Raw genomic sequence first — 55264 nt, forward strand, 5'->3', positions numbered from 1 at the left:
TCACCACCTTCGCGCTGCCGACCGTGCTGGGCGAGATCCGCCGGCACTTCCGTGACACGACCTGGGCCGTCCATGTGCCGCGCCGGCTCCAGGAGTTGCGGATCGTGCTGGCCAGGGCCCAGGAGCGCCTCGCGCAGGAGCTGGACCGGGCCCCGACGGTGGCCGAGCTGGCCGGGCACCTGGAGATCTCCGAGGAGGAGGTGGTCGAGGGCCTGACCGCCGCCAACGGCCACACCGCCGGCTCGCTCGACCTCGGAGCCACGGAGGACGACGAGGGCCCGGGCGCCCTGGTGGCACGCCTCGGTGGGGAGGACCAGGGCCTGGCCCGGGTGGAGGACCTGGTCGCGCTCAAGCCGCTGGTCGGCGCGCTGCCGGAGCGCGAGCGGCTGATCCTGTCTATGCGTTTCTGCGAGGACCTCACCCAGTCGCAGATCGGCGCCCGCCTGGGGCTGTCCCAGATGCACGTCTCCCGCCTGCTCTCCCGCACCCTGCGGCGCCTGCGCGAGGGCCTGGAAGAGGACTGACCGGGCGTCCGTCCGGAGCGCTCCACCGCGGCACCCGCCGGGCCGGCCCGGTCGGTTTGGCCGACCGGGCCGACCTGCGTAGGGTCGGAACACATCCGACATCGAGGGGACGACGATGATGGCATCCGCCGACGACCCGGGAGACCTCGCCTTCGCGGTCTCCCCTCCGGGCGCGGACGCGGCGGTGGAGACCCGCACCACGGCGGACGGTTCGGTGGTGTGCGCCCTGACCGGCGACCTCGACATCGAGACCCTCGCCCCGGTCGCCGACGCGCTCACCGCGCTGGTCGCGCGACGCCCGCCGGTGATCGTGGTCGACCTGCGCCAGGTGGGGTTCTGCGACTCCTCCGGCCTGAACCTCCTCCTCCGGGTCCGCATGGAAGCGGGACGGGCGGGCCTGGAGCTGCGGCTCGCCGCGGTGGCCCCCACCGTCATGCGGGTCCTCGAACTGACCGGCGCGCGGACGGTATTCTCGCTCCACGAGTCGGTCGAGTCCGCCCTGGCGTGCTGAGCCGGAACGCCACGGCCCGTCCCCGGCAGCACAGGGGTCACGGACGGGGCCGGGAAACGGACATGATCCCGGACGCACGGGGAAGCCGAGCATCCGACACCGCCGTCGACCCGAAGGGGCGCCCTCACATGACGATGAGCCGGGGAACCCTGGACGGAGACCCGCAGTCGACCGGGCCCACCCTGCCCGCCGGGGGCCAGCGCCGACGGCTGTCGCTCGCCGGGATCCCGAAACCGGTCTCCCGGGCCCGGGCCTTCGCCGCCGGGGCGCTCGACGACTGGGGAACGAACCCACCGAGGCTCGCCGCGGACGTGGCGCTGGTGGTCGCGGAGCTCGTCGCCAACGCCATGCTGCACGGGGACGGCCCGCTGGAGCTGGTCATGGACCTCACCCCGGCCCGCCTCCGGGTCGAGGTCAGCGACCGCAGCCCGGTCCTGCCCGCCCCGCGCCGCCCGCACACGCCCGCCCTGCCCGGCGGCCACGGGCTGTTCGTCGTCGAGCGGATCGCCGACGGCTGGGGCGCCGCACCGCACGCCCTCGGCAAGTCGGTCTGGGCCGAGCTCGACCTCCGCCGCCTCGCGGCGTCCTGAGCCGCCGGGCGCGGGCCGCCGGGGCGGGCCGCGGGCCGTTCGTGGTCAGCCCCGCGGCGCGACCCGCAGCGCGAGCAGGGCGAGCAGGGCGATGTCGTGAGCCGGCCCAGCAGCGTCCCGGGAACCGGCACCTGCGGATCGCCGTGGACGACGCGGACCCGCTCCACCCGGCCGGGGGCGTCGTCCGGCTTCTGCTCGGAAACACCGGTACTAAAAGGCGGGGGCGGCGTCCCGCGCGGACGCCGCCCCGGGGTGTCGGGCCGTGGTCACCACCGGTACCAGCGGCCCCGCTCGCCGGCCCGGGTCGTTCCCCGTGCGAGGAAGCCGAGCAGCCAGACGGCGAGCACGGCGAGGGCCACCCACCAGAGCACCTTCAGGGCGAATCCGGCGCCGAACAGGAGCAGCGCGAGCAGCAGGACCAGCAGAATCGGGGCCATCGTTCGTACCTCCTCGGAACGGGGGTGTGTGACGGCCCTCCTGCCCCCGCGCGGCGGATGCATGCGCCGGGCGTCCGCGGTCAGAACGCGGAGCGCAGGGCCGGCAGCAGGGTCTCCTCCGCCCACCGCAGGAAGGCGGGCTGGGAGTCCCCGCCCACCTGGATGAGGGCGACCTCGTCGAATCCGGCGTCGACGAACGGGCGGACGGCCTCGACGAAGTCCTCGACCCGGTCGCCGCAGGGGATGGCCTCGGCGACGTCCTCGGGCCGGACGAACCGGCTCGCGGCGGCGAAGCCGGCCGTTCCCGGCAGCTCGGCGTTGACCTTCCAGCCGCCGCCGAACCAGCGGAACTGCTCGTGGGCCCGCCGGACGGCCTCGTCGCGGTCGCGGTCCCAGCACACCGGCAGCTGGCCCACCGCGGGCTTCCCGGCGCCGCCCCGCTCGGCGAAGGCGGAGACCAGCCCGGCGTCGGGTTCCACCGCGATCACCAGGTCGGCGAGCCGGCCCGCCAGGGCGCACGAGTCCGGGCCGGACACCGCCATGCCGATCGGCGGCGGCCGGTCCGGGAGGTCCCACAGCCGGGCGCCGACCACGTCGAAGTGCTTTCCGCGCCGGGTCACGTACCCGCCCCCGAACAGTGCCCGGATGATCTCCACGGCCTCCTCGAACATCTCCTGGCGCACCGGAGCGGCCGGCCAGCCCCGGCCCACCACGTGCTCGTTGAGGTTCTCCCCGCTGCCCAGGCCCAGCCGGAAGCGGCCGCCGGAGAGCAGTTGGAGCGTCGCGGCCTTCTGGGCCACCACCACGGGGTGGTAGCGGAAGGTCGGGCAGGTCACGTAGGTCATCAGGGGGATCCGCGAGGTGGCCTGCGCGGCCGCGCCCAGGACCGCCCAGGCGTACGGGGCGTGGCCCTGCTCGTCCAGCCAGGGGAAGTAGTGGTCCGACACCACCGAGAAGTCGAAGCCCGCGCGTTCGGCGAGCACCAGGTCGGAGACGAGGCCGCAGGGGCCCCGCTGCTCGGTCATCATCGTGTATCCGATCTGCACCATGGTCCCGCGCCTGCCCGGTGGGCCCCGGTCGTCACGCGCGGACGCGGGATTCGCCCGATCGCAGCAGTGATCGCAGCAGTGGAGGCCGTCCGGCGGGGCGAGGCATGAACGGGCGGTGCGGGGTTAGACGAGGGGGACCAACCGGACACCCGATCGGAAGGACCCGCCGCCGTGGCCGACCTCTCCCGCCTGCCCGATGCACCGGACCGCGACTGGAGGCGGGACCCCGACGGTGCCTGCCGCACCGCCGACAGCCGGGTGTTCGAGCGTTCCGTCGACGAACCGGCGGCCGCCGCCCGGGCCCGGGAGGAGGAGGCGAAGGCCGTCTGCGCGGGCTGTGACGTCCGGGTGGAGTGCCGCCGCCACGCCCTCGCCGCCCGCGAGCCGTACGGCGTGTGGGGCGGGCTGAGCGAGGACGAGCGCCGCGCCCTGTTCACGAGCGATCCGGTCCCGTCCGGCGTCTGACCGGCGAGGATCCGCCCGACCCGCGGGGCCCCGGCCGTCCGGCCGGGGCCCCGCGTCGCGGTGCTCAGGCCGCGGGAGCGGCGTCGATCAGCGGGCGGTGGCAGGCCACCGTCCGGCCGGGGGCCAGCTGCCGCGGGGCGGGTTCCTCGGTGGCGCAGCGGGAGTCGGCGAGGGGGCAGCGGGTGCGGAAGCGGCAGCCGCTGGGCGGGTCGAGCGGGGAGGGCGGGTCGGCGGGGAGGAGGCCGGTGTCGCGCAGCGGGCGGCCGGGTTCGGGGACGGCGGCGAGCAGCGCCGCGGTGTACGGGTGGGCGGGGGCGGCGAGGACGGCCTCGGTGGGGCCGCGCTCGCAGACGCGGCCGAGCTGGAGCACGGCCACCTCGTCGCTGACCGCCCGGACCACGCCGAGGTCGTGGGAGATGAAGAGGCCGGCGAGCCCGCGTTCCTCGGTGAGCCCGCGCAGCAGGTTGAGCACGGTGGCCTGGGCCGAGACGTCGAGGGCGGAGACCGCCTCGTCGGCGATCAGGACGCGCGGCCGGGCGGCCAGTGCCCGGGCGATGGCGACGCGTTGGGCCTGTCCGCCGGAGAGCTGGTGGGGCCGCCGGTCGCCGAACAGGGCGGGCGGCAGGCCGACGGCCTCCAGCTGCCGGGCGACGGCCTCCTCGCGGTCGCGGGTGTCTCCGTGGGCCGGGCCGGGGTGGGCGTCGAGGGGTTCGGCGACGAGGTCGCGGACCTTGCGGCGCGGGTTGAGGGAGGAGAGCGGGTCCTGGAAGACCATCTGGAGCCGGGGCCGGACGGCCCGCAGGGCGCGCGGGGAGAGCGTGGCGAGGTCGGTGCCGTCGAGGGTGACGGTGCCGGTGGTGGGCGGGGGCAGCCGCAGCAGGGCCTTGGCGATGCTGCTCTTGCCGGAGCCGGACTCGCCGACCAGGGCGAGGGTGCGGCGCGGGTACAGCGCGAGGTCGACGCCGCTGACGGCGTGCAGCGGGCCGGAGCGGGTGCGGTGGACGACGCTGAGGCCGGTGGCCTCCAGGACGGCCTTCGCGGGGGCCGCCGTCTCGGGGCCGGTGCGGTCGGGGGCGGTGGTCATGCCGCGGACTCCAGTTCCTCGGGAGCGGTGGTGTCGGCCTCGCCGAGCGGGAAGTGGCAGTCGGCGGTGTGGTCGTCGGCCGCGGCGTGCACCGGAGGCCGGGTCGTGGTGCACAGGTCCGTCGCCCGCTCGCAGCGCGGGGCGAAGGGGCAGCCGGGGACGGGCCGGGTGAGGTCGGGCGGCGAGCCGGGGATGGCGGGCAGGGTGCGGCGCAGCGGGCCGGTGACCCGGGGGACGGAGCGCAGCAGTGCCGCGGTGTAGGGGTGCCGGGGGTGCCGGGTGACGGCCTCGGTGGGGCCGGTCTCGACGATCCGGCCGCCGTACATGACGGCGATGCGGCGGGCCCGCCCGTACAGCAGGCCGATGTCGTGGGTGATCAGCAGGGTGGCGAGGCCGCGGCTGACCCGGTGGTGGTCGAGCAGGTCGAGGACGGTGCGCTGGACGGTGACGTCGAGGGCGGTGGTGGGTTCGTCGGCGAGCAGCAGGGCGGGTTCGCCGGCCAGGGCGGCGGCGATGCCGACGCGCTGGCGCAGGCCGCCGGAGAGCTCGTGGGGGTGGGCGCGGGCCCGCCGGGCGGGGTCGGGGACGTCGACGGCGGCGAGCAGCTCGGCGGCGGTGCGCAGCCGTTCGCGCCGGGAGAGGCGGCGCCGGTTGGTGATCGACTCGGTGACCTGCTCGGCGATCCGGACCACCGGGTTGAGCGAGGTCATCGGATCCTGGTGGACCATGGCGATGCCGGTGCCGAGGAGTGCGGCGCGGCGGGCGGGGGTGGCGGCGAGCAGGTCCTCGCCGTTCAGCCGGACCTCGCCGGTGGCGACGGCCCGGGTGGTGCGCGACTCGACGCCGAGGACGGTGCGGGCGAGCACGGACTTGCCGGAGCCGGACTCGCCGACCACGCCGAGGCACTCGCCGGCCGCGATGGTGAGGCCGACGCCGTGCAGGACGTGCAGGGAGCGGCCGTCGGGGGTGTGCAGGACGGTGTCCAGCGAGCGGACGTCGAGGACGGGGGCGGAGGTCATCCGCGCGCTCCCTTCGCAGCGGCGGGGCCACCCGAACGCAGGTGCTCCCCGAGGTAGTTGAGGGCGAGGACGGTCAGGCAGAGCACCGCCGCGGGCGCCAGCGAGATCCACGGCGCGCTGCCGAGGGTGGTGCGGCCCTCGGCGATGATGCCGCCCCAGGAGGGCTCCGGCGGGCGCAGCCCGAAGCCGAGGAAGCTGAGCGAGCCCTCGGCGACGATGGCGACGGTGGTGGCGGTGAAGGCGAAGGTGAGCGCGACCGGCACGACGTGCGGGACGATCTCGCGGCGCAGGACGCGCAGCGGGGCGGTGCCGATCATCCGGGCGGCCTGGACGAAGCCGCGTTCGGTGAGGGAGAGCACCACGGCCCGTACCACCCGGGTGAAGTGGGGGACGGTGAACAGCCCGATGAGCGTGCCGATCACGGTGAGGCTCGGGCCGCGCATCGAGACCACGATCATCACCAGGATCAGGCTGGGGACGGACATCAGTAGGTCGGTCGCGAAGCCGATCGCCTTGTCGACCGGGCCGCGGAACCAGCCGGCGGCGAGGCCGAGGGTGCCGCCGCCGAGCAGGCCTACCAGGATGGTCAGGGCGGCGACGGTGAAGGAGGCGCGGGCGCCGGCGACGGTGCGCTGCAGGATGTCCCGTCCGGAGCCGTCGGTGCCCAGCCAGTGGCCGGGGCCGGGGGCGGCGGCGGGGTGGGCGAAGTCGCCGTGCAGCGGGTCGAAGCCGGGCAGCAGCGGCAGCAGCAGGGCGGCGAGGGCGACGACGGCCAGCCAGGCCGCGGCGGCGAGCACCCCGGCGGGCGGCCGGCGCCGGGTGGCGACGGTCGCGGGCTCGGCGGGTGCGGCGGTCGTGGTCTCAGCGGTGCTCATGGGCGATCCTCGGGTCGATCGTGCGGTACAGCAGGTCGACCGCGAGGGTGGCCGCGACCACGCCGAGGGCGCTGACCACCACCACGGCCTGGACGACCGGGAAGTCCCGGCCGGCGATGGCCCCGGCGGCCAGGCTGCCGACGCCGGGGACGGCGAACAGCGACTCGACCAGCACCGAGCCGCCCAGTGAGGTCCCGATGCCGATCCCGACCAGCGTCACCAGCGGCAGGCTGGACGGCCGCAGGGCGCGGCGCAGCAGCAGCCGGGTGGTGCCCATGCCGCGGCTGCGGGCGGCGGCGATGTACGGCTGGTCGAGGGTGTCGATCAGCTGTCCGCGCAGGGTGCGGGTGAACACGGCGGCCTCGGTGAGGCCGAGGGTGAGGGCGGGCAGGACGAGGTGGCGCAGGTTCTCGGCCGGGTCCTCGGTGAACGGGGTCCAGCCGGTGGCGGGCAGCACGCGCAGCTGGACGGCGGCGATCCAGATGAGCAGCAGGCCGAGGGCGAAGCCGGGGACGGCGAGCCAGCCGAAGGTGCCGGCGGTGGCGATCCGGTCGAAGGTGCCGCCGGGCCGCCAGGCGGAGAGCAGGGCGACGGGCACGGCCAGGCAGAGCGCCACCAGCTGGGCGGCGAGGAAGAGTTCGAGGGTGACGGGGATGCGGTCGGCGAGTTCGGTGGTGACGGCCGCTCCGGTGGACAGCGAGTGGCCGAGGTCGCCGTGCAGGGCGTCGGCGATCCACTGCCAGGTGGCGGCGAGCACGTTGCGGTCCAGGCCGAGTCCGGCCTCGTAGACGGAGATCTGTTCGGGGGTGGCGGTGGGGCCGAGGGCGGCGACGGCGGGTGAGCCGGGCATCAGGTGGGGCAGGGCGAGCGCGGCGACGGTGACGAGCAGCAGCACGGCCGCGGCGCGGCCGAGCTGGCCGCCGTACCGCAGGGCGGTCCGGGTGCCGGGGGTCATCGCTTCACCCACAGGGTGGCGGGGGAGACGCCGAGGACGGTGCGCCTGGACAGGTCGGGCAGTCCGCCGACCCTGGCGGCGCCGAGGTAGCCGACGGTGTTCTCGGTGAGGAAGGCCATCGGGGCCTCGTCGACGACCCGCTGGGCGGCCTGGCGGTAGGCGGCGGTCCGCTTGCCGGGGTCGGTCGAGGCGCGGCCCGCGGCGATCGCCCGCGCGGTCTCGGGGTCGGACCAACCCATGAAGTTGTAGGGGGAGTCGGGCAGGTAGAGGCTGCCGAGCGCGGTGTCGGTGTCGCCGAACATGCTGGTGATGAAGTCCATCACCTGGAACTTGCGCTGGAGCATCGCGGTGCCCAGGGCGGCCTGGTCGAGCGGCTTGACGGTCATCCTGATCCCGGCTTCGCCGAGCATCTGCTGGAGCACGGTGGCGCGCTGCTGGGCCTCGGGGCGGCTGTCGACGAGGTACTCGAAGGCGAGGTCGGGGTGGCCGGCCTCGGCGAGCAGGGCGCGGGCCCGGGCCGGGTCGTGGGCCGGGTGGCCGGCGGTGCCGCGGTACGGGGAGCGGGATCCGATCGGGCCGTCGGAGACGCTGCCCTGGCCGAGGAAGACGACCTTCTCCAGGGCGTCGCGGTCGATCGCGTACTGGACCGCCCGGCGGACCCGGACGTCGTCGAAGGGCGCGGCCTTGGTGTTGAAGACGACGGTGCTGGTGGAGCCGGGCCCGGTGGCGGTGCGCAGCCCGTCGGCGGGGGCCTGCTTGAGCTGGCTGGGCGTCTCGGTCCAGATCAGGTCGGTGTCGCCGGAGCGCAGCGACTGGTAGCGGCTGTCGGCGTCGGGCAGCACCCGGTAGACGAGTTTGTCGGCGTGCCCCTTGGCGCCCCAGTACGCGGGGTTGCGGGTGAGGGTGACGGACACTCCGGGCTGGACGCTCTCGACGGTGTACGGGCCGGAGCCGACGGCGGGGGAGTCGCCGCTGGGCGCTTCGGAGACGTAGCCGAGGGCGCGGGTGAACAGGTTGGGGAAGGCGGCGTCGGGTGCCTTGAGGGTGAAGGCGACGCTGGTCGGGCCGTTGACGGTGGTGGCGGCGATGGCGGCCGCGTCGAGGGCGCAGGCGCACTTGCTCTCCGGCTTGGCGAGCCGGGTCACGTGGTCGGCGACGGCCTGGGCGTCCAGCGGCTTGCCGTCGCTGAACGTGACGCCCTCGCGCAGGTCGAGGGTCCAGACGGTGGCGTCGGCGTCGGGGGTGAAGGACTTGGCGAGGTAGGGCTCGACGGTGCCGTTGTCGCCGTTGACCATCAGCGGGTCGTAGAGGGCGTTGGCGAGGACCATCATCGGCATCTGGGTCAGGGTGCCGTCGGCGGGGTCGAGTTTGGCGAACGGCCGGTCCAGGCCGATCTTGAGCGTGCCGCCGTCCACGGCCGGCCCGTCGTTCGCCGGGCCGGCGGTCCCGGCGGCGGCGCCGGTTCCCGACAGGGCGTCGTCGGAGGCGGAGCAGGCGGTGAGCGCGAGTGCGGCCGCGCAGGCCGTCGCCGCCAGGAGGTGGGTGTGCCGCTTCATGGTTCCTCGGTTCGGGGGGTGCGGGGGCGGCCAGGGGGGAGTTCGGCCGCCGACGCGACACACCATTCCGGAAGTGGCAGTACTGCCAAAAGGCAGTTGTGCAAATTCCGGATGACGAAACCCCGAAGAGTCGGCGCCCGCCTTGAGCGGGCCCGGTCGGACGTGGTTCCGTACTCATGGCCGCCCCCTCGGCGGCCCCACCCACCCACAACACCCACACTCAACTCACCGAACGGGAGCGGAAGAACGATGCAGGGGACGGACACCGCGGCGGAGCAGGGCATGCGCGACCGCAAGAAGGCGCGCACCCGCGACAGCATCCGCAGCGCGGCACTCGACCTCTTCGAGGAGCAGGGCTACGAGCGCACCACCGTGGACCAGATCTGCCGCCGCGCCGACGTCGCCCACCGCACCTTCTTCCGCTACTACCCGGCCAAGGAGGCCCTGCTGTTCGGCTGGGACTTCGGCCAGGCCGTGCTCGACGCCTTCGCCGCCGCCCCCGCCGAACTCCCGCTCTGGGCCGCGCTCGACCAGGCGCTGACCGTCACCGGCGGACGGCTGGAGGAGCCCGTCGAGCACACCGACCGGCGCCGCCGGCTGCGCCGGGGCCTGCTCGACGTGCACTCCGTGCACAACTACGCCCTGGTCGTCCTCGACGCCTTCACCGAACGCACCGTCACCATCGCCGCCGAGCGGCTCGGTGTGGACCCGGCCACCGACCTGCGTCCGACCGCGCTCGGCGCGATGTTCGGCGGCATGGTGCGGCGCCACGTCCTGATCAGCTCGGAGAGCGGCACCCTGGCCGACTGGGTCAAGGCCTACCGGGACGTGCTCGCCACCGCGGGCTGACCGGCCGCTGACCCCACTGGCCCCCTGATCCCACCAGCCCCCTGACCACCTGAACCCCTGATCCCCCGGTACTCCCGGGCGCGCCGCCGGCCGCCCGGACGGCACCGCACGCCCTCCTCCGCCCCGTCAACCCCCGGCGCGGCTTCGCCGTGCCCTCCTCCGCCCCGTCAACCCCCGGCGCGGCTTCGCCGTGCCCTCTTCCGCCACCCCCCCGCACGCCTCTCGCACCACCCTTCGCACTTCCTGAAAGGCCCCCGCATGTCCCTGGTCAACTTCCGCGACCCCGCGGTGCTCACCGACCCCGCGAGCCGCTGGATCCGCCCCGGCGCCCTGTTCCGCTCCGCCCAGCCCTTCCCCGCCGCCGACGCGGACACCGTCGCCCAACTGCGCGAGCACGGCATCACCACCGTCGTCGACCTCCGCGGCGAGGCCGAGAGCGACCCCGGGGACTGGGCCGCCGCCGAGGCCGCCGGCATCGCCGTCGTCGCCGCCCGGATCAACCCGGGCAACGACGAGCTGGACCGGGCCATGCGCGCCATGACCACCGCCGAGGACCTCGGCGCCTTCTACCTGCTGATGGCCGAGTCCGCGCCGCGGGCCCTGGCCGCCGCCGTCGAGGCCACCGCCCACCCCGGCGGCGTGCTGGTCCACTGCGCCGCCGGCAAGGACCGCACCGGGCTGCTCACCGCGCTGCTGCTGGAACTGCTCGGGGTGCCCGCCGAGGAGATCGTCGCCGACTACGCCCGCACCAACGCGGCGCTCCAGCAGATCTGGGCCGGCCTCGCCGACCGCAACCGGGCGGCCCTGAACGAAGTCGAGGCCGGTCGGCTGACCGTCCCCGCGCCGCTGCTGGAGGCCCCGGCCGGGGCGATGGACACCTTCCTCGACCTGGTCCGCACCCGGCACGGCGGCGCCGCCGGCTTCCTGACGGCCTGCGGGGCCACCACCGGGACCCTGGACGCCTTCACCGCCAAGGCCGCCGCCCGTACCGAGACCGTCGAGGTGACGGCATGACGGCGACCCTGCTCCGGCACACCGACGGCACCCCGTTCCGCGACCTCAACCACAACGGCACCATGGAGCCCTACGAGGACCCGCGGCTGCCCGTCGAGGACCGGGTCGAGGACCTCCTCGCCCGGATGACCACGGCGGAGAAGGCCGCGCTGATGCTCCACGGCCGGATGTTCCCCGGCGAGAACCTGCCGTTCCCCTCCGGCGCCCACCTGATCCCCGAGCGCGGCCTCACCCACTTCGCCATGATGGCCGTCCCCGACCCGCGCGCCATGGCGGAGTGGAACAACCACGTCCAGGACCTCGCCGCGGCCGCCCGGCTGGGCATCCCCGTCACCCTCTCCTCCGACCCCCGGCACGGCTTCACCGCCAACCCGGCCACCGCCCACACCGGCGGCGGCTTCAGCACCGGGCCCGAGCCGATCGGCCTCGCCGCCACCGACGACCCCGAACTGGTGCGCCGCTACGCCGACCTGATCCGCCGGGAGCTGTGCGCCGTCGGCATCCGCGTCGCCATCCACCCGATGGCCGACCTGGCCACCGAGCCCCGCTGGGCCCGGATCAGCGGCACCTTCGGGGAGGACCCGGACCGCGCCTCGCGGATGATCACCGCGTACATCGAGGGCCTCCAGGGCGAGAGGATCGGCCCGGACAGCGTCGCCTGCATGACCAAGCACTTCCCCGGCGGCGGCCCGCAGGCCGGCGGCGAGGACTCGCACTTCGCGGCCGGGCGCCGACTGGTCTACCCCGGCGGCGGGTTGGAGACCCACCTGCGGCCCTTCGAGGCGGCCTTCGCCGCGGGCACCGCGCAGATCATGCCCGCCTACGCGATCCCCTCCGGCAGCGGCCTCGCCGAGGTCGGCGCCAACTTCAACCGGGACGTCATCACCGGTCTGCTGCGGGGGCGTTACGGCTTCGACGGCGTGGTCTGCACCGACTTCAACGCCATCACCGGCATGGACGTCCCCGGGGTGGTCAGCCTGCCCCCGCGGCACTGGGGGGTCGAGGAACTGTCCGTCGCCGAGCAGGTCGTGCTCACCCTGGACGCGGGCGCCGACCAGCTCGGCGGCGAGACGGACCCGGAGCTGATCCTGGCCGCCGTCCGCTCGGGCGCCGTCACCGAGGCCCGGCTGGACGAGTCGGCCCGCCGCATCCTGCGCGACAAGTTCCGCCTCGGCCTCTTCGACGACCCGTATGTGGACCCGGACGCGGCCGCCGGCCTGGTCGGCACCCCGGAGGGCCGGGCGCTCGGCCGCGAGGTCCAGCGCCGCTCCGTGGTCCACCTGGCGGGCGAGCCGCGCGGCGCGGGGCGGCTGTACGTCGAGGGCGTCGATCCGGAGGTCGCCGCCCGCTACGGCACCGTCGTCGAACGCCCGGAGGAGGCCGACCTGGCCGTGCTCCGCCTCGCCACCCCGTACGAGCGGCGCGAGGGCATGCTGGAACAGCACTTCCACAGCGGCTCGTTGGAGTTCGAGCCGGCCGAGGCCGAGCGGCTCGCCGCGCTGGCCGCCGCCGTTCCCACGGTCTTCGCCGCCCAGCTGGAACGGCCCGCGGTGCTCACCCCGCTCGCCCCGCACGCGGCTCTGCTGATCGGGGAGTTCGGCGCCGCGGACGAGGTCGTCCTGGACGCCGCGCTCGGCCGGGCCCCGATGACCGCGACCCTCCCGTTCGACCTGCCGGTCTCCGACGCCGCCGTCGCCGAGGCCCGCGAGGACGTCCCCTTCGACACCCGCGCCCCGCTCTTCCGCTGCGGCCACCGCGCGCTCTGAGCCGCCTCGGTACGGGGCCCGCCACCACCCGGTGGCGGGCCCCGTGCCGTCGGGGTCCGGTGTCGGGTGCCTGGCGCCGTCGAGGGGGGTGAGGCACCCGTGGCATGGCCGGTCGGGAACGGCCCCGCGCCCGGGGCGTGAACTCCCGACGATCGTGCTCGGAGAATCCCGAGAACCCGTCAACAAGGCGAGCGGTGAGTGTTATGTTACCCGGCGGTCGGGGCCGGATCCGCGGGCTTCGACCCACGCTCCCTCAGCGCAAGTCGGCACCGCTCCAGCACCGTTGACCCGAAGGGACCCTCCACGTGACCGTGCGCAAGCTGACGCTGTCAGCCGCCGCGACAACCACCGTGCTCCTGCTCTGCGGCACCGTCCTGAACGGAGCGGCGGCCTCGGCGGCCACCGCGACGACCACCCCGACCACCGTCACCGCCACCGCGGCCGCCTCGGCCGGCCCGACCGGCCCGACCGGCCCGACCGGCCCGTCCGCCGACCCCGGCACGCCGGCGACGCTGGCACCCCCGGCCTCCGGCACGCCCGCGGCCACCGTGGCGACCCCGGCGCAGGGCAGCGCGCCGGCCACCGCCACCACCGACCCCGGCCTCGCGCTCTCCTCCTACGACGCGAGCACCGGCACCGCCGTGCTCGCCCCGGCCGCCGCCGGCCCGCGGTCACCCTCCGCCCTGGCGGCCGCCGCCGACGCCGCGTCGGCCGTCCGGCCCGGGCAGCTGATCGACAGTCCGCCCACCCCGGCGGCCCCGCACGGCGCGCTGGTCGCCGTCACCGGCGCGCAGCCGGCCGCCGACGGGACGGTCGCCGTCACCACCCGCCCGGCCACCCTCCCCGAACTGCTCGGAGGCACCACCACCAACCTGCGCAGCGCCGTCAGCCCGAGCACCTTCCAGGTGCGGCCGCAGATCGGCGGCGTCCAGGTCACCACCGACCTCGGAGCCGCCTCCGGCCAGGGCACCGTGTCCGGCAGCCTGGGGCTGACCGCCGACGCCACCGTCCCGCTGCCCGACGGCGGTTCGGCGCGGCTCGCCGGCTCGGTCTCCCTCCACCCGGCCATCGACTTCTCCTACCAGGGCGGCCTCGGCGCGATCGACCCCCAGCAGGCCCGGGTCGGCTTCACCCTGGGCGCGCACGCGGACTGGCACGTCAGCGCGAACCTCACCGCGAACACCGGACCCGTCCGGATCCCCCTGGCCACCTACAGCGCCAGCCCCGTGGTCATGGTCGGTCCGCTGCCCGTCGTGATCAACCTGGCCTTCACCCTCTCCGCCGACGTCAGCGCCGACGGCACCGTCACCCTCGACGCCCAGCAGGCGTACGACGGCCAGTGGGGCGTCCACTCCGACTACGTCAAGGGCCCGGGCTGGACCACCACCACCGACCCGGGGAGCTCCACCGTCACCCCGCTGCGCCTGGACCTGAAGGGCTCCGCCTCCGCGAAGGCCGGCCTGCTCGCCGAGGGCTCGATCGCCCTGTACGACACGGTCGGCGTGAAGGCGTCCATCGAGCCGTACCTGCGGGCCGAGGTCAACGGCTCGATCGTCCTCGACGGCGCCGGTGCCACCCCGGCCGTCAACGGCACGGCGACCCTCTACGGCGGACTCGACATCAACGGGGCGCTGATGGCGAGGCTCGTCATCCTGGGCACGCCGGTCCTCTCGGCGGACCTGCCCTTCCTGGCCTTCCACCGCGAATGGCCGCTCGCCTCGGTGAGCGCCGGGCAGCCCCCGGTGCGCCTGGTGCGCTGGACGGCACTCAGCTCCGGGCTGTTCGACGACCCCCACTCCGACTACCTGAAGACCCGGCCGGACTGGGACCCGTACGCGCTCAAGGCCTCCTGCCCCGACGGCAGCCGGCTGATCGGGCTCAGCTACGGCGGCGACAACGGCCTGTGCACGGACGCCACCAGGCCGGACCTCTGGGACGCCGGCCGCTCGTACGTCGTCGACCACGGCGGCACCTACGTGACCGCCGACTGGGCGCCGGGCTACGCCAAGGCCCAGTGCCCGGCCGGATCGGTCATGACCGGGTACAGCCGCAACGGCCGGACGATGGGCGCGCTGTGCGCCCGGTCCGCCGCGCCGCTCGGGACCTCCACCCGCACGCTGTGGTTCGAGAAGGGCGACAACCGCCCCGCGGCGGCCCGGGGCGGCGACTTCTCGTACGGCTTCGCCAAGGGCCAGTGCGCGGACGACGAGGTCGTCGCGGGCATGGCCTACAGCCAGCCCTGGTGGCAGCTGTGGGCGGCACGGCCGTCCGCGCTGCTCTGCCAGAAGCTCGCCTGATCCGGACGGGCTGACCCGGACGGCCTGATCCGGACGGGCTGACCCGAACGGTCCGGCCCGCCGCCGTCAGAGCGGCGGGTTGGGCCGGGCCAGCCCGCGGTCGTAGGCGAAGATCACGGCCTGCACCCGGTCGCGGGCGCCGATCTTGGCCATCACCCGGCTGACGTGGGTCTTCACCGTCGACTCCGCGAGCACCAGGCGCCGGGCGATCTCGCCGTTGCTCCAGCCCCGGGCGACGGCCACCAGGATCTCCCGCTCGCGGTCGGTGAGGGCGTTCAGCCGGCTGTCCTCGACCGGCCCGGCCCCCGGCGGCCGGGTCGGCAGGTGGTGGGCGTACGCGTCGAGCAGGCGCCGGGTGACGGCCGGGGCGACGACGGCGTCCCCGCCCGCCACCGCGCGGATCCCGGACAGCAGCTCCTCCGGGCGGGCGTCCTTGAGGAGGAAGCCGCTGGCCCCGGCCCGCAGGGCGGAGTGGGCGTACTCGTCGAGGTCGAAGGTGGTCAGCACGAGGATGCGCGAGCGTCCGCCACTGGCGACGATCCGGCGGGTGGCCTCGATGCCGTCCATGCCGGGCATCCGGATGTCCATCAGCACGACGTCCGGCCGCAGGTCGGCGGTGAGCCGGACGGCCTCCGCGCCGTGCGCGGCCTCGCCGACCACCTCGGTGTCGGGCTGGCTCTCCAGCAGCATGCGGAAGCCGTACCGCTGCAACGGCTGGTCGTCCACGATGAGGAGGGTGGTCACGCGGGGCCGCCTGTCGGGTCGGGGGTGAGGTCCAGTACGGCCTCCACGGTCCATCCTGCCCCGGGCCCGGGGCCCGCGGTGACGGTGCCGCCGTACAGGGCCGCGCGCTCCCGGATGCCCGCGAGGCCGTGGCCCTCGCGCCGCGGCCGCCCGGGCGGGGGCGTCCCCTCGGGCGGGCCGCTGTCCCGCACCCGCACCCGCAGCCGGTCCTCCTCGGAGGTGAGGGTCACCTGGGCGCGGGTGGCGGGGCCGGCGTGCTTCAGGCTGTTGGTGAGCGACTCCTGGACGATGCGGTAGGCCATCAGCTGCACCCCGCGGTCCAGGCCGTCGAAGTCCCCGGCGGCCGTGTACACCACCTGGGGCCCGGCGGCGCGGATGCGCGCGCACAGCCCGTCGACGTCGGCGATGCCCGGCTGCGGGGTGAACTCGGCGGCCTCCTCGCCCTGGTCGCGCAGGACCCCGAGCATCCGCCGCAGCTCCCCGAGCGCCTGGCGGCTGGTGTCGCCGATCAGCAGCAGCGCCTCGCGCCCGCGTTCGGGGTTGGCCCCGGCCGCGTACGCGCCGCCGTCCGCGAGGGTGACGATCACGGACAGGTTGTGGCCGATGATGTCGTGCATCTCCCGGGCCACTCTGGTGCGCTCGGTGACGGCGGCCAGCCGGCTGCGCTGGTCCCGTTCGATCTCCAGCCGGGCCGCCCGCTCGCGCAGCCCGGCGAGCTGGGCCCGCCGGATCCGCACCGCGATGCCCAGGGCGACGGCCGCCGTCGTGGCGCTGAACAGGAAGAACAGCGCGTCGCCGACGGGCAGCCCCGAGGACACCTCCACGGCGACCAGGCCGGTCGCCGCGGCCATCGCCGCGCACGCCCACGCCAGGTGCCGCAGCCGGCCGTGCAGGGCCAGGCTGTAGAGGGCGACGAGCAGGGCGGCGTCGGCCCGCAGCGCCGCGCCCAGCGACCACTGGACGACGAAGACGGTCATGATCGCCGCGAACGCCGCCGTCGGGCGCCGCCGGCGCCACAGCAGGGGCAGCACCAGGCCCGCCTGCACGGCGAGCACCGCGGCCGGCGGCAGCCGGGTGAACCGGATCCGGTGCTCACGGGGGTGTTCGACCTCGGCGTGGAGGAGGTCCGGCAGGCAGAACAGCAGGACCACCCCGAGGACCACGGCGGCGTCCAGCACCCACGGGTGGGCGCGGTCGGCCTGCCGGATGCGCTGGCTCAGCCGGGCCAGCCGGGCGAAGGCCGGGTGCGCGGGGAGCGGGTCGGGTACCGGCGGCGACGGGGACGGCGACGGGACCGGATCCCGGGTGTCGAGGCGGCTCACGGTCGTCACCTGTCGTTCGGGGCTCGTGCGTCGTTCGAGGACGGGGGTGGGACGGGAACGGCGCGGCACCCGGAGGACCGGGCGCCGCACCGGAGTCTGTCAGACGTCGCTGCGCACCAGCCGCACCGCTGCGCCCGCCAGCGCGAGCACCGTCCACAGCAGGAAGACCAGCAGCCCGGCGGTCGGGGACAGGGTGGTGGTGTCGTGGTGCAGGGCGAACATCGCCTCGCCCGCGTGGCTGGGCAGGTAGGGGCTGATGTGGCTCTGCCAGGACGTGGGGAGCAGCGAGACCAGACCGGGGACCAGCATCAGGGAGGCCACCAGCACCGAGATGCCGCCGGCCACGGAGCGCAGCAGCGCGCCCAGGGCGACGCCGATCACGCCGACCAGGGCGAGGTAGAGGCCCGCGCCCAGCAGGCCGCGCACGGCACCGGCGCTGGAGAGGTCCATCGCCACCCGGGTGCCGGAGAGGATGCCGCTGTCGGCGAGGAAGGCGACGAACACGCCGACGGTGCCGAGCACCAGGGCGATCACGCCGTAGACGGCCGCCTTGGACCACAGGACCGGCAGCCGGCGGGGAACGGCGGCCAGGGTGGAGCGGATCATGCCGGTCGAGTACTCGCCCGCGGCGATCAGTACGCCGAGGACGCCGAGCGCCAGCTGGGCGAAGTTGGTGCCGAACAGGGAGAGGCTCAGGGCGGAGGCGTCGGCGAAGTCCCGGTCCATGTGCCGTCCGGAGTCGATCCTGGACTTGAACTGGACGGCGGCGATCAGACCGAAGGCGACCAGGAAGAGCAGGGCCAGGCCGAGGGTGATCCAGGTGGAGCGCAGGGACCACAGCTTCGCCCACTCCGAGCGCAGCACGCGGACGGCGGTCACCTTGTAGGCGGGGCGCGCCGGGCCGGGGCCGGCGGGCGCGGCGGTCTGGCTGGGTGCGAGGGTGCTCATGCCGCGCTCCTCGGGGTGTCGGTGGCAATGGCGGTGGCGGTGTCGGTGTCGGTGTCGGCGGTGGCGCGGCCGGCGGTGGCGCCGGCGGTGGTGCCGCCCTGGTACTCGACGGCGTCCCGGGTCAGGTCCATGAACGCCTCCTCCAGGGAGACGGTGCGGGTGGCGAGCTGGAACAGGGCGATGCCGTGCTCGGCGGCGGCCAGACCGATCTCGCGCGCGGTGCGGCCGGTGACGAGGAGCTCCTCGGAGCCGGAGCGCCCGGTGATCTCCACGCCGGGCCCGGCCAGCACGGTGCGCAGCGCGCCCGGGTCGGCGCAGGCCACCGTGACGGCGTCGCCGCCGGCCTGGCGGACCAGCTCCCGGACGGTGGTGTCGGCCAGCAGCCGGCCGCGTCCCACGATGATCAGGTGGTCCGCGACGAGGGCGACCTCGCTCATCAGGTGCGAGGAGACGAAGACGGTGCGGCCCTCGGCGGCGAGCGAGGTGAGGAGGTTGCGGATCCACAGGACGCCCTCGGGGTCGAGACCGTTGACCGGCTCGTCCAGCATCACCGTCGCCGGGTCGCCCAGCAGGGCGGCGGCGATCCCCAGCCGCTGGCCCATGCCGAGCGAGAACGCCCCGGCCCGCTTGCGCGCCACCGACCGCAGGCCGGTCAGCTCGATGACCTCCTCGACCCGGCGGCGCGGGATGCCGTGGGTGTGGGCCTGCGCCATCAGGTGGTTGAAGGCCGAGCGGCCCGGGTGGATTGACCTGGCCTCCAGCAGCGCGCCGACCTCCTGGAGCGGGGCGGCGTGCTCGGCGTAGCGGCGGCCGTTGACCCGCACCGAGCCGCCGGTCGGCGCGTCCAGTCCGACGATCATCCGCATGGTGGTGGACTTGCCCGCCCCGTTGGGCCCGAGGAAGCCGGTGACCGTACCCGGCCGGACCGTGAAGTCCAGCCGGTCGACGGCGGTCTTCTCCCCGTACCGCTTCGTCAGCTGGTGCGCCTCGATCATCGCTCGCCCTCCTGCTCGTGGGCCGGGCCCTCCCGGCCGCCGACACCTCCCACGCTAGGTTCGCGAGCGGGCCGATCCGCGGTACCCGGGGCCCGTCCTCGCCGGAGCCGTGGTACCCGGGTACCACGCCGTGGCCATCGCCCGCAGGGCGCGCCCGGGGCTCAGTCCAGGCCCCGGCCCCGGCGGAACCGCTCCGTGAGGGCCTCCGGGGCGACGAGCGGGGCCGGGTAGCCGGGGACGGGGCCGAGCAGCCACGGGCGGTGCGCGGCCGGCCCGGACAGGTGGGCGAGTTCGGGCACCCAGCGGCGCACGTACGCCCCGTCCGGGTCGTAGCGGTCGGCCTGGCGCAGCGGGTTGAGCACCCGGTTGGGTCGGGTGTCGGTGCCGGTGCCCGCGACCCACTGCCAGTTCAGCTGGTTGTTCGCCACGTCCCCGTCGACCAGCAGCGACAGGAAGTGGGCGGCGCCGATCCGCCAGTCCAGGTACAGGTTCTTGGCGAGGAAGCCGGCCGTCAGCAGGCGGGCCCGGTTGTGCATCCAGCCCTCCTCGGCGAGCTGGCGCATCCCGGCGTCGACGATCGGGTAGCCGGTGCGGCCCCGCCGCCAGGCCTCGGCCTCCCGCTCGTCCCGGTGCCAGCGGTCGTCCCGGGCCCGGTAGTCGCGGTGCGCGGCGTCCGGGCGGGCGGCGAGGACCTGGTGGTGGAAGTCCCGCCAGGCGAGCTGCCGGACGAAGGCCCGCGCCCCCTCGCCGTCGTGCCGCAGCGCGCGTTCGACGAGCTCGGTGGGGGACAGGCAGCCGAAGTGCAGGTACGGGGAGAGCCGGGAGGTGGCGTCCGCGGCGAGGTCGTCGTGCACCTCGGCGTACGCGTCGACGTCCCAGCGCCGCCACTGCCGGCGGGCGGCGGACTCGCCCCCGGGCGGCAGCGCGGGCGAGAGCGGCCCCGTGAGCAGGAGGTTCTCGCTGCCGATGCCGTCCGGGGTGTCGATCGCCCGCGGCGCGCCCAGCACGGTGCGGCGGGGGGCCTGCTGCCAGGCCCGGTGGTACGGGGTGAAGACCGCGTAGTGGTCCTTCCCGGCCGGGGTGATCCGGCCCGGCGGGACGACCGTCACCGAGGCGTCGTGGACGTGCAGGCGGTCGCCGAGGGCCGCGCGCAGCCGTTCCTCCCGGCGGTGGGCGAAGCCGCTGACGCCCGCCGCGACGTGCACCGCGGCGGACCCGGTCGCGGCCCCGGCGGCGGCCTCGGCCTCGGCGGCGACCCGGGCGGTCTGCTCGGCGGGCTCGCCGCGGCGCACGATCAGCCGCGAACCGGTCCGGCGCAGCGAGGCGTCCAGGTCGGTGAGGCAGTCGGCCAGGAAGGCCTGCCGGTTGGACGCGGCGAAGCCGGCGGCCTCGACGGCCGGGTCCAGGACGAACAGCGGGACGACCCGCTCGGCCGTGGACCGGGCGGCGTGCAGCACGGGGTTGTCGTTCAGCCGCAGGTCCTGGGTGAACAGGGCGATGGAGACGGTCACGGGCGGGGCCTCGCAGGTGGTGCGGTGGGGGGTCAGGAAAGTGGTACCCGGGTGTTCGGAGCCGATCGCGCCGCGGATTGGTCCGAACGGCCCCGTCCTCGCGGTCGGCGGCGCCGGTACGGGAGGGCGCCGCGGAGGCGTGGTGCGCGGTGGCCGGCGCGTGAGAGGCTCGGCCCATGGAACAGCGCGTACTCGGCCGCACCGGCCGCCCCGTCTCGATCGTCGGACTCGGTACCTGGCAGCTCGGCGCCGACTGGGGGGACGTCCGGGAGGAGGACGCCCTGGCCGTGCTGGAGGCCTCGGTGGAAGCCGGCGTCACCCTCTTCGACACCGCCGACGTCTACGGCGACGGCCGCAGCGAGCGGCTGATCGGCCGCTTCCTGAAGGACCGGCCGGACGCCGGGGTGTTCGTCGCCACCAAGTTCGGCCGCCGGGCCGAGCAGCGGCCCGAGCACTACAACCTCGCCAACTTCCGTTCCTGGGCCGACCGTTCACGGGACAACCTGGGCGTGGACCGGCTCGACCTGGTGCAGCTGCACTGCCCGCCGACGCCCGTCTACTCCTCGGACGAGGTCTTCGACGCCCTGGACACCCTGGTCGAGGAGGGTCGGATCGCCTCCTACGGGGTGAGCGTGGAGACCTGCGCCGAGGCCCTGACCGCGATCGCCCGCCCGAACGTCGCGAGCGTGCAGATCATCCTGAACGCGTTCCGGCTCAAGCCGCTGGAGCGGGTGCTGCCCGCCGCCGAGGCCGCCGGGGTGGGGATCCTCGCCCGCGTGCCGCTGGCCTCGGGCCTGCTGTCCGGCCGGTACGACGCGAACACCGTCTTCGGCGCGGACGACCACCGCACCTACAACCGCCACGGCGAGTCCTTCGACCAGGGGGAGACCTTCTCCGGCGTGGACTACGCGACGGGCGTCGAGGCGGCGGCGGAGTTCGCCGCGCTCGCACCCGAGGGCGCGAGCGCGGCGCAGACGGCGCTGCGGTGGGTCACCCGGCAGCCGGGCGTGACGACGGTGATCCCCGGCGCCCGCAACGTGGCGCAGGCCCGGGCCAACGCGGCCGCCGGCGAGCTGCCGCCGCTGCCGGAGGCCACCCTGGCCGCGGTCCGCGACCTGTACGACCGGCGGATCCGGGCCCAGGTGCACGCCCGCTGGTGACGGCGGGCCCCGGAGCCCGCGGCCCTCACGACGACCGTCGGGGCGGCCGCGCGTTCCGAGCCCGCCGGTCCGGGGACCGGCCCTCCTCGCGATCGGCGGGCTCCCGCTCCGAAGGGCGCGGACCGTTGCCGTCGGGCGTGCGCCAGGAGTCGGCGCGGGCCGCGGCCGCTCCTCTGCCCGGCCGCGGCCGTCGGCGGTTCAGGTGGTGGTTGCCCCAGGCGAGCGCGCCGATCAGCAGTACGGCGAGGGCCAGGGCGGGCACGGCGACCGCGATCAGGGACGGTCCGTCGGGCGTGGCCGTGGGCGGTGGGACGGGCATGGTCCGCTCCTCTCGTCGTGGTCCGGTCCTGGTGGTCCGGTCCTGGTGTTCGGGCCGCGGGCCCGGCCCCGGGGGGAGGACCGGGGCCGGGGCGCCGCGTGACGCCCGCCTACCCCGACCGCCCGGCGGCATGCCCCCGCTTCCGATCAGGGCAGCAGTCGGGCGAGAGCGGCGTCGATGTCCAGGTGTGCGGCCTCGGTGCCGGCCGGTACCAGGCGGAAGGAGTCCAGCAGGAACGCCGCCACGACCTCCGCGGGGACGCTGATCACGGCCCGTGCGGACGGGGACCGCAAGGTGATCAGCACCCGGCCCTCCGGCCCGGGGGAGACGGTCACGTCCCCGCAGCCGGTGGGGGCGTGCTGTCCCCGGTCCAGCAGCTCGCGCGCGAAGGTCCACCGGGCCAGGTCGTCCTCGCCGAGCGGGGGAAGGCCAGGCACACCGCGTACGGCGAGGCGGTGTCGAACCGCAGCTGCGCCTCCACGGCCACGTCGGGGTACGGGCCCTCGGGCAGGGTGACGGCGGTGGACCAGGAGGTGGCGACGGTCATGCGGTGAACTCCCGTTCTGGCGTTGGCACCGGTCGGCCCCCCCGGCCCGGACGGCCGGTGGCGGCAGCGCTCGATTACCCGCCCGCCCGGGGCGCATTCCTCGCCCGCCGGCGCGAGCGCCCGCCCGGCATGATCCGCCGATCGGGTGGTTTCCGGGGCGAGGGATCGGGCAGTCGCGGGACGATCCCGCCGCCTTGGCGGTCGTTCGTCCGCGCCCCGGCGCGGCCGGGCCCCGGAGACGCCGTGCCCGGCCGAGGCCGGGCCCCGTGCACCGGCCACCCGGACCGTACGCGCGCCGACGGCCGGGCGGAGGGCCTCCACCACCCGTGCGGAGCCGGCCGACGGCTCCCCCCCAACCGGAAGGATGTCAGCGATGGGCATCGTCATCAGCAGCCCGCTGCCGGAAGCCGAACGCACGACGGTCGGGAACGCCCTCCAGGGCACCCTGGTCGACCTGCTGGACCTCTCCCTGGTGGCCAAGCAGGCGCACTGGAACCTCTACGGGCCCCGGTTCCGATCCGTCCACCTCCAGCTCGACGAAGTGGTGGCCACCGCGAGGGACTTCGCGGACCAGGTCGCCGAACGCGCGGCGGCGATCGGGGTCAGCCCGGACGGGCGGGCCGCCACGGTGGCCGCCACCAGCGGCCTGCCCGGCTTCCCCGAGGGCTGGACGGCGGACAAGGCGGTCGTCGAGCACCTGGTGACGGCGTTCGCCGCGGTCATCGGGCGCCTGCGGGTGCACATCGAGGAGACCGGGCCGGCCGATCCGGTCAGCCAGGACCTGCTGATCGGCCTCACGGCGGAACTCGAGAAGCACAGCTGGATGTTCCAGGCCGAGAACCGGAGTTGAGAGCCCCGGTCGCTCCGGCCGGTCCGCCCCGGAAGACTCCCGAGCCCCGCCCCCGGCACAACGGTCGCCGGGGGCGGGGCTCGGGAGTCAGCGCGTACGGGTGACCGCGCGGAGCCTCACGGCGCCACGGTGTCCGCCGCGGGCGGCTCGGGCTCCTCGTCCTCGTCCGGCTGCCCCTTCCGCCGGACGTCGGCCGGGGTGGGCGCACTGATGGAGCGTTCCTCGGCGGAGCGCTCCCGGGCCCCGACCGGGCCCTCGGCCTTCGCCCGGACATCGCGCGGCGTCGGGGCCGTGATCGCACGCTCCTCGGCGGACCGTTCCCGCGTCGGCTCGTCCGGCTGCGCACCGTGGTCGTCGGATGTGGTCATGGGCTCGTTCCCCTTCCCGGGTTCTGGGCTTCGACGGATGGGATACCGGACGGCTGCCCCGGATGTGCGGTTTCGAACCGTTTCGAACCGTTTCGAACCGGGAGGGCGCTGCCGGACGGTCCCGGTCCCGCACGGCGCAGGTCGTTACGGCGGCGGCCGGCCCTCCGACCGTAACCCGGGTCCGGGAGCCGCGCCGCCGGACGTGACCGCGGCGCCACCGGCCCCCTCACGGGCCCCGTTCCCGGTGGCGGGCGGCGATCCGGGTGCCCACCAGGACGGCCGTCGTGAGCCGGACTGCGCTGAAGAACGCCAGGACACCGGTGCCGTGCACCCGTGGCGCGGCCAGGAGCAGCGACGTGGTCACGAGCAGGACGACGATGCCGAGCGGCACCCGGGCGAGCCGGCGGAAGGCCAGGGCGGCCCCCTGCCGGGGCCCGGGACGCACCGTGCTCAAGGCCGCCGGTCCCGCCCGTCCCCGGGTTCCCGCTCGCCCCGTTCCTCGGCGCGGGCGGCGGACCTGCGGTGGCGCAGGTACCAGACGGCCAGGGCGATGACCACACCCGCCGCGATCACCAGCGCGAGGACCCGTCCGACGGTGCTCTCGACCCGGGTGTAGGCCGCCCCGGCGAAGTACCCGAGGAGGGTGAACCCGACACCCCAGAGGAGGCCGCCGAGGGCGTTGAACAGCAGGAACCGGCGATAGGGCATGCGGGACATGCCGGCCAGTGTCGGCACCATGGCGCGGAAGAAGGCGACGAAGCGGCCGAAGAAGACGGCGGCCGGCCCGCGCCGGCGGATCAGCTCCTGGGCCCGGTCGACCCGGCCGGCGTGGCGCCGCATCGGGCGGGTGTCGAGGATCCTCGGGCCGATGTGGCGGCCGATCTCGTAGCCGGCGGTGTCACCGAGGACGGCCGCGCAGACGACGAACAGGATGATCCAGCCGAGGGAGATCCGGCCCTGCTGGGCGAGGAACCCGCCGAGCACGGCGGCGGTCTCACCGGGGACGACGAAGCTGAAGAACAGGGCGTCCTCGACGAACACGAGGCCCGCGACCACCAGGTACCCGACCGGGCCGGACAGACCGCTCAGCCACTCGGTGATCGAGTGCATCAGCCACCCCGTTCCGGACCGGCGCCCCTCTCCGCCTCAATGTAACGCCCCCCGCCCCCGGCGACCCGGTGGCCCCTCGCCCCCGCCGTCCTCGTTCCGCGTCGGTCGACGGATCGTGACCGGCTCCCCGCGGGTAATTCGGTTGACCGGGAGTGCCCGGTGCGGCTGCACTTCGGGGGGCGCCGCGCGATGCGGAGCCGGTGATCAGGGGAGGCAGCAGCACCACATGGAGATCCGTTCCACGACCGACAAGGACCTCGACGCTTTCGTCGGCACCTTCCACGCCGCGCTGGGGCGCTTCCCCGACGCCCCGAACGCGGACGGCGGCGGGGTCTGGTGGGCGGCGACCGAGATGGACCGCAACCTGCTCACCGTGACGGCGGACGGGCGCCCCGTCGGCACCGCCGGGGCGTACACCTTCGAGCTCACCCTGCCCGGCGGGGTCGTCGTCCCGACCTCCGGGGTGACGGCGGTCGGTGTCCTGCCCACCCACCGGCGTCAGGGCCTGCTCACCGCGATGATGCGGCGTCAGCTCGCCGACGTGCGGGAGCGGGGGGAGTTCCTCTCCGTGCTGCTGGCCTCCGAGGCCGGGATCTACGGCCGGTTCGGCTACGGTCAGGCGACGTACACCGGGCGGCTGACGGTCCAGCGCCACCGGGCCGCCTTCACCGCCCCTCGGGCGCGGCGGGCGGAGGGCGCCCCGGAGGCCGGTTCGGTGGAGCTGCTGCGGCGGGCCGAGTGCGGGGAGCTGGTGGAGCAGGTCTACGACCGCTACCGCCGGGCCCAGCCCGGCGCGCTGTCCCGGCCGCGCCGATGGTGGGAGCTGGGGGCGGGGCAGGTCCCGATCGCTCCGACGCCGCGCTACGTGGCCGTCCACCGGGATGCCGACGGCACTCCGGACGGGTACGCCGCCTACTGGGTGGACGGGGACACCCTGACGGTGGACGAGACCGTCGCCGTCGACGACGCCGCGTACGCGGCGCTGGCCCGGTTCGTGCTCGGCCACGACCTGGTCGCCACGGTCGTGTTCCGGCACTGCGCGCCGGACCACCCGCTGCGCTGGCAGCTCGCCGACTACAACGCAGCCGAGAGCACGAACACCGACTGGCTCTGGGTGCGGCTGCTGGACGTGCCGCGCGCGCTGGCCGCGCGGGCCTGGTTCACGGACGGCGAGCTCGTGCTGGACGTCGACGACCCGTTCCTCGGCGAGCACCACCGGTACCTGCTGACCGTCCGGGGCGGGAAGGCCGAGTGCGTCCCGACCGACCGGGAGCCCGATCTGTCCCTGGACATCCGCGACTTGGGGGCGGTCTACCTCGGCGGCACCGCCCCGAGCACGCTCGTGCGGGCCGGGCACATCCGGGCCCACCGCCCCGGCGCGGCCGTCCTCGCCGACGCGCTGTTCCGTGCCGAGCGCGCGCCGCACTGCCTGCACTGGTTCTGATCCAACGCGCTGAATCCCGGGGCCCCCGGTGGGCCGTAGCGCCGCCGTCGGACCGAAGCCGAACGCCGTCCCCGCCCGTACCAGGGCGGGGACGGCGTTCGGTTTTTCCGCGTTCGTCCCGACATGCCGTCAACAGCGAGCCCCGGGGCAGGGCCGACCGCCCGTGAGGGGAAGTCAGCTTGCCCGTGAGGGCAGGACGGTTGCCCTCGGCGGACAGACCCGGGGTGAGCTGCGGGTGAGTCGGCTTTGTTCGTTCGGGTGCACTCTGCAACAGTGTCCGTCGGGTGTTGACATGGTCACGGGATGTGAGAGGGGGCGCGGGGGCGGGAATGCGGGGGACGGGGTTTTCGGGGACGAACGGGGCACGGGCGCCCCACCGGTGTCAACGGGGCGATCGGCGCGCCCTTCCCGCCCGCGGCGCGCCCGGCGGCCGGGGGAGGGAAGGGCGTCCTGCGGGCGCCGGTTCAGTTGCCCTGTCGGATGTCGCTCAGCGTCCCGCTGACGTTGAGGAGTTCGTGGCAGCCGGGCGCCTGCTTGCCCGAGGCCGGGGTGCCCGGCACCTCGCAGGTCACGTTCGCCGTCACGGCCTGGTCCTCGGGGACCTGGATGGGGGTCACCCAGTGGTAGTCCTGGTTGCGGAAGGTCTCCAAGGCGATGGTGGTGATGGTCTTGTTGCCGGCCGTGATGGTCACCAGCCCCTGGTCGCCCTGGAAGTTGGCGACCACCAGGTCCGTGATGTCGAAGACCTTGCCGTGTGGCACCAGGTAACTGCCCGTCGCGGCAGCGCCGTTCGCCGTCTGCACGTCGATCGTGGCGGAGCTCTGCTGGCCGGTGCCCGGCACCGCCAGGCCGCCCGGTCCGGGGCCGCCCTGACTGCCCGGTCCGGTGGCCGGCTTCCCGGCGCCCGGCTTGGTCTGGCCGCCGGGGGTGTTCCCGGCGCCCGGCGCCGAGGGGTTGTCGCCGGCCGGTGCGCCCGCGGGCGGGGTCGGGGTGGCGATCTGCTGGGCGACGGCCTTCTCGGCGGCCTGCTTGGCGGACGTGCGCACCGCCGGGCGGACCAGGGCGAACCAGGCCAGCAGCAGGGCGATCAGCAGGGCCAGCAGCGCGAGCAGCCACTTGGGGAAGATCGGCAGCTGGAGGAACTCGCCCTCCAGGACCGGCTTCAGGACCGGGTCGGCGGGGGTCTCGGGCTCGGGCTTCGGCGCCTTGTCCTCCGAGGCCTTGGCGTCCTTGCCGCTCTTGCCGTCCTTGGAGTCCTTGCCGTCCTTGCCGTCCTTGGAGTCCGCCCGTTCCTCCGGGCCGACCGTGACCTCGAACGGCCAGGTCGCCGGCTTGCCGAACCAGATCAGCTTGCGGGTGCGCGCCTGCACCCGCACCTCCCCGGACTCGCCGGGCTCCAGGCGCAGCTTCTCCGGCGCGATCGCGAAGCGCAGGTCCTCGCCGGCCTGCCCGGGCGTGAACGCCACCGCGGCGGGCGCGTTCCCGAGGTTGCGCACCGAAGCCCGGTAGCGCCCGCGCAGCCAGCCGCGGCGGCGGCGCGGGGCGAGCGCGGCCCGCAGCTCGTGGAACGGCGTCACGGTGACGGTGGCCTCCGGGACGGCCACCAGATCGGGGCGTTCGACCGGAAGCACCCGGATGCCGAGCGGGAACTCGCCGGCCCGGGTGGAGGAGGAGCGCGGCGGAGCCAGCCGGACCGTCACCGTCTCGGAGGTCCCCGGATAGAGGGAGACCCGGGCGGGCTCGACCGTCGTCCATGCGGCGCAGTCGCCGACCGCCTCGAAGGTGTAGGCCTCAACGATGTCAAGATCGTTACGTACCGTCAGGGTCGTGGTGGCCACGCCACCGGGGGCCACCGTGAGTGCAGGCAGGCCGAGTTCGGCGGATGTGGTCATAGCGTGACGGTAGGGCCGTACGGCATCCGCGGAAGAGGGCCGTACGGGCAAGCTATGGGCACGCCCCTTGCCCGTACGGACCGGCCGAAGCCCCTCCCGGCGCCGCCGCAGGCCCTCACCGGCCGCGCGAGACCCGCCGGCCCCACATTCCCCCGGCCGGCCCCGCCCCGCGGCGGCCAGCCGTCACCCTCGCAGGACCAGAGAAATGGAGTAGTCGATGACGTCGACCGATACAACCCGTGAGGAAGCCGTCACCGCACGCCGGATCGGAGCGGCCCCCCGCTCCGGCACCACCACCGCACCGCGCGTCCCCGAGCAGCTGCGCGGCAGGCGGGGCGTGCGGGTGGCGGTCTTCGCGGAGGACCTCATCCTGCAGACCGGCGTGATCCAACAGCTGCGCCAGCGGCCCGAGGTGGAGTTGCTCAGCGAGAGCGACGCCGGACGGGCGGAGGTCTCCCTGCTGGTCGTCGACGCGCTGACCGACACGGTCACCGAGCACCTGCGCCGGCTGCGGCTCGCCACCTCGGGCCGGATAGGCCTGGTGGTGGGGCACTTCGAGGCGGGCGGACTGCAGACCATCGTGGAGTGCGGCGTCGCGGCCGTCCTGCGCCGGTCGGAGGCCGACCAGGACCGGCTGGTGCACCTGATCACCGCGCTGGCGAACGGCGAAGGCGTGATGCCCGGCGACCTGTTGGGCGAACTGCTCGACCGGATCGGGATGTTGCAGCGCACCATGCTCGACGGGCGCGGCCTGACCCTCTCCACACTGACGGCACGGGAGGCCGAGATGCTGAAGCTGGTGGCGGAGGGCTTCGACACCAGCGAGATCGCCACCAAGACCTCGTACTCCGAGCGCACGGTGAAGAACGTGCTCCACGAGATCATCACCCGCCTGGGGCTGAGGAACCGGGCCCACGCGGTCGGCTACGCGATGCGCCGCGGCCTCATCTAGCGTGACGTGGTGCCTCGCCCGGCGTGGGCGAGGCACCGGCGCGCCCCGAAGCCGGACTTCCCGCCGGCGACGACCCTGTGGATAGGGGGTCAGTCGACCGGCAGTTCGTCGTCCTCCCGGCGGGAGGGCGTGCCGAGCCGTGCGCGTGCGACCTCCTCCAGCGACCCGAGCAGCGGGTTGGGGTCGTCGGCACGCGTGACGAGCACGACCTGGCAGGGATCGATGTCGACGACGGGCGCCATGGCGATGTCCTCGCGCACCGCGGCCCGTCGGTCCCCGGCAGGGAAGATCGCGACGCAGTGGCCGGTGGCGACGAGTTCCAGCTTGTCCTCGTAGCTGTCGTCGATCGAGGGCGAGGGCGGTGCCGGTCGGCCGCCGACCGGCTTGGGCGTGCTCCAGAGGACCGGAGTGCCGGCACAGGCCACCAGCTCCTCGTCGGCCAGAGCCCGCAGGCTGACGGAACCTCCGTTCGCCAGACGATGACCGGCGGGCATGACGAGCACCCGCGACTCCTCGTGGAGCGTGGTCACCCGGAAGCCGTCCGCCGTCAACGGCAGGGGGCCGTACGCGAGGAGGGCGTCGACCCGCCCCTCGGCGAGGGCGTGCGCGTCCCGCCAGTCGAGGTGCCGGGTGCGGACCAGGCCGTCGGGGTGCCGACGGCGCAGCTCCCGCACACAGTCGGTGACGACCAGGCCCTCGGCATAGCCGACGGTGACGGAACGGGGCTGGACGGCGGCCCTGGCCGCGTGAGCGGCCCGGTCGGCCTCCTGGAGCAGGGCCCGCGCCCCGGAAAGGAAGGCCTGACCGGCGTCGGTGAGGCTGCTGCCCTGCGGCGAGCGGTCGAAGAGCCGGACCCCGAGCTGAGCCTCCAGCCGCTGGATCTGGCGGCTCAGCGACGGCTGCGCCAGGTGCAGCTTGGCGGCGGCCCGGCCGAAGTTGCCGTACTCCGCCACGACCGTGAAACAGCGCACGAGCCGAAGATCGAAGTCCATGCGCCCAGGGTACGCCGCGTGCCGCCATGCGCCCGGGGCATGACGGCATGCGGAACAGGTCTTGGACACGGGGCGCGGGCGGACACTTGGCTGGAGGGCATGACCACCACGTATGACGGCAAGAAGATCGTGATCACGGGCGGCAGCAGCGGCATCGGCCTCGCCGCGGCCCGGCTGTTCGCGGACGGCGGGGCACGCGTACTGATCACCGGCCGCACCGGGGCCACCCTGGACGCCGCGTTGGAGCGGCTGGGGGAGAAGGCGACCGCCGTCCGCAGCGACGCCGCGTCCCTGGAGGACATCAAGGAGCTGGCCGGTACGGTCCGGGAGCGGTTCGGCACGGTGGACGCACTGTTCGTCAACGCCGGCGTCACCGCGTCCGCGCCGTTCGACTCGACGACGGAGGAGATGTACGACGAGCTGTTCGACATCAACGTCAAGGGCCCGTACTTCACCGTGCAGGCGTTGGCGCCACTGCTGCGCGAGGGGAGCGGCGTCGTCCTCACCACGTCCGTGGTGAACGTCCTGGGCCTCGACGCGCTCAGTGTCTACTCGGCGAGCAAAGCGGCCCTGCGGTCGATGACCCGCACCCTGGCCCGCGAGCTGCTCCCGCGCAAGGTGCGGGTGAACGCGGTGAGCCCCGGCCCGATCGACTCGGGCATCCTGGACCGCTCCTCGCTGCCAGCCGATGTCGTCGAGGCGACGAAGGACGGATACCGGAGCACCAACCCGATGCGGCGGCTGGGGAGGCCCGAGGAAGTGGCCGCCGCGGTGGCGTACTTGGCGTTCGACGCGACCTTCTCGACGGGGATGGAGCTTCCTGTCGACGGAGGTGCTTCGCAGCTCTAGACGCTGGACGAACGGCGAAAGCGGTGCCTCGCCCGGCCGGGCGAGGCACCGCTCGGGCGTGCCTAGAAGAGGCCGAAGTCGAACTCGCCGGTGGCGACGGCGGCGATGAAGGACAAGTGCGCCGCACGCTCGAAGGCCAGGGCGGGTCCGGAAGGATCCTTGCTGTCCCGGACGGCGACAGTCCGGGGGAGGAGCGCGTACTCGACACAGTTCTCGTTGCCGCCGCTGTAGCTGGACTTCTTGAAGGTCGGCTGGGTCACTTGAGTCCTCTCTGGAGGGAGCATTCAGACGAGCCCGAAGTCGAACTCCCCGTCGGCGACGGCGGCGATGAAGGACGAGTGCGCCGCACGCTCGAAGGCCAGGGCCGGGCCGTGCGGGTCCTTCGAGTCGCGGATGTGCCAGGCCAGGCCGTCCGGGATGGCAACCTCGACGCAGTTGTCGTCGCCGGCGCTGTAGCTGGACTTCTTGAAGGTCGGCTGGGTCACTTGAGTCCTCACCTCTGAAGGGAGTGTTCAGACGAGGCCGAAGTCGAACTCGCCGGTGGCGACGGCGGCGATGAAGGAGGAGTGCGCCGCAGGGTCGAAGGCCAGGGTCGGGCCGTACGGGTCCTTCGAGTCGCGGATGTGCGAGGCCGAATCCCGCACGGCGAGCTCAACGCAGTTCGTGGACTCGTTGCTATAGCTGGACTTCTTGAAGGTCGGCTGGGTCACTTGAGTCCTCTCTCTGGATGGGGCATTCAGACGAGCCCGAAGTCGAACTCCCCGTCGGCGACGGCGGCAATGAAGGACAAGTGCGCCGGACGGTCGAAGGCCAGGGCGGGTCCGGAAGGATCCTTGCTGTCCCGGACGGCGACAGTCCGGGGGAGGAGCGCGTACTCGACACAGTCCTCGTTGCCGCCGCTGTAGCTCGACTTCCGGAAGGTGAAGCCAGTTGCGGCGGCATTGGAGTAATGGGTCACTTGATCGTTTCTCTCTGTGCGGTGATGAACTCGATCGAGGAGCCGACGGAAAGGGCTTCAGCCGTGATCTCCTGGAACTTCGCCCGGTACAGCTCGACGTCGGTCGGGTCCTCGACCCAGAATCCGGCGAGCAGGCCTTCGACGAAGACGACGTCGAGGTCATTCCGCTGAGGGAATCCGAGCAGGGCGAACGCGCCGCTCATACCCGGGTGGATCGCCGCACCTGCGCGCATCACCTGGATGTTGACGTTCGCCAGTCGGCTCAGCGTGAGTAGCTTGTCGAGCTGTGGGCCCATGATCTCGGGACGGTCCGCGATGGCTCGGAGCGCCGTTTCATGGATGACTGCCCAGACCTCAACGGGGTTCGGGCGGGTCAGGATGGATTGCCGTGCCATGCGGACCTGCACGAGATCGTCAACCGTGCCGCCGTTCGTCGTCCGGAGTCGGTCGATGACCAGCCGAGCGTATTCGGCGGTCTGGAACAGCCCAGGGATGAAGGCGGCTTGGTAGGTCTTGAAGGTCGATGCCTCGGTTTCGAGCGTGATCAGGTCGGTTGCGGACGCGTTGATCACGTCGCGGTAGCTCAGCCACCAGCCGCGCTTGCTGCCGTCCTTCGTGATGGCGATCAAGCCGGCGCGGAACTCCTCGTCGTCACAACCGTAGTGGTCGAGGAGCTTGTTGACGTCCTCGATCTTGGCGGCCGTGCGGGCGTTCTCGATGCGGTTCAGCTTGGCCAGGCTCATGCCGGTGGCCTCGGCCGCTGTGTCCGCGGGGATCATCGCCTGCTCGCGGAGCCTACGCAGCTCCTCACCCAGCCGACGACGGCGAACGGTTGATACCGCCATGCGATGCCCCTCCTGACCTCTCGGTGGACCAGTCTGCCCCTGTTGATCGCGCAGGCGCTACCGACAACTGACAGAGAGTCGGACCGAATTCGGGTTCGATATGAGATTTTGCAGATTAGTTGAGCCAGCTTGCACATGTGGCGGCTCTCACGTCATGCTGAGTGTAGCTGGTCGAGTGCGCTGAGTGATCGGTGCTGCGGCTCGGCTGAGTATTTCCGTCATGCCATCGCTTCGATCGCGCGTTTGCTCGATGGATGGTCATTTCTGAAGCCCCACGGAGGTTTCATCGTGTTCCCCCACGAAGTCCCCCCTGACTGGTCGGCCGCGCGTGAGGAGTTGCGCGAGGCGATGGCGCGCGCCGGGTGGAAGCCCGAACTGGTCGCCGATGCCGAGGTCGCGCTCCTCGAACTGTTCGTCAATGCCTGGCGCCACGGCGGCAGTGCGGCTCCTCTGGTCGTCATCGCGACGGCCGATCACGTGCTCCGGGTCTCCGTCAGCGACGGGAGCCCCATCGTCCCGATCCAGCGCGACGGTTCCGACCTCCTCGCGGTCTCCGGCCGGGGCCTGCGCCTCGTCCGCTCCCTCACCGACCGCTTCGGTACCGAGCCCCGGAGGTTCGGGAAGTCCTGCTGGTTCGAGCTGGACGCCGCCGCGTGACCGCCGACCACCGCCGCCCGACCGGGCCGGCCGACCCGGTCGGGCGCACCTACACCGAGCCGGAGGTCTCCTCCCTGCTCAGTGAACTCCGCGACCGGGGGCGCAAGTTCGGCCTCATCTGGCCCTCCCTGGCCACGGACCGGGTGGTCGACGGACGCGTCCTGGTGCGCTTCGGCGCGGCCCCCGCGAGCACCGTGCTCAACCTCCTCGCGGTCCTGCGCCACTACGAGCGTGAGAAGGTCGAGGCCGCCCCGTGCGACTCCTGATCGGCCTGGCCCTTCCCCTCCTCCTGCTCCTCGCCATCGCCGTCGTCGGCCTCGGCGCCGTAGCCGTCCTGCGGATGCCCCACCGCCCGGAGTCCTGAAGCCCCACGCGGGAAGTCGGCCCCGCCGGCTTCCCGCTGTCCACCGCACCACGGGGCGTGCGCAGCACCGCCCCTCCGCACCGAACCGAGAGGATGCCAATCATGGGAGACGAGAACAAGGGTGGCCCGGACGACGGCAGGAGCCCCGGGCACGCCAAGCCCGGCGGATCGTCGATCGGCCCGAAGCCGTCGTCGGACAGCCAGAAGCCGGCCCCGGACCCGAAGCACAAGAAGTGAGCGCCGACGAGCGGCGGGCCGCGCTGGTGGCCGCGCTGACCGAGGCCGGGTCGCTGACCGCGGAGTGGGCCCCGTCCGTGGCGGCCGTTCCGCGGCACGCGTTCCTCCCGGAGACCATCTGGGTGGACGAGGGGGACGGCGACGCCGAGTGCAGCCGCTCCGAGGAGCCGGAGCGGTGGATGCGGCTCGCCTACGCCGATCTGCCGGTCGTCACGCAGTGGGACGACGGCGCCGACGACGGGGCCCGCGTCACGCCCACGTCGTCGGCGTCCATGCCCACGGTGGTCGTCGAGATGCTGGCCGACCTGGACGCGGCCCCCGGCCACCGGCTGCTCGAAGTCGGCACGGGGACCGGGTACAACGCGGCCCTGCTGACGCATCGCCTGGGAGCCGGGATGGTGTCCACCGTCGAGGTGGACGGATGGGTCACCGCACGGGCGCGCACGGCACTGCGCGGTGCCGGCTTCACTCCGGAGGTCGTGTGCGGGGACGGGGCGCTCGGGTGGGGCGTGCGCGCCCCGTACGACCGGATCATCTCCACCGTGTCGCTGCGGCGCATCCCGCCCGCCTGGCCGGCTCAGACCCGGCCGGGCGGGGTGATCGTCAGCCCTGTCTCGCCGCTGCTGGGCGGCGGGGCGGTCGTGCGCCTCACGGTGGACGGCGGCGGGGTGGCGTGCGGCCGGTTCACCCGCTCGTCCGCGTTCATGATGCTGCGACAGCAGCGGTACGAGGGTGCCCCGGTGGACGACTACCTGCCGGGGGAGTGGCCGGGCGACTCCGCGCAGTCCTGGACGAAGCTCGACCCCGGGGCCGTCGGGGACGACTGGTCGGCGCAGTTCGTCTGCGCGCTCGCCCTGCCGGACGTGTACTACCGGCGCAGCGGGTTCGGCGAGGGCGGTTGGACGTGGTGGCTGTTCGACACGGCCGTCACCTCCTGGGCGACCGTGGACTCCGTGCCCGGGGAGTCCCGGTTCGAGGTCCGGCAGTCCGGGCCGCGCCGGCTCTGGGACGAGGTGGAGGCCGCCCATGACCGGTGGGAGTCCGCCGGACGCCCCGGGTGCGAGCGGTACGGACTCACGGTGACGCCGACCGGACAGACGGCCTGGCTGGACGAACCGGACAACCCCCTGGAGTGACGGCCGGGGCGCGGGGCTTCAGGCGGTCACGACCCGCCGGCTCCCCGCCTCCCGTACGCGGCCCGCCCGCCGACGGCCCCGGGGTGCGGCGCGGACGGGCTGCGTGGACGGGCGGGGCGCGGATCCGTGAGCGGGCCGGTCAGTCGAAGCAGGCGAGGTCGGGGTCCTGGGGGCCGGGCAGGGGGCGGGCGTTCTGGTCCTGCGGATAGAACTGCCGGGCCCAGTGCCGGAACTGGCCGATCGGCCCGTCCCCCTTGGCGAGCTTCGGGTGCGGGCGGTACTTCTTGCTGTACCAGATCGGGTAGTCGACGGCGGTGAAGTCCTCGCTGACCCTGATCAGCGGGCCGATCAGCAGCCGGGACAGGGTCCGGCTCACCTGCCGCGCCAGTGGCTTGGGCAGGGTCGACGGCTCGTCGAAGAGGAGCCGGCTCGCCTGCCGGTACTGCATCCGGTTGGGCTCGATCATGGTGCCCATGATCAGCGTGCACATCGTGGTGCGCAGCCGCGGAGTGCGGCTGTCGGAGTGCAGGAAGCCGATCCCGTATCCGTCGACCTCGATGTCGATGGGGCTCTCGCCGATCAGCGGGAACTTCTCGCGCACCCGCATGGAGACGTGGAAGGTCTTGTCGCCGAAGACGACGGGGGTGGGGAGTTCGGCCTTGGCCCAGCCGTGCAGGGTGCCGAAGTGGCCCACGTCGACGGAGTTCTCCATGATTTCCTGGGCGTGGCCGGGCATCTCCCAGGTGCCGTAGCGCCGGGGCAGGTGGCCGATGGTGTGGATGGGCGGGATCTCCCAGTCCGGGGCGCGGCCGTCGTGGTGCCACCAGACGAACACGGTCTCGTTCACCTCGTGGACCGGCAGCCTGCTCAGCGACGCCTTCGGGGGCGGCGTTCCGTAGCCGGTCCGAACGCACGTGCCGTCCGGGCCGTAGGCGAACTGGTGGAAGGGGCACACCAGGTCGTCGCCGTCGACCTTGGCCAGGCCCAGGTGGGAGCCCAGGTGCGGGCAGTAGGGCCGGACGGCCCGGACGCGGCCGTCCCGCAGCCGGTACAGCACGACGTCCTCGCCGTGGAGCCGCCGGGTGAGGACGGAGCCGGGTTTGAGCTCGCCGGAGAACGCCAGCGCCGACCAGCCGTCGGGGTAGGGGAGAACGGGGGCCAACGCCTGGTCGGCACGGCTCGGCCCCTGGGTAATATTCTGTGAGAATTTACGTGACAATCGCATATATTCCTCCTGGATTGGATTCGATTCGCATCATATTCCAGGGGTGTCGAGAACTCCGGCGGGAGATTGGGGTTCTGGTAATTCATATGGTGTGAAGCAAGGCGTTCCTGTGGATCGATGAGGTCCGTTCGGCATCGGCGGACGTCGGACCGTGCACGAGAAGTCGAACCCGCCGACTTCTCGTGCACGCTATCCAGCCGCGACGAAGCAAGGCGCTGGGATGCAGTCGTGCCTCGTTGCGCATGATGGCCCTGTTCCACGGTCCCGCCCGGCACTTACACCCGGGTGCGTCGCGCCCGACAGCCGGGCCGCCTCGCGGACGGCCCGGAGGCGGGGCCTTCCCCGGCGGAGTGCGAGGGCTCGTCAAAAGTTGGCCCGATCGGGCCCTTGGATCCCCGTGAGTGCGTGGAAAGACTACCTTCGGCCCGGCAATCCCCTCATTCGACGAGGCGGCTGTGAAGGGTGGTTCCAGAGGGAAGGGATGGCCCTTCGTGCCCTGGATTTCCCGCCGCGATCTTGCTGCGGCCGCGCCGGCCGGTCGGATTCATCCTGAAAGGGCGACATCATGAAGAAGCTCAAGGCACTACCGGCGATATTCGGCTCCGGGGCACTCCTGGTCCTGGGCCTCCCCGGCACGTCCACAGCCGATGCTCCGACACCCGAGCTGCTCGCGCCCGCGTACAACATCCAGAACTACGACAGCGAGCGGTGCATCCTCGGGCCCGGTACGGGCAACGAGACGGCCCTCGCCCAGGCGGAGTGCGCCGGGTACGCGGACCAGAAGTGGGAGCAGTGGGGCTACCTCGGCGAGAGCTACTTCTTCTTCGTCAACCAGAACAGCCGGCTGTGCCTGCTCGCGCGGTACCACCAGGAGGCACGCCAGTTCTCCTGCGGGCAAGCCGGGCCGGATGCCGACTGGTACGTCGAGACCATCAACAGTGCCGACCCGCAGTGGAAGCGCCTCGTGAACAGGGAGACGGGCACGTGCCTCGTCCCCCAGAACAGGAACCTGAACGCCCTGATCCTGCAGGCCGTCTGCGACTACAGCATCAACCCCCCTGCCGACCAGCGGTGGCGGCTCGTCAACTTCTGAGGGTTGTCCCGCAACGCCGCTCAGAGCTCCGGAACGGCGGGAAGCGGTCCATCGTCCGTGACAACCGCCGTGCGGGTGTGGCCTCCTCCGGGCGTCCGGAGGAGGCCGCACCTTCGATGACTGGCCGGCCCGCGAGGGTGGCTGTCCTCGCGGCCGCCTCCCGACCGGGTTGCCGGGTGGTTGGCGGCCGGCAATGGTCCGCCGCGGAGTGCGGGAGGAGTAATGTCGCCAGCGACGCGCTCGTCGTGGATTTCACATCCAAGACGAAAAGGGTTATCAGCTACAAGGTGGATGAGTCGAAATTCATCCTGGAGTCCTGATGGGCTCCGAAGCCCCCTCGTCTACTGGGCGGGGCGCGGACGCTGCGTCTGACCTCAGGTTCACGCTGGACATCACCATCACCGACAAGGGTGTCAAGCAGCTGACCGAGGACGGTCTGGCCGTCGGCCTGGTATGGGCCGACGGCCAGGTGGGGACCGATGGAAAGCTGACCGCCAAGCTGGCCGTCGCCTGGGCGCTGCTCGCGCCTGGGAATTCCGTCCAGTTCTCCTGGGCCGTGCGTGGTTCGCTTATGGCATACGCGAGTCATGCCCCCGCTCGCGACGGGAGCGTTCTGTCCAGCTACACGGAATCGAAGTGTGGATGGCGAGAAGCCGCCCCTTTCCTGGGTGGCTGCCATGCGGTACGTCCCCTGGGGGATCCACGAACCCGACTGACAGCCGTCGCCCTCGGTGGCGATAGCGTCGGGGGCATGCTCCTGTGGATCAACGGCCCGTTCGGGGCCGGCAAGACCCAGACCGCCCATGAGCTCCGCTGGCGCCTGCCCGGCAGCGTCGTCTGCGACCCCGAGCACGTCGGGTTCGGACTGCACCGGATGATGCCGCCGGCGCTGCGTGGGGACTTCCAGGACCTTCCCGCGTGGCGGCAGGGCGTCGTCGAGGTGCTGGACCGGGTGCTCACCGGGCACCACGGTGTGGTGATCGCGCCGATGACGGTCGTCGAGCCCGTGTATTTCCGGGAGACGGTCGGCCGGCTGCGCGAACGCGGGCACGACGTCCGGCACTTCGCCCTGCTGGCCGAGCGCGGGACGGTGCTGCGGCGGCTGCGCGAGCGCGGGGGCGGGCACGTCCTGCAGTTCGTGGCGGGGAAGGACGCCCCGCTGCGGCGGGAGAGCTTCGCCGTGTCGAAGCTCGACCTGTGCCTGGAGCGGCTGCGCGAGGAGGAGTTCGCCCAGCATGTGTGGACCGACCGGCTGACGGTCGCCCAGGTCGCCGACCGGATCGCCGCGTCCTCGGGCCTGACCCTCGCCCCGAACGACGACGGTGCGCTCCGCGGGCGCCTCCGCCGCGCCTGGACGGGGGTCAAGCACATCCGCTTCGTCTGAGCCCGGCCGTGAGCGCCGCCCGTGCGGGGTGCGCGGCGGGCTGCCCTTTGGGGACACCGGGTCTTACCCCCGCCGAGGGTGCCCGGGCTCTCCCGCCGCGCGCCCGCAACCGGGACACTGCGGGGAGACCGCCCCTGCAACCTGTGAGGTCGAGCGTGATCGGCGCCCCCGCCACCCCCCGCCCCGCCCGGCGGCCGGCCAGGACCGCCGTCGCGGTGCTGCTCGCGCTCGCGGCGGCCCTGGCGACCCTGACCGGGGCCGCCCCCGGCGGGCCGGGCACCGCCGCGGCCGCCGCCGTCGACCCGGCGGCCGGACGGATCGTCTTCGCCGGCACCAACCACCGCGGCCTCGGCAAGGTGACCGGCGCGGAGTCGAGCACCCCGCTGTTCGGGCCCGGCCCGATCCACTTCGACCGGGACCCTTCGGCCCGCGGCGACGAGATGGTCTTCACCAGCCTGCGGGACGAGCCGCAGCCCCAGGTCTACCTGCGCGACGCGTCCGGCGCGGTGCGCCGGCTCACCACCGGCATGGACACCTCCCGCCCCGCCCTCGCCCCGGACGGCAAGGGCGTCGTCTTCGAGGCGCTGGAGGACCGCGGCGGGGACGCCAAGCCCCAGCACGTCCTGTGGGCCGTCAACCGGGACGGCAGCGGCCTGCGCCGGATCACCGACGGCGCGGCCGACGAGACCCATCCGACCGTCTCGCCCGACGGCAAGTGGATCGCGTACTCCTGCGACGGCGAACCGTCGCACCGTCAGATCTACCTGCGGCCGTTCGCGGGCGGCGCCCCGGTCAAGGTCACCAACGTGACCAACGGGGATGCGGTCGACCCGACCTGGAACCCGGTGAACGACGACACCCACCGCAACGAGATCGTCTACACCTGGGACCAGGGCGACCAGGGCAGGACCCTGATGCTCACCTCGCCCACCGGCGGCGACAAGGCCTTCTTCCCCGGCACCGGCTTCACCTGGAAGACCGGCTCCGCCTCCTGGATGGCCGACGGCAGCGGTGTGCTCTTCCTCAGCGCCGACCTGCTCACGCCGCCCGACCCGGCCCCGCAGCCCGACCCGACCCAGCCGCCGGTGGTGAACCTCTACCGCGCGCTCACCTGCAACTGCGACGCGCCCAAGGTCCTCTACAGCGCCAACCGGCTGGTCTCCTCGCCGACCTGGCTGGGCACCCAGAACGAGGGCGGTCCGGTGGTGGAGCAGACCAGCGCCTCCGCCGCCAACGTCGCCGACGTGGAGGACATGCGTCCCGACGGGTCCGACCCGCGCGATCTCGGCATCAGCGTGCTCCGCGAGGACCCGGCCGCCGACAGCAACACCAGCACCGACCCCGCCGCCGACCCGCTGTTCCACCCCCGCCCCGGCTTCGACCCCTGGTACGAGCGCCAGACCTACACCCCCGACGGCCGGCAGATCGTGGTGACCCGCTACGAGGACGGGCCCGCCGGGCGGATCCAGCGGATCTGGACCGCCGACGCCGAAGGCGCGAACCCGCAGCCGATGAACCTCGCCGGGCGCGGCCCGAACGACCGGGACACCGACCCGTCCCTCTCCCCGGACGGCAAGCTGATCGTGTTCAGCCGCAGCACCCCGGCCACCGGCGACCGGCCGGCCCGGCCCGGGCGCGTCCTGATCGCCGAGGTGTCGACCGGGAGGATCGTCGGCACCGTCCAGCCGCCGGCGGGGCAACCGGACGCCTCCGACGGCCAGCCCTTCTGGTCCCCCGACGGCAAGCTGATCGCCTTCTCCCGGACGGCCGTGGTCGACGGCAACGCCGGCAACCTGCACGTCTGGACCGTCTCCGCCGACGACCTCACCCGGCAGACCGACCTGAGCCGGACGGCCTGCCCGGGCAACTGCGCCGTCATCGACGACAGCCCCGCCTTCGCCCCCGACGGCCGCCGGATCGCCTTCAACCGCAAGGCCGGCAACGGCGGCGACAACCACCAGGACGGCGTGGTCGTCACCACGCCGAGCGGCGCCGACTGCACGGTGATCGCGCCCGCCGGGCTCGGCGAGGGCGCCTGTACCCGGCCGCTGCCCGACCGCCCCACCACCGGGCCCTTCCAGCCCCGCGACGTCGCCTGGACGGCGAACAGCGCGCAGCTGCTGATGACCTCCCGCCGTGCCGCCCCGCCGAGCTCGCCGGAGGGCCTGAAGGTCTACGACTTCGCGAGCGGCAGGCTCACCGAACTCGACTGGCGGCTGCCGGGCCGCCAGAAGGAGCCGGCCGTCCAGCAGTCCGTCGACCTGGCGATCAGCGTGCCCGAGCGGACCCCGGCCGTCCCCGTCGACGGCAGCACCGACGTGACGATCACCGTCACCAACAAGGGGCCCGCGCCCTCGCCCGGCACCGTCCTCACCGTCTCGGTGCCGACCGGCGCCCGGCTCGGCAAGCTGACCACCCCGACCGGAACCTGCGACGCCGCGGCCCTGCGCTGCGAACTCGGCACCATGGCCCCGCGCGCGGTCATCCGGATCACCGCCACCCTGATCGGCACCCGGCCCGGCAACCCGGACTTCGGCTGGAGCGTCTCCGGGACGGTCGTCGACCCGTTCCCCGACGACGACTCCGCCCGGACCTTCCTGCCGGTGCTGGAACCGCCGACCCCGACGCCCACCCCGACCCCGACACCGACCGCCACCCCGACGCCGACCCCGACTCCCACGCCCACCGGGACCGTCACACCCCCGCCGCCGGCCCCCGCACCGCCGCCGCCCCCGGCGCCGGCCCCGGCCCCCGCGCCGGCGCCCCAGGCCGGCCCCACCGTCGCGGTCGACGCCCAGCCGAACCCCGGCTACGTCGGCGGCCACGTGACCGTCAGCTACACGGTGCGCAACACCGGCCAGGCCCTCGCGACCGGCCTGCGCCTGACCCTCGGCCTGCCCGCCGGAGTGCCCACCGAGGCCCTGCCCGCGGGCTGCCGGGCCGGCACCTGCACGGTGAGCGACCTCGCCCCGGGCCGCAGCGCCGTGATCCGCGTCGTGCTCTCGCCCGTGGCGGCGCTGGACACCACCATCAGCGCCGAGCTGACCACCACCGGCACCGACGCCACCCCCGGACCGCACCGGGCGAGCACCCCGCTGCGCATCCTCCAGCCCCGGATCGTCGCGGTCCCGCCGATCGGCAAGCCCGGCTTCGTGACCTCGGTGCGCGGCGTGGACTTCCCGCCCGGCACGCCCGTCCGGTTCACCTGGAACCCCGGGCTCACCGCCCCGGCCGCGCCCACCCACCCGAAGGCCGACGGCACCTTCGCCGGCCAGCTGCTGATCCTCCCCAAGGACGAGACCGGCCCGCGCACCATCACCGCCGAGGGCCCCGGCTTCTCCCCGGTGACCTGCCCGTTCCTGGTGGTCGAGGGCAGCATCGGCCCGCCCGGAGAGGTGGAGCGGCGATGATCCACGAGGTCGACGAGGCACTGCGCCGACTGCTCGCCGAGACCGGTCTGCCCGAGCGCGGCATCGAGGTGGTCTTCGACGCGCCCACCCGGGACTTCGCGGCCCGGCGCAACGCGCCCACGGTCAGCGTCTTCCTGTACGCGCTCCGCGAGGACACCGGCCGCCGGCAGGCCGGCACCGTCGCGGAGCACGACGCCGACGGCGTGGTGACCGGCCACCGCCCCGCACCCCGCTGGTTCGAGCTGGCCTACCTGGTCACCGCCTGGACCAACCGGCCGCAGGACGAGCACCGGCTGCTGGCCGAGGTGCTCCAGTGCCTGACCGCCACCGACACCCTGCCCGCCCGGCTGCTCACCGGTACGCTCGCCGAGCTCGGGCTGACGGTCGGTATGGACATCGCGGGGCGCGACAGCGGCCTGCCCTCGGTGTCCGACGTCTGGTCCTCGCTCGGCGGCGAGCTGCGGCCCTCCGTCGACCTGCGGGTGCTCGCCCCGCTGCCCGGTGTCCGCACCCCGGCCGGGCCGCCCGTCACCGACGGCCTGGTGCTGCGCGCCGGCGACACCACCCCGGCCGGCCCGCCGCCCGCCGACGCCCCGGGTCGCCGGCTGCGCTACGAGGGTGCCTCCGACCCCGGTGCGGACGGCTTCGCCGCGCCCCGGGAGCGCGGGCTGCCGCCCGGCCGCCGACCGCGGGGCAGGGCACGATGACCGTCGACCTCGAACCGCCGGCGAGCGCCGCCCCGCCCGGCCCGGGCCACGACGACCGGCCCGGCCCGGGCCACGACCACCTCTGGGAGCGGCTGCAACGGGTCGAACGGAGGGTCCGCGCCGCGGTGCGCCAACGCCGTGCCGACGACCCGGACCCGGACGACCCGTACCGCGGCCAGTACCTCGGCCCGGAGGCGGTCGAGCGCATCCTGGCGGCCTCCGCCACCGTGCACCGCGCCACCGCCGACCCGGGCGACGGGCCGCCGCCGCCCGGCTCCCGGCTCGGGCGGCTCGCCGCCGCCTTCGGGCTGCTCCCGGTCGACCTCGACCTGCTGCTGGTGGCACTCGCCCCGGACCTCGACGCCCGCTTCGAACAGCTCTACGGCTACCTCAACGACGACCTGACCCGCCGTCGGGCCACCATCGGCCTCGCCCTCGACCTGTGCGGGCTGCCCGCGGCCGGCGCCGGCCGCTTCCGCTTCTCCACCCGGGCCCCACTGATCGCCGGCGGCCTGCTGGAGATCACCGAGCCGGACCGTCCGCTGCTCTCCAGGACCCTGCGCGTCCCGGACCGGGTGACGGCCCACCTGCTCGGCGACGACGAGCCCGACGGCGCGCTCGCGGGCCTCGCCCACCGCGCCGCGAAGCCCGACGGCCCGACCGCCGCGAAGTCCGACGGCCCGACCGCCGCGAAGCCCGACCCGGCAACCGCCGAGCAGCCCGCCGAGCGGCTGCGCGCCCTGGCCGCGGACGGCGGCTTCGTCCACCTGCTGGACCGCGGCGGGCACGCCGGCCCGCTCGCGGCGGCCGCCCTCGCCGCCGCCGGCCCACCGCCCCTGATGGTCGACGCCGCCGCGTTCGCCGCCCGACCGCCGGAGGCCACCGTCCGGGTGCTCGCCCGCGAGGCACGGCTGGGCGGGGCCGGAGTGGTGCTCGGACCGCTGGACCGGCTGGAACCCGAACGGCCCGAGCGGGCCGCGCTGCTGCGCGAGCTCTGCGCGGAACTCGACGGCGTCCCGCTGCTCCTGCACGGCTCCCAGGTCTGGGACCCGACCTGGGCGGCGCGCAGCCCGGTGGTGGTCACCGTCCCGCCGCCGGACGCCCGGGTCAGGGCCGGGCAGTGGGCCGACGCCCTGGGCGCGGAGCTGGACGAGGAGCTCACCGAGACCGTCGCCGCCTACCGGCTGGACGGGGAGCAGCTCGCCCGCGCCGCCTCGGTCGCGGCCCGGACGGCGGCCGCCGAGCGCCGCCCGGTGCGGCCCGAGGACCTGCGCACGGCGGTGCGGGCGCAGAACGCCGCCGGCCTGGCCCGGCTGGCCCGCCGGATCGAGCCCGGGGTCGGCTGGCCCGACCTCGTCCTGCCCGCCCCCACCGCGGGCCGACTGCGCGAACTCGTGCTGCGCGCCCGGCACCGCGAGCAGGTCCTCGGCGGCTGGCGGATGCGCCCGGGCGGTGGCCGGGGCAACGGCGTGATCGCCCTGTTCGCCGGCGAGTCCGGTACCGGCAAGACGATGTCGGCCGAGGTGGTCGCCGCCGAACTCGGCATGGAGCTGTACGTGGTGGACCTCTCCACCGTGGTCGACAAGTACATCGGCGAGACCGAGAAGAACCTGGAACGGATCTTCACCGAGGCCGCGCAGGTGAACGGCGTCCTGCTGTTCGACGAGGCGGACGCGCTGTTCGGCAAGCGCTCCGAGGTCAAGGACTCCCGCGACCGGCACGCCAACGTGGAGACGGCCTACCTGCTCCAGCGGATGGAGTCCTTCGACGGGATCGCGGTGCTGACGTCCAACCTGCGGGCCAACCTGGACGAGGCGTTCACCCGGCGGCTGGACGTCATCGCGGAGTTCCCGCTGCCGGACGAGGCGCAGCGGCGCCTGCTCTGGGACCGCTGCCTGGGGCCGCTGGTGCCCCGCGGCGACGACCTCGACCTGGACTTCTGCGCCCGGAACTTCGAACTCACCGGCGGCTCGATCCGGGCCTGCGCGGTCTCCGCGGCCTACCTGGCCGCCGGGACGGGCGCCCCGCTGGGTATGGCGCAGCTGGTCTCCGCGGTGGTCGGCGAGTACCGCAAACTCGGCCGGCTGGTGCTGGCGAGCGAGTTCGGGCCGTGGCTGGGAGTGCTCGGGGACACCGGGCACGGCTGACCGGCCGGCTGCCCGCCCCACCGCCCCACCGGCGGGGCCCGTCGGGCCGGTCGCGCCGGGCCCGGCCCGACGGGCCGCCGGGGAGAACGGGGCAGCTGGGGAGCCTGAGAGGACGTCGGACGGTGTCCGCCGGGGGCAGCGGTTCCTGCCCCCGGTCCGGGACCGGCGGACATGTTTCCCGAGGTGCCCGGGCAGCAGACTCGGGGGCGAATGACCGGCGAGTAATGCATGGCCAGCCGAAGGAGCGCGTATATGCCGTCGTACCTCACCCCGGGTGTGTACGTGGAGGAGGTCCAGTCCGGTGCCCGGCCGATCGAGGGCGTCGGCACGGCCGTCGCCGCCTTCGTCGGCTTCGCCGAGACCGGGCCCTTCCACGAGCCCACGCTGGTGACCAACTGGGACCAGTACGTGCAGCGGTTCGGTGGCTTCACCGAAGGCACCTACCTGGCGCACTCGGTGTACGGCTTCTTCGCCAACGGCGGCGGCTCCGCCTACGTCGTGCGGGTCGGCGACCCGGCCCGGCAGACGCCCGGCGCGGCCCCCGCCGTCACCGCGGCCCCGCCCGTCGAGATCGCCGGGTTCCTGTTCTCCGCCCGGCCCGGCGCGGGCGCCGAGGTGTCCGTCGAGGTCGCCGACCTGGAGGGGGAGAACGTCCCCGAGGACCGCTTCCGGCTGGTGGTGCGCCGGGGCGCCGAGGTCGCCGAGACGTACGACGTCTCGACCCGCAAGAGCACCAAGGGCTACGTCCTCACCCAGCTGCGCGAGTCCAAGCTGGTCGCCGTCGCCGAGAAGCCCGGCACCGCGCCGAGCCGCCCCGAGCGGCGCACCCACGCCCTCGCGCCCGCGGCCGCGCCGGCCGCCGCCCCGGTGGGCCGCCTCGACCCGGCCGAGTACGTCGGCGACGCCGCCGCCCGGACCGGCTTCGGCGGCCTGGAGGCGATCGACGAGATCACCATGGTCGCGGTGCCCGACCTGATGAGCGCCTACCAGCGCGGCGACCTCGACGACGAGGGCCTGCGCACCGTCCAGCTGGCCGTGATGTCGCACTGCGAGCAGATGGGCGACCGGATCGCCGTCCTGGACCCGCCGCCCGGCCTCAACGCCCAGCGGATGCGCACCTGGCGCAACGAGGAGGCGGGCTTCGACTCCCGCTACGCCGCGCTCTACTACCCGTGGATCAAGGTGTTCGACCCGGCGAGCGGCCGCAACGTGCTGGTCCCGCCGAGCGGTCACGTCGCCGGGGTGTGGGCGCGCAGCGACGCCGAGCGCGGCGTGCACAAGGCGCCCGCCAACGAGGTCATCCGCGGCGCGGTGGACCTGGAACTACGCCTCAGCAAGGGCGAGCAGGACCTGCTGAACCCGATCGGCGTCAACTGCGTACGGGCGTTCCCCGGCCGCGGCATCCGGATCTGGGGCGCGCGCACCCTGTCCTCCGACCCGGCGTGGCGCTACCTGAACGTGCGGCGGCTCTTCAACTACCTGGAGGAGTCCATCCTCCTCGGGACCCAGTGGGTCGTCTTCGAGCCCAACGACGACCGGCTGTGGTCCAGCATCCGCCGGAACATCACCGCGTTCCTCACCGAGGAGTGGCGACGCGGGGCCCTGTTCGGCCAGACCGCGGCCGAGGCCTTCTACGTCAAGTGCGACCGCGACAACAACCCGCCGGAGTCCATCGACCTCGGCCAGGTGATCTGCGAGATCGGCGTCTCCCCGGTGAAGCCCGCGGAGTTCGTGGTGTTCCGGCTGTCCCAGTTCTCCGACAGCACGAGCCTCGTCAACGAGTGACCGGCCCGGTCGGCACCACCCCTCGCCACCCCTCGCATCGGAAGGTGACAGAAACCCATGGCTGAAGGCGATCCGCTCTCCACACACATATTCGGCGTCCAACTCGGCGGCTACAACGTCGAGTCCGTCAAGGAGATCTCCAACCTGACGGTCGAACAGGACGTCGTCGAGTACAAGCAGGTGACCCAAGAGGGCAAACTGATCGTCCGCAAGCAGCCCGGCGCCCGGCTCCCCGGTGAGGTGACCATCACCCGGGGTCTGGACAAGAGCGGCGCGTTCACGGAGTGGATCAAGGAGACCCTGAACAACGGGGCGATCAACACCGCGCGGCAGAACCTCACCATCGAGGTCAAGGACACCACCGGTGCCACCCTGCGGCGCATCCAGCTCACCAACGCCTGGGCGAGCCGCTGGGAGGGCCCGACCCTCAGCGCCGGCGAGTCCAGCCCCGCGACCGAGACCGTGACCATCGTGTTCGAGGAGATCTCGGTCGAGTGAGGCGCAAGATCGGCCTGGACGAGCTGCTGGAAGGGGCCGCGGCCCCGCAGCACGCCGCACCCCAGCAGCAGGCCCCGGCGGCAGCGGCGGCGGCGCAGCCCCGGGGGCGGGCGCCGCACACCGAGTTCGAGTTCGAGCTGCCGCTGGGCTACGTCGACGACGACGGCACCGTGCACCGGCACGGTGCCATGCGCCTGGCGACCGCCCGCGACGAACTGATGCCGCAGATCGACCTGCGGGTCAAGGAGAACCCGGCGTACCTCAGCGTGGTGCTGCTCAGCCACGTGATCACCCGGCTGGGCGACATCGGCGACGTGCACACCGGGATCGTCGAGCGGATGTACGCCACCGACGTGGCCTTCCTCCAGGACCTCTACCAGAGGATCAACAGCGAGGGCCACACGCGTGCCGCGGTGACCTGTCCGCACTGTGACGGCGCCTTCGAGGTCGACCTCGCCGGTGGGCGCCTGGGGGAATCGTGACGTACGCGCCTGCTCGGCTGTACGAGGAGATCGCGTACATCGCGTACCACTTCCACTGGCAGCGGGAGGACATCCTCGACCTGACCCACCGCGAACGCGGGCAGTGGGTCAGGGAGATCGCCCGGCTCAACACCCGCATCAGCGAAGGCGGGTGAGCCGGGTGGGGCTTCGGGACTGGATGGGCCGCCGCAGGGGCGGCGGTGCCGCCGTCGACGGCAGCGCGGTCGACGGCTCCGGCGGCAGCGCTGCCGGTGCTGCCGCGGGCGGGTCCGACGGCGGTTCGTCCGGCCGCTCGGCCGGCATCCCGGCCGACGGTACGGGCACGGCCGTCCAGCGGCGACCGGCGGCCGGGGACGGGGGCTGGCGCGCGGTCGCGCCGCTGGCCCCGACCCTGGCCGGGCCGGCCCGCGGCGTCAGCGACGGCCTGGCGTTCCGGTCCCGGCTCACCTCCTGGCAGGACCCCTCGCTCTGCGGACCGCTCGGCCACGCCGTCCTGCCGACCGCCCCCGCCGGCATCCTGCGGGCGGTGGCACGGCCGGGCTCCCCGGCACCCGTTCGCGCGGGCGGGGACGAGCTGGTGGTTCCGGTCCTCCCCCGGGAAGCCGGGGCGGAAGCGCCGGTGGGGGAGGGGCAGCCGGGCTCGTCCCGGCCGGGGCCTCCGGTCCAGCGGTCGGTTCGGCTGCGGCGGCTCCCGGTGCGCCCCGGGCCGCGCCCGGCGCGCACGGGCGGCGCCGAGCGGCGGCCGGTGGCGGCGGCCGGGGCCGACGGCGGCGCGCCGAGGCCCGCCACGGCGGCACCCGGCCCGGCGGCGTCCGCTGCGCCCGATGTTCCCGTTGTTCCCGCGCCCGGTGGGCCGAAGTCCACCGTGGCGAGGGAGAGTTCACCGAAGTCCGCTGCGCCGCGGGCCGCTTCCGGGACGCCCGTTGCCGAGGCACCCGCCGCCGGGACTCCCGGCCCGGCGGTGCCGAGGGCGGCGTCGACTCCTGGCGGGGCTGGGCCCGAGCCGGGCACCGCCTCCCCGCGTCCGAACGTCCCCGCCGTCCGGGCCGACCGTCCGGTGCGTCCGCGTGCCGTCGGTGCCCCGCTGGTCGTGGCGAGGCGCCCGAGGGCGCTGTCCGCGCGCCCGGTGGCAGCCGTCCCGGGAACGGGCAAGGCGCCGAACACCGCCACCGGGCCGATGGTCCGGGGCACCGACGCGCCGACGCCCGTGGCTCCGGTGTCCGTGGCTCCGGCGTCCGAGGCTCCGGCGTCCGCCGCGACGGCGACGCCGGAAGCCTCCGACGCCACCCACCGCCCGTCCGCGACCTCCACCGCCGCCGCGCCCGCCACCGCCGCGCCCGCGAGCAGCGGGGGGACCGAAGGGACGGTCCAGCGTTCCGTCGCGCCCGGTCCCGCGGCCGCGGCACCCGCCCGCCCGGTCCTCGGCGCGCCCCTGACCGCTCTGCCCGCGAGCGCCACGCCGCAGGCCGCCGGTGGCCCCCGGGCCACCGGTGCCGCCCCGTCGGCGCCGGCCATGCCCGTCGTCCCCGCCGACGCGGGGGCCGCCGCCGATGACGCCCGGCCCTCCGGCGGAGTGGGCCACGACACCACCGCCCCGGTCCGCCGCGCCCGTGCGGCCGGCGATCCGGGCGGCAGCCCGGCACCGACCCGGGTCGGGCGCGGGCCCGCCTCCGGCGCCCCCGTCCAGCGCGCGCGGTCCGCGCAGCCCGCACCGTCGGCCGCTGACCGTGCCGCGCCCGCCCGGTCGTCCGAACCGGCGCCCGCCCGGGTTCGCGGGCCGCTGGACGACGTGCCCGTACAGCGCTCGGCGTCCGAGGCCGGTACGCCCGCCGCGACCTCGTCGCCGACCCCGGACCGTGCTTCGTCGGCCCGGTCCGGTCCGACGCCCGCTCAGGTGAGCGGGCCCGTCGAGGACGTGACCGTACAGCGGGCGCCCTCCGGGCCCGTCGGCCCGCCGACGCCGGCCCGGCCCGACCCGTCTCCTGCCCGTACGCGCGGCGGCCTGGGCGCGCCGCTCGACGCGCTGCCGCCGACGGCGGCCGTGCCCGGGGGCACCGCCCCGCTGCTCGGCGGGCGCGGACCGGTCCAGCGGATCGCGGCCCCGGCGACGGACGGCGCCGTGCCTTCCGTCACCCCGCCGCCGGCCGGCGCGGGGCTGCCCGTGCAGCGGGCAGCCGGGCACCCGGGCGACGGCCCGTCGGGGGCGGTGTCCCCGATCCGGGGCGGCCAGGACGGGCGCTCGGCGGGTCCGACCGCCGCGACCGCCCCGCCCACCCCGTCCGCCCCGTCCGCCGGTGGCAGCAGTGCCCGCCCGGGTGCGGAACGCCGCAGGCGTGGGCCGGCCGCCGGACGGCCCCTGTCCTCCGCAGCCCCGCAGGGGACGGCGGGTGGCCCCGCCGCAGCGCCGTCCGGCAGCGACAGCAGTGGCAGCGGCGGCCCCGAGCGGACGCCGGGGGCCGTCGGCCGCCCGGCCGGTCCCCGGCCGCGCCCGTCGAGCGCCCCGCCCGGGCACGGCACCGGGCCGGTGCCCGTCGTGACGGTTCCCGCCCGTCCGGTCCTGGGCGGCCTGGGCGTGCAGCGGGCCGTCCAACGCACCGGCACACGGCGCGGGTTGCTCGGCGACCGCCGGATGACGGTCTCCCTCGCCACCCCGCCGGCACCGTCCGTGCCCGCCGCTGCCGCCTCGGCCGGCGCCCGCCCGGCGTCGACGCCGCCCGTGGTCCGGGCCGCCTGGCCCAACGCGCTCGCGTCCCAGCCGGACAGCGCGCCGTCGGCGGCGGCCACCGCTCCGCGGCGTGCACTCTCACCGGACCGGCGCTCGCCGGGTGCCCGGGGCGGCGGACCGGCGGCCGGGAGTTCGGCAGTCGGCAGTTCGGCGTCCGGGGGTTCCGCCGCGTGGACGGGCGCGGGGCAGCTCCCCGCCCCGGGGACGGCCGCGCCGCGCGGGGTCGTGGCCGCCGTGCAGCGTGCCTTCTCGCGCCGGTCGCCGGACCGGGTCGCCCGCCCGTCGGTGACAGGGGGTCCGCCGGTGTCCGGCGGCACCGCCCCGACCGCGGCCGCACCCGCGTACCCGTCGCCGGTGTCGTCCGGTCTGCTGCCCGGTGCGGCAGCCCCGGGAACCGGTGCCCCGGCACTGCCCCGGCCCGGCGCCACGAGCCCCGGTCGCCCGGCTCCGCGCGGGGCCGCCACGCCGACCTCCGCCGCGCGCCCGCCGGTCGTCCGGCTCCGGCCCGTGACGGCCCCGGGTGCCCCGGGCGCCCCGGTGTCGCAGGCCGCCCCGTCGATCCAGCGTCTCCCCGCGCCCTCCCGGCCCCCGCGGCCCGCCCCGGCGCAGCCGCCCACCCTCGCGTCCTCGCCGGGCCCGGGCCCGGGCCCGGGCTGGTCGGTGGGTCCACAGCCCGCCACGTCGACCGCCGCCTCGCCCGTGCCCGTCGTCTCGTGGTCCCTGCCGGCCGGGTCCCGCCCGGGCGCGCGGCCCGCGTCCTCCGGACCGTCCGCGCCCGGTACCGCACAGGTGCTGCAACGGGTGGCCGAGCAGGCGGGCCTGACCGGCATCCCGCTGACCGCCGTGCCCGCGCGCACCCCCACCACCGTCCAGCGCGCCGCGGAGCCCACCGCGAAGGCCCCCGGCGGCCCGGCCGCCGGGTCGCCCGCGGCCCCGCACGCCGCGGCGCACGCCGACCCCGCCGACCTCGACGAACTGGCCCGGCGGCTGGTCGAACCGGTCGGCCGGCTGCTGCGCACCGAGGTGCGCAGGGGCCGGGAGCGCAGCGGCAAACCGTACGACATGCGCCGCTGAGCCCGGGCCGGCCCGCGGACCGCCACGCCACCTGGCACGGCGCGGGCGAACGGGAACGGCCGACAGCCGGCCGCGGCAGCGACATGACCGGAAGCACGGAGCAGGAGCAGAAGCGATGACCGACAACATCTTCGCGTCCAGTGTGTTCTTCAGCCTGACCATCGGCGGCAACGACCTGGGCGAGTTCACCACCTGCTCGGGGCTCGGCGCCCAGGTCGAGATCGAGCAGTACGCCGAGGGCGGCAACAACGGCTTCGCCTGGCAGCTGCCGGGCCGGATCACCTGGTCGAACATCACGCTGACCCGCGCGGTCACCGCGGACACCACCAAGATCGCCCGCTGGCTGTCCGAGATCGTCCGCAAGGTCGAGCCGAAGGACGGCGAGATCGTGGCGCTGCGGCCGGACCTGAGCCGGATCGTCGGCTGGCAGGTGCTCGGGATCGTCCCGGTGCGCTGGGAGGGGCCGTCCTTCGACCCCGCCAACTCCCAGGCGGCGATGGAGACCCTGGAGATCGCCCACGCGGGCCTGCGCCCCTCCTGACCCCCGCCGCCGAAACGCCCGGCCCCCGAAACGCCCCACCCACGAACGCCCCGCCAGCCCGATCCACGGAAGGAGCACCAGGATGTCCTCAGCGGTCCCCGCCAGCGTCACCCGGGCCCAACTGACCATCATGGAGCCACCGGCCACGGTCGGCGCCCAGCCCGGCGGCACGCTCGCCCAGCTCCGGCTCCAGTTCAACCCGGCGACCCTGCGGCTCAGCAAGACCACCGAGTGGCGGCGCACCCCGTCCCGGATGGCCGGCGAGTCCGCGCTGCCCGAGTTCGTCGGCAGCGGCCCGCGCTCGCTCTCCCTCGACGTGTTCCTGGACTCCACCGCGACCCACGACAACTCGGTGGAACGGGCGGTGGAGCAGCTGATGACGGCGTGCGTGCCCACCCCGACCAGCCTGGCGCGCAAGACGCCGGCCAGCCCGTGGATCCGGCTGGACTGGGGCACCCTGAAGACCACCTCGTTCAACGGGGTGCTGACCGGCCTGTCGGTCACCTACTCGCTCTTCGACGTCGACGGGAAGCCGCTGCGCGCGGTCTGCTCCCTCACCATCGACGAGGCCAGCGTCGACCCGGCCGGCCAGAACCCGACCTCCGGCTCGCCGGAGGCCCGCAGCACCCACCGGGTGATCGCCGGCGACAGCCTCCCGATGCTCGCCTGGCGCGCGTACGGGGACGCCACCGCCTGGCGCACCATCGCGGAGGCCAACGACATCGACGACCCGATGGCCCTGGTCCCCGGCGAGGACCTGATCGTGCCGGGCATCGAGGAACTCACCCAGAGCGGATCCACCGGAGGCGGACGGCCGTGACCACTCCCGAGGCCCGCGGCGGGCGCCCCTTCGCCGCCGATCCCGTCGTCGAGGCGCCGGGGCCGCTGCCGCCGATCTGGGCGACCCAGCTGGTCTCCTGCGACATCGAGGAGAGCGTCGGCCTGCCCGACACCGCCGTGCTGTCCTTCCGCGACGCCGACCACACCTTCCTCTCCGCCACCGGGATCACCATCGGCACCCCGCTGAAGGTGTCCGTGGTCACCGTGCAGGGCAACACCCGGGCGCGGCTGTTCACCGGCGAGGTGACGGCGCTGGAGCTGGAGGTGGACACCACCGGCTCGTACACCGTGGTGCGGGCCTCGGCGGTCACCCACCGGCTGATGCGCGGGCGCCGGGTGAAGGCCTTCCGCAACATGACGACCGCCGACATCGTCCGCCAGGTCGCCTCCGGCGCGGGCCTGACCTGCGGGAAGGTCGACTCCTTCCCGGTCGTCCACCAGCAGCTCTCCCAGGCGAACGTCCCGGACTGGGAGTTCCTCCAGTTCCTGGCGCAGGAGAGCGGCGCCCAGGTGCGGGTGGACGACGACGGGAAGCTGGAGTTCGTCCGGCCCGACCCGGCCTCCGGCGCACCGGCTCCCTCCACCCCCGCGCCGCAGAACCCGCTGGTGCTGGAGTACGGCCGCAACCTGCTGGAACTGCGCGGCGTGCTGACCGGCGCCGGGGGAGCGGACACCGTCGAGGCGCGCGGCTGGAACGTCACCACCAAGAGCGCCCTGGTCGCCACCGAGCCCGCGGTGACCTCCCAGGCCGTGCAGCCGGGGATGAGCCCCTCGGTGGTCGCCTCCGCCTTCCCCGGCCAGGCCCGGCTGACCGTCGCGGACACCCCGTACCGCACCCAGGCGGAGACCGCCTCGGTGGCCCGCTCGCTGGCCGCCTCGGTCGCGGCCGGCTTCGGCGAGCTGGAGGTGGTCGCCGAGGGCAACCCTCGGCTGCGGGCGGGCACCGCCGTCGCGCTGGGCAACGTCGGCGCCGCCTTCTCCGGCCGCTACACCGCCACGGGGGTGCGCCACCTGATCGAACCGTTCCGCGGCTACCGCACCACGGTCGTGGTCAGCGCCGCCCCCGACCGCTCGCTGGCCGGCCTGACCAGCGGCGGCAACGCGCCGCCGCGCGGGCCGCGGATGCCCGGCCTGGCCGTCGCCGTGGTGACCGACGTCCGCGAGCCGGGCGGCGGGCAGCGCGGCTGGGTGAAGCTCAAGTTCCCCTGGCTGGACGACACCTACGTCTCCGACTGGGTGCGCACCGTGCAGTGGGGCGGGGCCGGGGGCGGCGGCGTGGTCAGCCCCGAGGTCAACGACGAGGTGCTGGTCGGCTTCGAGCAGGGCGACCTGGACAGCCCGTACGTGCTCGGCGGGCTCTACAACGGCGTGGACCGGCCCTCCCCGCACGACGTGCCCCTCGTCGACGGGGCCTCCGGCAAGGTCAACCGCCGCTCCGTGGTGTCCCGTTCGGGCCACCGGATGGAGCTGCTGGACGTGCCCGGCGGCAAGTCCGGCGTCCACCTGGCGAGCGGGGACGGGAAGTTGGAGGTCAGCCTGGACCAGCAGCGCGGCGAGATCGTGCTGACCGTCCACGGCCCCGGCGGCGGGGCGGGCAGCACGGTGCGGCTGAACTCCTCCGGCATCACCCTGGACGCGGGCACCGGCGCGGTGAACGTGCGCGGCGGATCGGTCACCGTCCGGGGCACGACCTCGGTCAGCGTGGACGGCGGCGCCGAGGCGGTGCTCAAGGCGGCCCTCATCAGAATCAACTGACGTGACGTCAATGTGCAATGGCAGTATGACGAGTGCCCGCGACACAGCACGGCACCATCCGAAACGGAGACCGCAGATGCCCCCCGCAGCCCGGACCGGCGACATGACCGATCACGGCGGCGCCCTCACCACCCCGCCGCCGGGGGCCGCCCTCAAGGTGGCGACCGTGCTGATCGGCGGCCGCCCCGCCGCCGTGGTCGGCACCGTGCACGCCTGCGTCGTCCCCCCGCACCTGGCCCTGGGCCCCGGCGACGTGGTGCTGCCCTCCCCGGGTGCGCTGACCCGCGGCATGGTGCTGATCGGCGGCCTGCCCGCGGCCCGGATGGGCGACAAGACGACCTGCGGCGCCACCATCACCATCGGTGCCCTCAACGTGCTGATCGGGGGCTGAGCATGAGCGAGCGAAG

General features: G+C 74.6%; 56 protein-coding genes. 31 read left to right on the plus strand and 25 right to left on the minus strand.

Annotated features, from left to right (window positions below; genetic code table 11):
- The 3 genes from ACWD4P_RS08375 to ACWD4P_RS08385 form a co-directional block, all read left to right on the plus strand.
- Positions 1 to 524: sigma-70 family RNA polymerase sigma factor (locus tag ACWD4P_RS08375; RefSeq protein ID WP_449779021.1), on the plus strand; the 524-nt coding region annotated here is incomplete at its 5' end.
- 115 nt (positions 525 to 639) lie between these two features.
- Positions 640 to 1035 carry an STAS domain-containing protein gene (locus ACWD4P_RS08380; protein ID WP_359831975.1) on the plus strand — a complete coding sequence of 132 codons (396 nt, stop codon included), beginning with the start codon at positions 640 to 642 and terminating at the stop codon, positions 1033 to 1035.
- Positions 1036 to 1163: 128 nt separating this feature from the next.
- On the plus strand, positions 1164 to 1625 hold the full coding sequence (locus tag ACWD4P_RS08385; protein ID WP_449779022.1) for an ATP-binding protein: 462 nt from the start codon (positions 1164 to 1166) through the stop codon (positions 1623 to 1625).
- Positions 1626 to 1891: 266 nt separating this feature from the next.
- Here the strand turns inward: ACWD4P_RS08385 and ACWD4P_RS08390 are convergent, their stop codons facing one another.
- Positions 1892 to 2062 (minus strand): hydrophobic protein, encoded by a 171-nt coding sequence (locus tag ACWD4P_RS08390; RefSeq protein ID WP_359831904.1) that lies wholly within the window; start codon positions 2060 to 2062, stop codon positions 1892 to 1894.
- Between the two features lie 80 nt (positions 2063 to 2142).
- Positions 2143 to 3111 (minus strand): LLM class F420-dependent oxidoreductase, encoded by a 969-nt coding sequence (locus ACWD4P_RS08395; protein WP_449779023.1) that lies wholly within the window; start codon positions 3109 to 3111, stop codon positions 2143 to 2145.
- A 171-nt stretch (positions 3112 to 3282) separates the two neighbouring features.
- Here ACWD4P_RS08395 and ACWD4P_RS08400 point away from each other — a divergent pair, with 171 nt between their 5' ends.
- On the plus strand, positions 3283 to 3576 hold the full coding sequence (locus ACWD4P_RS08400; RefSeq protein ID WP_449779024.1) for a WhiB family transcriptional regulator: 294 nt from the start codon (positions 3283 to 3285) through the stop codon (positions 3574 to 3576).
- A gap of 64 nt (positions 3577 to 3640) precedes the next feature.
- Here the strand turns inward: ACWD4P_RS08400 and ACWD4P_RS08405 are convergent, their stop codons facing one another.
- From ACWD4P_RS08405 to ACWD4P_RS08425, 5 genes are read right to left on the minus strand one after another with little or no spacing between them, the layout of a single operon-like run.
- Complete coding sequence (locus tag ACWD4P_RS08405; RefSeq protein ID WP_449779025.1) at positions 3641 to 4660, minus strand: ABC transporter ATP-binding protein; 1020 nt, start codon at positions 4658 to 4660, stop codon at positions 3641 to 3643.
- Complete coding sequence (locus ACWD4P_RS08410) at positions 4657 to 5679, minus strand: ABC transporter ATP-binding protein (RefSeq protein ID WP_449779026.1); 1023 nt, start codon at positions 5677 to 5679, stop codon at positions 4657 to 4659. The genes ACWD4P_RS08405 and ACWD4P_RS08410 overlap by 4 nt, the downstream gene beginning before the upstream one ends.
- On the minus strand, positions 5676 to 6554 hold the full coding sequence (locus ACWD4P_RS08415) for an ABC transporter permease (protein ID WP_449779027.1): 879 nt from the start codon (positions 6552 to 6554) through the stop codon (positions 5676 to 5678). Before ACWD4P_RS08415 ends, ACWD4P_RS08410 begins: the two co-directional genes overlap by 4 nt.
- On the minus strand, positions 6541 to 7509 hold the full coding sequence (locus ACWD4P_RS08420) for an ABC transporter permease (protein ID WP_449779028.1): 969 nt from the start codon (positions 7507 to 7509) through the stop codon (positions 6541 to 6543). Before ACWD4P_RS08420 ends, ACWD4P_RS08415 begins: the two co-directional genes overlap by 14 nt.
- Positions 7506 to 9065: an ABC transporter substrate-binding protein gene (locus ACWD4P_RS08425; RefSeq protein WP_359823022.1), complete on the minus strand. Its 1560-nt coding sequence runs from the start codon at positions 9063 to 9065 to the stop codon at positions 7506 to 7508. The genes ACWD4P_RS08420 and ACWD4P_RS08425 overlap by 4 nt, the downstream gene beginning before the upstream one ends.
- A 249-nt stretch (positions 9066 to 9314) precedes the next feature.
- Here ACWD4P_RS08425 and ACWD4P_RS08430 point away from each other — a divergent pair, with 249 nt between their 5' ends.
- The 4 genes from ACWD4P_RS08430 to ACWD4P_RS08445 all read left to right on the plus strand — a co-directional run bounded on the left by ACWD4P_RS08430 (position 9315) and on the right by ACWD4P_RS08445 (position 14991).
- Positions 9315 to 9914: a TetR family transcriptional regulator gene (locus ACWD4P_RS08430; protein ID WP_380660610.1), complete on the plus strand. Its 600-nt coding sequence runs from the start codon at positions 9315 to 9317 to the stop codon at positions 9912 to 9914.
- Between the two features lie 258 nt (positions 9915 to 10172).
- Complete coding sequence (locus ACWD4P_RS08435; protein WP_449779029.1) at positions 10173 to 10928, plus strand: tyrosine-protein phosphatase; 756 nt, start codon at positions 10173 to 10175, stop codon at positions 10926 to 10928.
- Positions 10925 to 12694 carry a glycoside hydrolase family 3 protein gene (locus ACWD4P_RS08440; protein ID WP_449779030.1) on the plus strand — a complete coding sequence of 590 codons (1770 nt, stop codon included), beginning with the start codon at positions 10925 to 10927 and terminating at the stop codon, positions 12692 to 12694. The genes ACWD4P_RS08435 and ACWD4P_RS08440 overlap by 4 nt, the downstream gene beginning before the upstream one ends.
- A 305-nt stretch (positions 12695 to 12999) precedes the next feature.
- Entirely contained in the window at positions 13000 to 14991 is a 1992-nt protein-coding gene (locus ACWD4P_RS08445; protein ID WP_449779031.1) for a hypothetical protein, read from the plus strand.
- Between the two features lie 66 nt (positions 14992 to 15057).
- On the opposite strand, the gene ACWD4P_RS08450 is transcribed toward ACWD4P_RS08445, so the two are convergent.
- The 5 genes from ACWD4P_RS08450 to ACWD4P_RS08470 all read right to left on the minus strand — a co-directional run bounded on the left by ACWD4P_RS08450 (position 15058) and on the right by ACWD4P_RS08470 (position 20511).
- Positions 15058 to 15735, minus strand: a complete 678-nt coding sequence (locus ACWD4P_RS08450) for a response regulator (protein WP_449779032.1) — start codon at positions 15733 to 15735, stop codon at positions 15058 to 15060.
- Positions 15732 to 17057, minus strand: coding sequence for a sensor histidine kinase (locus tag ACWD4P_RS08455; protein WP_449779033.1), 1326 nt, complete (start codon positions 17055 to 17057; stop codon positions 15732 to 15734). Before ACWD4P_RS08455 ends, ACWD4P_RS08450 begins: the two co-directional genes overlap by 4 nt.
- 99 nt (positions 17058 to 17156) lie before the next feature.
- Positions 17157 to 18005 (minus strand): ABC transporter permease, encoded by an 849-nt coding sequence (locus ACWD4P_RS08460; protein ID WP_359823346.1) that lies wholly within the window; start codon positions 18003 to 18005, stop codon positions 17157 to 17159.
- Complete coding sequence (locus ACWD4P_RS08465; protein ID WP_449779034.1) at positions 18002 to 19000, minus strand: ABC transporter ATP-binding protein; 999 nt, start codon at positions 18998 to 19000, stop codon at positions 18002 to 18004. Before ACWD4P_RS08465 ends, ACWD4P_RS08460 begins: the two co-directional genes overlap by 4 nt.
- A 161-nt stretch (positions 19001 to 19161) precedes the next feature.
- Positions 19162 to 20511, minus strand: coding sequence for a cryptochrome/photolyase family protein (locus ACWD4P_RS08470; RefSeq protein ID WP_449779035.1), 1350 nt, complete (start codon positions 20509 to 20511; stop codon positions 19162 to 19164).
- Positions 20512 to 20687: 176 nt separating this feature from the next.
- On the opposite strand from ACWD4P_RS08470, the gene ACWD4P_RS08475 reads away from it, so the two are divergent.
- Positions 20688 to 21671, plus strand: coding sequence for an aldo/keto reductase (locus tag ACWD4P_RS08475; RefSeq protein WP_449779036.1), 984 nt, complete (start codon positions 20688 to 20690; stop codon positions 21669 to 21671).
- Between the two features lie 25 nt (positions 21672 to 21696).
- On the opposite strand, the gene ACWD4P_RS08480 is transcribed toward ACWD4P_RS08475, so the two are convergent.
- A complete protein-coding gene (locus ACWD4P_RS08480; protein ID WP_449779037.1) occupies positions 21697 to 21990 on the minus strand; it encodes a hypothetical protein in 294 nt (97 codons plus the stop codon).
- Positions 21991 to 22136: 146 nt separating this feature from the next.
- Positions 22137 to 22427 carry an SsgA family sporulation/cell division regulator gene (locus ACWD4P_RS08485; protein ID WP_449779038.1) on the minus strand — a complete coding sequence of 97 codons (291 nt, stop codon included), beginning with the start codon at positions 22425 to 22427 and terminating at the stop codon, positions 22137 to 22139.
- 483 nt (positions 22428 to 22910) lie between these two features.
- Here ACWD4P_RS08485 and ACWD4P_RS08490 point away from each other — a divergent pair, with 483 nt between their 5' ends.
- Entirely contained in the window at positions 22911 to 23387 is a 477-nt protein-coding gene (locus ACWD4P_RS08490; protein WP_449779039.1) for a Dps family protein, read from the plus strand.
- Between the two features lie 116 nt (positions 23388 to 23503).
- On the opposite strand, the gene ACWD4P_RS08495 is transcribed toward ACWD4P_RS08490, so the two are convergent.
- The 3 genes from ACWD4P_RS08495 to ACWD4P_RS08505 all read right to left on the minus strand — a co-directional run bounded on the left by ACWD4P_RS08495 (position 23504) and on the right by ACWD4P_RS08505 (position 24865).
- A complete protein-coding gene (locus ACWD4P_RS08495) occupies positions 23504 to 23755 on the minus strand; it encodes a hypothetical protein (RefSeq protein ID WP_359823363.1) in 252 nt (83 codons plus the stop codon).
- A gap of 226 nt (positions 23756 to 23981) precedes the next feature.
- Positions 23982 to 24209, minus strand: a complete 228-nt coding sequence (locus ACWD4P_RS08500; protein WP_449779040.1) for a hypothetical protein — start codon at positions 24207 to 24209, stop codon at positions 23982 to 23984.
- Positions 24206 to 24865, minus strand: coding sequence for a DedA family protein (locus ACWD4P_RS08505; protein ID WP_449779041.1), 660 nt, complete (start codon positions 24863 to 24865; stop codon positions 24206 to 24208). Before ACWD4P_RS08505 ends, ACWD4P_RS08500 begins: the two co-directional genes overlap by 4 nt.
- A gap of 226 nt (positions 24866 to 25091) precedes the next feature.
- Between ACWD4P_RS08505 and ACWD4P_RS08510 the strand changes: the two genes are divergently transcribed.
- Positions 25092 to 26309, plus strand: a complete 1218-nt coding sequence (locus tag ACWD4P_RS08510; RefSeq protein ID WP_449779042.1) for a GNAT family N-acetyltransferase — start codon at positions 25092 to 25094, stop codon at positions 26307 to 26309.
- A 464-nt stretch (positions 26310 to 26773) separates the two neighbouring features.
- On the opposite strand, the gene ACWD4P_RS08515 is transcribed toward ACWD4P_RS08510, so the two are convergent.
- Positions 26774 to 28201 (minus strand): COG1470 family protein, encoded by a 1428-nt coding sequence (locus tag ACWD4P_RS08515; RefSeq protein ID WP_449779043.1) that lies wholly within the window; start codon positions 28199 to 28201, stop codon positions 26774 to 26776.
- 217 nt (positions 28202 to 28418) lie between these two features.
- Between ACWD4P_RS08515 and ACWD4P_RS08520 the strand changes: the two genes are divergently transcribed.
- Positions 28419 to 29153, plus strand: coding sequence for a helix-turn-helix transcriptional regulator (locus ACWD4P_RS08520; protein WP_359823372.1), 735 nt, complete (start codon positions 28419 to 28421; stop codon positions 29151 to 29153).
- 89 nt (positions 29154 to 29242) lie between these two features.
- Here the strand turns inward: ACWD4P_RS08520 and ACWD4P_RS08525 are convergent, their stop codons facing one another.
- Positions 29243 to 30145 carry a LysR family transcriptional regulator gene (locus tag ACWD4P_RS08525; RefSeq protein ID WP_449779044.1) on the minus strand — a complete coding sequence of 301 codons (903 nt, stop codon included), beginning with the start codon at positions 30143 to 30145 and terminating at the stop codon, positions 29243 to 29245.
- 99 nt (positions 30146 to 30244) lie between these two features.
- On the opposite strand from ACWD4P_RS08525, the gene ACWD4P_RS08530 reads away from it, so the two are divergent.
- Positions 30245 to 30994 (plus strand): SDR family oxidoreductase, encoded by a 750-nt coding sequence (locus ACWD4P_RS08530; RefSeq protein ID WP_449779045.1) that lies wholly within the window; start codon positions 30245 to 30247, stop codon positions 30992 to 30994.
- A gap of 62 nt (positions 30995 to 31056) precedes the next feature.
- Here ACWD4P_RS08530 and ACWD4P_RS08535 read toward each other — a convergent pair whose 3' ends face one another.
- The 5 genes from ACWD4P_RS08535 to ACWD4P_RS08555 are packed head-to-tail and all read right to left on the minus strand — an operon-like array spanning position 31057 to position 32797.
- A complete protein-coding gene (locus tag ACWD4P_RS08535) occupies positions 31057 to 31254 on the minus strand; it encodes a DUF397 domain-containing protein (RefSeq protein WP_449779046.1) in 198 nt (65 codons plus the stop codon).
- A 24-nt stretch (positions 31255 to 31278) separates the two neighbouring features.
- Complete coding sequence (locus ACWD4P_RS08540) at positions 31279 to 31479, minus strand: DUF397 domain-containing protein (protein ID WP_449779047.1); 201 nt, start codon at positions 31477 to 31479, stop codon at positions 31279 to 31281.
- 27 nt (positions 31480 to 31506) lie between these two features.
- Positions 31507 to 31704 (minus strand): DUF397 domain-containing protein, encoded by a 198-nt coding sequence (locus ACWD4P_RS08545; RefSeq protein ID WP_449779048.1) that lies wholly within the window; start codon positions 31702 to 31704, stop codon positions 31507 to 31509.
- A gap of 26 nt (positions 31705 to 31730) precedes the next feature.
- Complete coding sequence (locus tag ACWD4P_RS08550; RefSeq protein ID WP_449779049.1) at positions 31731 to 31952, minus strand: DUF397 domain-containing protein; 222 nt, start codon at positions 31950 to 31952, stop codon at positions 31731 to 31733.
- Positions 31949 to 32797 (minus strand): helix-turn-helix domain-containing protein, encoded by an 849-nt coding sequence (locus tag ACWD4P_RS08555; protein ID WP_449779050.1) that lies wholly within the window; start codon positions 32795 to 32797, stop codon positions 31949 to 31951. The genes ACWD4P_RS08550 and ACWD4P_RS08555 overlap by 4 nt, the downstream gene beginning before the upstream one ends.
- Before the next feature lie 288 nt (positions 32798 to 33085).
- On the opposite strand from ACWD4P_RS08555, the gene ACWD4P_RS08560 reads away from it, so the two are divergent.
- The 4 genes from ACWD4P_RS08560 to ACWD4P_RS08575 all read left to right on the plus strand — a co-directional run bounded on the left by ACWD4P_RS08560 (position 33086) and on the right by ACWD4P_RS08575 (position 35191).
- Positions 33086 to 33454: an ATP-binding protein gene (locus ACWD4P_RS08560; protein WP_449779051.1), complete on the plus strand. Its 369-nt coding sequence runs from the start codon at positions 33086 to 33088 to the stop codon at positions 33452 to 33454.
- Entirely contained in the window at positions 33451 to 33720 is a 270-nt protein-coding gene (locus ACWD4P_RS08565) for a hypothetical protein (RefSeq protein WP_449779052.1), read from the plus strand. The genes ACWD4P_RS08560 and ACWD4P_RS08565 overlap by 4 nt, the downstream gene beginning before the upstream one ends.
- A 200-nt stretch (positions 33721 to 33920) precedes the next feature.
- Positions 33921 to 34055 carry a hypothetical protein gene (locus ACWD4P_RS08570; protein WP_359823390.1) on the plus strand — a complete coding sequence of 45 codons (135 nt, stop codon included), beginning with the start codon at positions 33921 to 33923 and terminating at the stop codon, positions 34053 to 34055.
- Positions 34052 to 35191: a methyltransferase domain-containing protein gene (locus tag ACWD4P_RS08575; RefSeq protein WP_449779053.1), complete on the plus strand. Its 1140-nt coding sequence runs from the start codon at positions 34052 to 34054 to the stop codon at positions 35189 to 35191. Before ACWD4P_RS08570 ends, ACWD4P_RS08575 begins: the two co-directional genes overlap by 4 nt.
- A 139-nt stretch (positions 35192 to 35330) precedes the next feature.
- Here ACWD4P_RS08575 and ACWD4P_RS08580 read toward each other — a convergent pair whose 3' ends face one another.
- Positions 35331 to 36416: a Rieske 2Fe-2S domain-containing protein gene (locus tag ACWD4P_RS08580; RefSeq protein WP_449779054.1), complete on the minus strand. Its 1086-nt coding sequence runs from the start codon at positions 36414 to 36416 to the stop codon at positions 35331 to 35333.
- A 565-nt stretch (positions 36417 to 36981) separates the two neighbouring features.
- Between ACWD4P_RS08580 and ACWD4P_RS08585 the strand changes: the two genes are divergently transcribed.
- From ACWD4P_RS08585 to ACWD4P_RS08650, 14 genes are all read left to right on the plus strand, one after another.
- A complete protein-coding gene (locus ACWD4P_RS08585; RefSeq protein ID WP_449779055.1) occupies positions 36982 to 37509 on the plus strand; it encodes an RICIN domain-containing protein in 528 nt (175 codons plus the stop codon).
- Positions 37510 to 38260: 751 nt separating this feature from the next.
- Positions 38261 to 38893 carry an AAA family ATPase gene (locus ACWD4P_RS08590; protein WP_449779056.1) on the plus strand — a complete coding sequence of 211 codons (633 nt, stop codon included), beginning with the start codon at positions 38261 to 38263 and terminating at the stop codon, positions 38891 to 38893.
- A 143-nt stretch (positions 38894 to 39036) separates the two neighbouring features.
- Positions 39037 to 42303, plus strand: a complete 3267-nt coding sequence (locus tag ACWD4P_RS08595; protein ID WP_449779057.1) for a hypothetical protein — start codon at positions 39037 to 39039, stop codon at positions 42301 to 42303.
- Positions 42300 to 43010, plus strand: coding sequence for a DUF4255 domain-containing protein (locus tag ACWD4P_RS08600; protein ID WP_449779058.1), 711 nt, complete (start codon positions 42300 to 42302; stop codon positions 43008 to 43010). The genes ACWD4P_RS08595 and ACWD4P_RS08600 overlap by 4 nt, the downstream gene beginning before the upstream one ends.
- Entirely contained in the window at positions 43007 to 45157 is a 2151-nt protein-coding gene (locus ACWD4P_RS08605; protein ID WP_449779059.1) for an ATP-binding protein, read from the plus strand. The genes ACWD4P_RS08600 and ACWD4P_RS08605 overlap by 4 nt, the downstream gene beginning before the upstream one ends.
- Before the next feature lie 252 nt (positions 45158 to 45409).
- Positions 45410 to 46942, plus strand: coding sequence for a phage tail sheath family protein (locus ACWD4P_RS08610; protein ID WP_359830533.1), 1533 nt, complete (start codon positions 45410 to 45412; stop codon positions 46940 to 46942).
- 57 nt (positions 46943 to 46999) lie between these two features.
- Positions 47000 to 47440, plus strand: coding sequence for a phage tail protein (locus ACWD4P_RS08615; RefSeq protein WP_359830535.1), 441 nt, complete (start codon positions 47000 to 47002; stop codon positions 47438 to 47440).
- Positions 47437 to 47922 carry a hypothetical protein gene (locus ACWD4P_RS08620; RefSeq protein WP_449779060.1) on the plus strand — a complete coding sequence of 162 codons (486 nt, stop codon included), beginning with the start codon at positions 47437 to 47439 and terminating at the stop codon, positions 47920 to 47922. The genes ACWD4P_RS08615 and ACWD4P_RS08620 overlap by 4 nt, the downstream gene beginning before the upstream one ends.
- Positions 47919 to 48077, plus strand: a complete 159-nt coding sequence (locus ACWD4P_RS08625) for a DUF6760 family protein (RefSeq protein ID WP_181970396.1) — start codon at positions 47919 to 47921, stop codon at positions 48075 to 48077. Before ACWD4P_RS08620 ends, ACWD4P_RS08625 begins: the two co-directional genes overlap by 4 nt.
- A 3371-nt stretch (positions 48078 to 51448) precedes the next feature.
- Entirely contained in the window at positions 51449 to 51721 is a 273-nt protein-coding gene (locus ACWD4P_RS08630; RefSeq protein WP_449779061.1) for a hypothetical protein, read from the plus strand.
- A 115-nt stretch (positions 51722 to 51836) separates the two neighbouring features.
- A complete protein-coding gene (locus ACWD4P_RS08635; RefSeq protein WP_359830489.1) occupies positions 51837 to 52262 on the plus strand; it encodes a phage tail protein in 426 nt (141 codons plus the stop codon).
- Positions 52263 to 52344: 82 nt separating this feature from the next.
- The gene (locus ACWD4P_RS08640) at positions 52345 to 53082 is read left to right on the plus strand and encodes a CIS tube protein (RefSeq protein ID WP_359830487.1); all 738 of its coding nucleotides are present in this window, start codon (positions 52345 to 52347) and stop codon (positions 53080 to 53082) included.
- On the plus strand, positions 53079 to 54857 hold the full coding sequence (locus tag ACWD4P_RS08645; RefSeq protein ID WP_359830485.1) for a VgrG-related protein: 1779 nt from the start codon (positions 53079 to 53081) through the stop codon (positions 54855 to 54857). The genes ACWD4P_RS08640 and ACWD4P_RS08645 overlap by 4 nt, the downstream gene beginning before the upstream one ends.
- A gap of 76 nt (positions 54858 to 54933) precedes the next feature.
- The gene (locus ACWD4P_RS08650; protein WP_359830483.1) at positions 54934 to 55248 is read left to right on the plus strand and encodes a PAAR domain-containing protein; all 315 of its coding nucleotides are present in this window, start codon (positions 54934 to 54936) and stop codon (positions 55246 to 55248) included.
- Positions 55249 to 55264: the final 16 nt, after the last annotated feature.

The sequence above is a fragment of the Kitasatospora sp. NPDC002543 genome (assembly GCF_053594915.1).

Excerpts from the sequence above, each read along its gene's own strand:
- ACWD4P_RS08475 (WP_449779036.1), top strand. The coding sequence starts at position 20,688 with ATGGAACAGCGCGTACTCGGCCGCACCGGCCGCCCCGTCTCGATCGTC.
- ACWD4P_RS08395 (WP_449779023.1), bottom strand. The coding sequence starts at position 3,111 with ATGGTGCAGATCGGATACACGATGATGACCGAGCAGCGGGGCCCCTGC.
- ACWD4P_RS08590 (WP_449779056.1), top strand. The coding sequence starts at position 38,261 with ATGCTCCTGTGGATCAACGGCCCGTTCGGGGCCGGCAAGACCCAGACC.
- ACWD4P_RS08380 (WP_359831975.1), top strand. The coding sequence starts at position 640 with ATGATGGCATCCGCCGACGACCCGGGAGACCTCGCCTTCGCGGTCTCC.
- ACWD4P_RS08410 (WP_449779026.1), bottom strand. The coding sequence starts at position 5,679 with ATGACCTCCGCCCCCGTCCTCGACGTCCGCTCGCTGGACACCGTCCTG.
- ACWD4P_RS08520 (WP_359823372.1), top strand. The coding sequence starts at position 28,419 with ATGACGTCGACCGATACAACCCGTGAGGAAGCCGTCACCGCACGCCGG.
- ACWD4P_RS08650 (WP_359830483.1), top strand. The coding sequence starts at position 54,934 with ATGCCCCCCGCAGCCCGGACCGGCGACATGACCGATCACGGCGGCGCC.
- ACWD4P_RS08570 (WP_359823390.1), top strand. The coding sequence starts at position 33,921 with ATGGGAGACGAGAACAAGGGTGGCCCGGACGACGGCAGGAGCCCCGGG.
- ACWD4P_RS08390 (WP_359831904.1), bottom strand. The coding sequence starts at position 2,062 with ATGGCCCCGATTCTGCTGGTCCTGCTGCTCGCGCTGCTCCTGTTCGGC.
- ACWD4P_RS08430 (WP_380660610.1), top strand. The coding sequence starts at position 9,315 with ATGCAGGGGACGGACACCGCGGCGGAGCAGGGCATGCGCGACCGCAAG.
- ACWD4P_RS08405 (WP_449779025.1), bottom strand. The coding sequence starts at position 4,660 with ATGACCACCGCCCCCGACCGCACCGGCCCCGAGACGGCGGCCCCCGCG.
- ACWD4P_RS08440 (WP_449779030.1), top strand. The coding sequence starts at position 10,925 with ATGACGGCGACCCTGCTCCGGCACACCGACGGCACCCCGTTCCGCGAC.
- ACWD4P_RS08425 (WP_359823022.1), bottom strand. The coding sequence starts at position 9,065 with ATGAAGCGGCACACCCACCTCCTGGCGGCGACGGCCTGCGCGGCCGCA.
- ACWD4P_RS08600 (WP_449779058.1), top strand. The coding sequence starts at position 42,300 with ATGATCCACGAGGTCGACGAGGCACTGCGCCGACTGCTCGCCGAGACC.
- ACWD4P_RS08495 (WP_359823363.1), bottom strand. The coding sequence starts at position 23,755 with ATGACCACATCCGACGACCACGGTGCGCAGCCGGACGAGCCGACGCGG.
- ACWD4P_RS08530 (WP_449779045.1), top strand. The coding sequence starts at position 30,245 with ATGACCACCACGTATGACGGCAAGAAGATCGTGATCACGGGCGGCAGC.
- ACWD4P_RS08635 (WP_359830489.1), top strand. The coding sequence starts at position 51,837 with ATGACCGACAACATCTTCGCGTCCAGTGTGTTCTTCAGCCTGACCATC.
- ACWD4P_RS08465 (WP_449779034.1), bottom strand. The coding sequence starts at position 19,000 with ATGATCGAGGCGCACCAGCTGACGAAGCGGTACGGGGAGAAGACCGCC.
- ACWD4P_RS08585 (WP_449779055.1), top strand. The coding sequence starts at position 36,982 with ATGAAGAAGCTCAAGGCACTACCGGCGATATTCGGCTCCGGGGCACTC.
- ACWD4P_RS08515 (WP_449779043.1), bottom strand. The coding sequence starts at position 28,201 with ATGACCACATCCGCCGAACTCGGCCTGCCTGCACTCACGGTGGCCCCC.
- ACWD4P_RS08510 (WP_449779042.1), top strand. The coding sequence starts at position 25,092 with ATGGAGATCCGTTCCACGACCGACAAGGACCTCGACGCTTTCGTCGGC.
- ACWD4P_RS08480 (WP_449779037.1), bottom strand. The coding sequence starts at position 21,990 with ATGCCCGTCCCACCGCCCACGGCCACGCCCGACGGACCGTCCCTGATC.
- ACWD4P_RS08610 (WP_359830533.1), top strand. The coding sequence starts at position 45,410 with ATGCCGTCGTACCTCACCCCGGGTGTGTACGTGGAGGAGGTCCAGTCC.
- ACWD4P_RS08435 (WP_449779029.1), top strand. The coding sequence starts at position 10,173 with ATGTCCCTGGTCAACTTCCGCGACCCCGCGGTGCTCACCGACCCCGCG.
- ACWD4P_RS08555 (WP_449779050.1), bottom strand. The coding sequence starts at position 32,797 with ATGGCGGTATCAACCGTTCGCCGTCGTCGGCTGGGTGAGGAGCTGCGT.
- ACWD4P_RS08640 (WP_359830487.1), top strand. The coding sequence starts at position 52,345 with ATGTCCTCAGCGGTCCCCGCCAGCGTCACCCGGGCCCAACTGACCATC.
- ACWD4P_RS08580 (WP_449779054.1), bottom strand. The coding sequence starts at position 36,416 with ATGCGATTGTCACGTAAATTCTCACAGAATATTACCCAGGGGCCGAGC.
- ACWD4P_RS08415 (WP_449779027.1), bottom strand. The coding sequence starts at position 6,554 with ATGAGCACCGCTGAGACCACGACCGCCGCACCCGCCGAGCCCGCGACC.
- ACWD4P_RS08615 (WP_359830535.1), top strand. The coding sequence starts at position 47,000 with ATGGCTGAAGGCGATCCGCTCTCCACACACATATTCGGCGTCCAACTC.
- ACWD4P_RS08605 (WP_449779059.1), top strand. The coding sequence starts at position 43,007 with ATGACCGTCGACCTCGAACCGCCGGCGAGCGCCGCCCCGCCCGGCCCG.
- ACWD4P_RS08505 (WP_449779041.1), bottom strand. The coding sequence starts at position 24,865 with ATGCACTCGATCACCGAGTGGCTGAGCGGTCTGTCCGGCCCGGTCGGG.
- ACWD4P_RS08460 (WP_359823346.1), bottom strand. The coding sequence starts at position 18,005 with ATGAGCACCCTCGCACCCAGCCAGACCGCCGCGCCCGCCGGCCCCGGC.
- ACWD4P_RS08420 (WP_449779028.1), bottom strand. The coding sequence starts at position 7,509 with ATGACCCCCGGCACCCGGACCGCCCTGCGGTACGGCGGCCAGCTCGGC.
- ACWD4P_RS08385 (WP_449779022.1), top strand. The coding sequence starts at position 1,164 with ATGACGATGAGCCGGGGAACCCTGGACGGAGACCCGCAGTCGACCGGG.
- ACWD4P_RS08525 (WP_449779044.1), bottom strand. The coding sequence starts at position 30,145 with ATGGACTTCGATCTTCGGCTCGTGCGCTGTTTCACGGTCGTGGCGGAG.
- ACWD4P_RS08490 (WP_449779039.1), top strand. The coding sequence starts at position 22,911 with ATGGGCATCGTCATCAGCAGCCCGCTGCCGGAAGCCGAACGCACGACG.